This window comes from Tessaracoccus lapidicaptus, assembly GCF_001693815.1.
In the GTDB taxonomy this organism is placed as follows: Bacteria; Actinomycetota; Actinomycetes; order Propionibacteriales; family Propionibacteriaceae; genus Arachnia; species Arachnia lapidicapta.
Genome location: NZ_MBQD01000027.1, coordinates 56991 through 114007, shown reverse-complemented (window position 1 = coordinate 114007; position 57017 = coordinate 56991). Strand labels below are relative to the sequence as shown.

Sequence of the window (57017 nt, the reverse complement as noted above, 5' to 3'; positions counted from 1 at the left end):
TTGTGGTGGTAGCGGTTGCGTCCATGGGCCTGTTGCCACGTGGCGTCGGTGTAGGGGCCGCTGCTGGCCCAGTTGCCGTAAGACGTTTCGCGGACCCGTTGGGTGTAGATGCCGTCCATGCTTTGGAACGCTGGCGCGGGCGCCCCGGGATTGAGTCCCAGCATGACTAGGGCTGGTGTGGCCGAGCCGGCCAGCGGTCCGATGTACGGCTCGGGCATCACGGTCAGATCGACTGTGCCGGCTCCCCGACCGGAGTAGGTCGCACGCCAACGTTCGAGATCGGGGTGTAGGCGATGGTCACCCTCCACCCACCGACCGATCTCCCTGTCCCAGAACTCCACGGCGGCAAGACGGCTCGACACTCCGCGAATATTGCCACATGACCGAACCTGACTGACGAAGATCAATGCTCGGGTCGAATCCCATGGCCGTGAACCCACGCCGCGACCGCTTAGATCTGGCGCCGGAGGGGGAGCAATAGGCGCGCGCTCATGCCGCTCTCGGGACGACGATCGACAGAGGGTTCCAGAGATCGATGGGGTTCAGGCATCCGGCTAGCAAGCTAGCATCCGTGCGTGCGCTTGAACGGAAATGGGTCCGGCCTGCACACCGGACACGTGGGGGATGTAAGCAAAGAAGCCGATTGGTCACCGACTGCAGCGAGGATGGTCCCATGCTTCCAGACCTGCTCCGTCCAGACCTCGACGTTGTCTTCTGCGGTACGGCGGTTTCATCCGCCTCGGCGGACCTCGGCCATTACTACGCCGGGCGCGGCAACAAGTTCTGGCAACTGCTGTTTGACGCTGGTTTCACTCCGTCCCTTCTGACGCCCGCGGAGGATGCCACCGTGTTGGACTATGGGATCGGTATCACCGACTTGGTCAAGGATCGCGCTCAGAGTCATGACCGTGGCCTCGACTTCGGGTACTCGACGGCCGTGGCGCGAGAACTCATCAGTCAAGCTCCGAGGTGGGTGGCATTCAATGGACTCACAGCAGGGCGTTCGGCGGGCCGAGAGCTCCGCCTCAGCTCTGGCAAGACCGTTAGATTGGGGGAGCAGCCGTGGAGGATCGGGACGAGTCGGGTTTTCGTGTTGCCGAGCAGCAGCGGCGCTTTCGCCGCAATGCGCTACGCAGAGAAACTTGAGTGGTGGACGCAACTTCGTCGTGACGTCTATTAGATGTGCGAGGGCTGACTACCCTGCCTCGCGGCTCATCCTCTGCACACTGCCGGCGCCGCTTCGGGATCACCCGAGGAGTTCCTTACCTGTGACGGACGGGCTTGAGTCAGCCCCCCTCGCGCCGAAGTGGGCTCGACGGTGGCATAGAGTCGGATACGTGAAGGGGGCACGCGCGTCGCAGCTGGCAGGGCTGACGATGCTGGTGGCATTAGCGGTGGCCGGCTGCGACCCCGTCGCCACCGATCGGGCGGGTCCGAAAGTCGCAGAGTCCACCGCTTTCGTGGACGGCGACACGATTGGGACCACCGCGGGCATCGTCCGGATCATCGGGATCGACACCCCCGAACGCGGAGAATGCGGCCACGACGAAGCATCGTCCACCATCGCCGGCCTGCTGACGGTCGGCGACCCGCTAACCCTCACGTTGCCCGAGGGGCAGAACGACCGCGACCGGTACGACCGGCTCCTCCGCCACGTCATCACCTCCGACGGCGTCGATCGACCTTGGCCTGGCGCAACTGCAGGCGGGCAACGCGATCGCACGCTTCGACTCCACCGACGGCTGCCCCCACCACCCCCAAGAAGCGGCCTACCACGCCGCTCAGATCGCCGAGGCCGGCACGGACGGCGCAGTGATCACCACGTCCTGCCAGGCTAGGCCGCAAGCCAGCATCGCCCCACTGACCGGGGGCCAGGGCGTCGCGGTGGGTGCTGAGGTGCCGTGGTGGAGGCAGCACTCGTCCTGCACCAAGCTGAAGAATAACGCCCTCGGTCACCCGACCGGACCCTTCCGCGCCGGCAATCCCGCCGAGGCAGAGATCTACAACTGGTTCGCCCACGGCACCGGCCACCGCGGCGACGGCGACGGCCTCGCCTGCGAGTAGCGCCCCTCCCCCCCTCGCTATCGTCCCGTTCGCCTCCGGAGCGCCGCCTCATGCTGTCCGGCCCATTGCACCGCGCCACGGCCACAAACTCGACCTCGCAGAGCTGGGCAGGAGTTATCGCAAGAGGATCAGTCGGGCCTTCGTATGTTGAGGTACGCGCTGGTTGCGTCAGAGGTTTGCGCGTCAAGGTCGAGGCGGTCAATTGCATGCTGGATGAGCAGAAGGGCTTCGTTCCGAGAATCCCGAATCTGGTCGGCGCGCCGCTGCACCTTGGCCTCCAGCACCGGGGCCTCCACCGCACTCTGGACCGCCCTTTCAGCTGCCAGTGCTCTGTCGACGGAGGTCGACAGAGCACTGAGGGCGGCGGCGATTCCATTTGAGATCTCGTAGCGCCCGTCATATGTGGCGGCCAGGGAGCGCAGCGCGGCTCGGGCATCGTCACGGCTCGGACCCCGGAGTTGCTCGACTCGATTACCCACGCTTTCGAAGGCGCCCGCCAGCGTATGGATCGTGGTGGCCTGGTGGTCGTTGAGTGGATGGAGAAGATGGTGGCGGATCGCCAGGGCAGTGAAGTAGCTGGTGTTCCTGAACTCGCGTTCGGTCTTGAGCAGGCGGTTCGTTAAGGCATCGATCTCCCGGGGTCCGACTGCTCCTGGTGCCGACAAAGCGGACGTGAGCTTCATCACACCTGCAGCGACGATAGGGAGGGCGATGATCCAGGCAAGGTTCTGGGTGAAGATGGCCGCGCCGAAAATTGCCACGGTCGCGGCCATACCCGTGGACAGCCTCTCGTCTTCGGTTCCCGTCAACCGCCTCCTCAGCTTGGCAAGTCGAGCGGCCTTGTGCGCGGCCTCAGCGGTGAAGCCCTCCTCATAGGTCCAAGCGAATAGCCGCTCGGCCTTGGAGCCTTCGCCGACCCATAGAAGTGCGCCCCAATTATGCTCCGCGACGACCTGGATAGCCCAGAGTGTAGACGCCGGTGAGGTGCCACTGAAGCCCGCCGGGGACGCTTGTGGAGGACTGGTCGTTGAGCACCATAGTGAACCGCACTGGGTTTGATGGAGACTCGCCTACTTGATCCCGACCAACTGTTGATGGTCGGTTGGTTCAGCATAGAACGCGTTCTCGAACTCGGCGGGTGGTAGGTCGCCGAGGTATCCGTGAAGGCGTGTTGGTGCTGTGCCAGTTCACCCATCCGAGGGTCGCGAGCTCGAGGTCCCCGACGCTTTTCCATGGACCGGACCGGGCGGGCCCGCAGGCCAGTTCGGTCTTGTCGTAGCCGTTGACTGTCACGGCCAGAGCGTTGTCGAACGAGTCGCCGACGGTCCGATCGACGGGGTTGCGCCGATCTCCGCGAGTCGCTCGCCGTAGCGGATGGAGGTGACCTGGCTGCCCGCGTCGCTGTGACAACGCAGATCGCCGTGGTGATGGCCCCTGGGCCAGCGGGCCATCTCGATCGCGTCGAGGACCATCTCGGTGCGCATGTGTGGAGTAACCCGCCAGCCGACGATCATCCTCGAGAACGGCGTCGATGATGAAGCACACGTAGGCGACACCGGCCCAGGTCGGCACGAACGTGAGGTCGGTGACCCACAACCGGTTCGGTGCCGTGGCGGTGAACTCCCGCTTCACCAGGTCCGGGTGGCGTGAGGCCACAGGATCCCGCCGAGTCGTGGTCACCCGCTTCGAACGTCGGGCACCCTCGATCCCCGCAGCCCGCATCAGCCGGGAGGTCTGATCCCGCCGATCCCGATGCCTGCCCGCACCGCGGTCTTCCACATCTTCGGAGCTCCGTAAACGCGGTAGTTCGCCTCCGAGAGCTCCACCAGCCGAGGACTCAGCTCGTCATCGCGGTGATCGACGGCGGCCGCCCGCTGATGTTCGGGCCGGCTACTCGGAGGCCGAGGAAGGTCCCCCGGGTCGAGCCGGCAGTAGGGCTCGCGGCGAGCCGAACGCGGCGCGCCATCTGTAGTCGACCCGGTCCACAGCCCGGCTTCGCGCGAGTGGGTACATCGTGTTCGGCCGCCGGTTGGCCTGCGACACCACGCCGCTGCGAGGCGCGGGATCTCGAATCTCCTGGGTCAACAGCCGGATCCGCTTCTCATCTCGCGGAGATCCACGTTCTCCGCCGTCGTGGTAAGGCTTCCGTGCACCGCGGCGACACTGGTGGCGCCTATCAACCAGGCAGGGTGACCGCGGCCCCGCGCCCTTTCCGGCTCCCCATCGTGTCCTGCCGCGAGATGGCCCGGTGACGGGGGGTGAGTTTCTCGATCCTAGTCAGAGCCGTGTCCCCGAGGTTCTTGAGGGTCTGCGGGGTGGGTGGGGGGTAGGGAAAGGGGGATGTGGGGACGCGAGGTTCTGCGGTGTGAACCTACGCGAGAGGACCCCGAGATGAGCGTGCGCGCCGCCTTGAACATCGACCACCTCCTGGATGCCGCGGACGAGCATTGGGAGGTGTGGACGATCGGTGAGCCGGTGTTGTCGCGGTTCGGGTCGTGCCGTGATGTGGCGACGTGGCGGGGCGAGGCTGAGTGGCGTGAGGATCGGGAGGTTCTGCTGGCTCTGGGCCGGTTGACTCGGCTCGATGACTCTCGGGTGGACGCCACCGCGGTGCTGGTGCATCTGCTTCTGCCGGCGTGTGAGGCAGTGGTGGCGACCCGTTCCCGCAACACGCAGGACGCGCGGCATGTAGAGGACGTGGCGGCCGGTTATCTGTGGGCTGAGGTGGCTGAGTATCCGTGGGATGACCCGTTGAAGGGATGGATCCCGCAAGGTGTGGCTCGACGGGTCGGACGTGCGTTGGATCGGGAGTTCGGCTGGGGGCAGTCGGCCGAGCGGGTGTGGCGTGAACGGGCTGCGGTCGTTCCGGAGGTGTTGGAGCGGATCGCACGGGACCAGGACCGGGACTCGTTGAAGAGCAGCGACGTGTACTGGTGGGCGTTGAGCGAGGCCGGGCTGAGCCGTGAGGACATGGACCTGCTGGTGGCGCTGGCGGTGACCGCGACCGATGACGGGATCGCGGCGCGGGGGAGCGCTGGCCTGACGGCCCGGGCAGCGTGTCTGCAGGTGGTGGGACCGGGGCACACCGCGGACCAGGTGCAGTACCGCGCCAGGAAGGCTCTGGGGGTGCTCCGGGCCGCGGCCCGCAACGGTGCTGCCGCCTGATGATCCGCCCCTCGACTGCGGACACATTCATCAAGCGCCGAGTTCCAGAGTGCCTGAGTATGTCGACGCGCTGGCCGGTGCGGGTGCGGGTTCTTGGGTGTCAAGACGGTCGGAAGGGACGTGGCGGTCATGTCGGATGACGAGACGCAGCAGCTCATTGTTGTGGCGAAGGGCGAGGCGGAGGCCTGTGATCAGCTGGTGCTCTGGTCCCAGCGGCTACGGCAGGCGCTGGACGCGCGTCGGCGCCTGCTGGAGATTCCCCCGGCTCGCCTGAAGTCGGCCTTGGAGCGCAAGTGACAGTCACCGGCTTCTCCCTGGCCGAACTGCGCGCCGCGTACGCGGCCCTCCAGGAGGGCACCTTCACCACCACCACCCGCAGCGAGCCAGCAGCGAACACCCCCAGAGACGGGGCTGTGACGGCGACGCTGAGCACCACTGCGGCGGTGGCGGTGGTCGGTGTGGCTGGGGGCGTCGGCGCGACGGTGGTGGCGTTGGCTGTGGCTGAAGCGCTCGGTGCTTCACGCCTGGTGGAGTTCAGCGCTCCTGGCCTGTCAGGGTTGGCGGCCGCGTCGTCGGCCGAACTCGGCACTCGGCAGGGCTGGATCATCGGCTCTCGCGGCGGCGTACAGCTGCAACGGCGCGCCGACCCGGGTGCGGTGATGCTCCCCGCGTCCGAGGCGGACGGGCTCACGGTCATGGACCTGGGACTGTGGCCAGACGACCTGGCCGCCACCCGGCCGGGGGTGCTGGTGGCGGTGGCCGCTTGCTCGGTGCCGAGCGTGAGGCGCCTCGAGGCGCGCCTGGACCAGCTCGAATCCTCCTTTGACGTGGTGCCGGTGATCACAGCGGTGACGGGGCGCTCGCTGCCGAAGCCCGTCTGTGGCGTCCTCGGGCCCTCTATCAGGCGTGCGACTGCGGCTGGGCGGCTGGTGCTGGTGCCGGAGTGTTCGAGTCTTCGGGTCGGTGGGGTCACCGCCGATCCGCTTCCGCGTCGGCTGCAGTCCGCGGTCGGCGTCATCGCGTCGCGTGTGAAGGAACTGTCATGATCGTTCAATTCGCTGCCATGGCCAGATCGGTGGGTGGGTTTTTGCCTGCGGAGGGGCGCGGGATGGTGTGCCCGGTCGCCCCGTCGGGAGCGCAGGTGCTGGTGGATGAGTTCCTGGGCTGGTTCTCCTGGGCATTGGTGTGGGTGGCATTCCCCGCGGGCGTCCTGGCCGCGGTGGCGGCGGTGATCCTGGGCAAGGTGTTCTCGATGCCGCACGTGTCGAAGGGCGGCCTGATCGGGGTGTTCGTCGTCCTCGGCGCCGCCCTGCTCTATCTCGTGATCCCGGGCATCCTGTCGGGATTCCTCGGCGACGGCTGCGTCACCCGCTAGTCATGATCAGGCCCGATCGCGCGTACCTGACCCTGCTGGCCGGCGTCACGTTGGTGGGGCTGGTACTGCTCTCCGGCCTGGGGTTCGCCGTCTACTTCGCCGTTGCCGATGACCCAACCACCCGCACGAGGGATCAGGTCGTCGACTTGCTGCCGGCTGGCGAGGTCTCCGTGCGCGATGAGATCGCAGCCGCCCCGATGCTGGCGGTGTCGCGGTCGGATGCGACGGGCGGCACCCCTGCCCTCGGTCAGCTGCCGACGATCGACATCCCCCTGGTGGACCAGATCGGTGCGGAGGGGATCCCGACGGGCTACCCGAAGACGCCGGAGGGTGCGGTGGGGCAGTTGGGGGAGATCCTGGTCTCCGTCCTCGGGTCGATGGACCTGGCCCATGTGCAGCGGGTGCAGCAGTCCTGGTTCGAGGACCCGACGGGCTCGGCGGGGTCGTGGCCGGTGTTGGGATTGATCCAATCGTTCCTGACCGCCGGGAGAATGCCGGCAGGTCTGGAGACGGGGGCTTCGCTGACCGTGATCCCGTCGGCCGGTCAGGTGAAGGGCTCCGACGGCGACAACTGGCATGTGGTGTGTGTGTTGGTGGAGATCACCTACACGTTCCGCGACCAGGCCCGCTTGGCCTACGGGCACTGCGAACGGATGACCTGGATCGATGGCCGGTGGGTCATCGCCGAGGGAGCGCATCCGGTGCCGGGGCCGTCTACGTGGCCGGGCACCGAACTCGCCCTCAAAGCTGGCTGGCTCACGTGGCGGGACGCCTGAGATGTGGGAGCAGATCGGGGAGATGTTCGGCGACCTGGCCGCAGCCGGTGGTCAGATAGTGGTGGATGCGTGGGTGGCGATCTGCCTGGCGGTGTGGGGCGCTGGGTTGTGGGTGATGCGCGCGATCCTGCAGCTCGGGGACTGGTTCCTCACCCCCAACCTCAACCCTGACGAGTCGTCGGCGCTGTGGTCGGTCTACGGCGTCACCCTCTGGCTCGGCCTCTCGCTGGCCCTGATGCTGCTGATCGTGCAGCTGGTCGGCACCGTCCTCCGCCGAGACGCCCTCTCCCTCGGCGGTGCGATCTTCGGTGCGGTGAAGTTTCTGCTGGTGTGCACGCTCTGGTACACCTACGGCGCCGCGCTGGTGACTGCCGTCGAGGGCCTCAACACGGCACTGCGCATCCAGCTGCTGGGCACAGCGGATCTGGCCGAGTGGGAGCCGACGGGTCTGGACTTCACCGAAGGGGTGATGACCGCCACGACGGCCACGGTGTTGCTGTTGCTGGGGTTGGTGCTGTGGCTGGCCGCGTTGGCGCATCTGGTGGTGATGCTGGGCCGGGCGGTGTCGCTGATCGTGATCGCCGCCACCGCCCCGATCGCCGCAGCCGGACTGATGTTCAAGCCGTTCGAATCATGGTTCTGGAAGGCGTTTCGCTGGTTCCACGCCGCCGCCATCGCACCACTGCTGATGACCCTGATGCTGGGGTTGGGGGTGCAGCTCGCCACCGGCGTCTCTCTCGGTTTGGAGGACTCTGCACAGGAAGCCGTGGCGCTGGCGCTGCCATCCGTGGTGATGATCGCCGTCGCGGCCCTCTCCCCGGTGGCCCTGTTCCGGCTGCTGGCCTTCGTGGACCCGGGCACCACCAGCGGCGCCTCGTTCCGCGCCGGCCTGGCCGGCACCACCGGCGCCTCCTCGGCCGCCGGCCACGCCCACACCACCGTGACTCGCAGCAGCGGAGGTGGTGGGGGAAGTGGGGGAGTGGTTGGTGCGGGGGAGTCCGCCACGGCGAGCCGTGCGGCCGCGGCACAGAGCTCCAGCCTCACCCCTGGCGCAGCCGGGGGAGCTGCGGCGAGCGGCGGCGCTGGTGGGTCCGCCGCTGGTGCGGCTGGTGCTGGTGGCGCGGCCGCGGGTGGTGCTTCTGCCGGTGGCGCTGCTGCCACGGGGGCTGTTGCTGGGGTGGGTGCCGTGGCTGGTCCGGTGGGGGTGGTGGCGGCGGGGGTGATCCTCGGCGCGAAGAAGCTCGTCGACGGGTTCCAGCAGGTCGGCGCCCGCGCCACGGGCCTGGTCAACGACACCACCTCCGGCATGGGGGCCGGGGACCCGTCCTACCCGTACGACCCGGCCGGCGACATCCGCCGCGCACCTCATCCAGCGCAGCCTCATCCGTCGCAGGTGGGTGCCGCGACGACATCAACCCAGCCGCAGCGTGCGGCGCAGCCACCTGTGGCTGTGAGAGAAGCGGAGGACCACAATGGCGGCACGAACCTTTGACGCGTTCACCACCCCGAAGGCCGGCGTGATCTGGGGCCTGACTGTCCCCCAGCTGCTGTTCCTGTCGGTGGCGACGTTCCCGGCGTGGATGGCGATCAGCTCACAGCGTTGGCTGGCCGGGGTGGCGTGGGTGCCGGTGTGGCTGCTGCTGCTGTTCCTCACCGTCGTCCCCCTCGGCGGCCGCCCCGCCGTCGGCTGGCTCGTCGCCGCCGCCGCGTTCGCCATCGCCGGCCTGAACGGTTGGCTCACCTTCCGATCGAAGGCCGCCACAGGCACCCTCCGCGACCTGGACGAGCTCGACATGCCCGGAGCCCTGACCGGCGTCGAAGTCCTCGACGGCCCACCGGTGGGCCTGGCCCAGCGTCGGATCGCGGTGATCAAGCACCGCGCGGCGCGGACGTGGGCGATTACCGCCCGGATCGAGCATGACGGGATCGCGATGGCCACCGACGCCCTGTGTAACCGGTACGCCGACGGGCTGACTGAGCTGCTGGACGCCGCGGCGCGGGGGGAGTTGATCTCAGAGGTCCACCTGATGGTGCGCACCACACCGGATGACTGCACGGAGCGGGAACTGTGGCTGCGCGCCAACCTCACCGTGGATGCGCCCGTCACCTCGGTGGCCACGCAGATCGAGCACCTGCGCTGGTCCCAGGCAGGGGTCCGCACCGAAGCATTCATCACCCTCGTCATCCCCGACAACCGGCTTAGCCGCGAGGCCAGACACATGGGCGGCGCCACCGACGGCCGGATGAACACCCTCCTCTCCCTGGCCGCCGAGATCGGAGCAGTGGTCACCGGCCCCATGGGCGCACGCGACATCGAATGGCTCACCTCGCCGGAGCTCGCCCAGGTGGTCCGTCTCGGGTTCGCCCCCGGCGACCGCGCCGGCCTCGTTGCCGCCGCCCACGACGCCAACGCAGACGCTTCGGTCAACGCTTCCGTGCCGTGGGCGTTGGCCGGCCCGTCCCAGGCGTACACCGCTGTTCGGCATTATGCGCATGATGCGTGGGCGACGGTCACTTCGACGGTGAAGCTTCCCGAGCGTGGCGCGACGATGGGCGGCTGGGGACACGTCCTGGCCCCCAGCGAGGCTGTGGAGCGGCGGAGTGTGTCGGTCGTTTTCCCGATCGAGAAGCAGTCGGCCGCGGATCGGAAGGCGGCGCAGCAGGAGTTCGGTCAGAGCCTCGGTCAGGGGTTGAAGGACCGGCTCGGGGTCCGCAGCGGCGCCAAGGACCACCGCCGGCAGGCGAAACTGGACCGGGTCGAGGTGCAGCTCGCGATGGGCGCCACCATGAGCCACCCCTACGCGCTCTGCTCGGTCACCGTCCCCGCGACGGCTCCGGTGGCAGAGTTCGGCCGCCGGCTGGAGGCGGCGATCCGCCGCGGCGGCATGGCCCCGCAGCGCCTCGACATGTCCCAGGACCTGGCCTTCGTCACCGCCACCCTCCCGCTGGGGGTCAGCCTCACCACCAGGCACCAGTGATGGCCCGCAGCATCAACCGCCTGCTCGCGGACTTCGGCCACGACCTCCCCACGAGACCCTCACCAGAGCAGCCAAAGCCTGCCCGCGAGTTCACCTCCGCCCCGTCCTGGCGCGGGAAGCCGGCCGTGGGGGCGGGGTGGGTGGCGTCTCGGCCTGCGGTGAAGCGGTACCAGATGACCTCCGACCAGGCCGGGGTGTTCTGGCCCTTCCTCACCGCCAGCCCTTTACCGCCGACGGGGGCGGCGATGGGTACCGACATGAGCAACGGTGCCACCTTCTACGTCGACCCCCACGGCTGGGTCCTCAACGACTCGATACCGGTCACCAATCCGAACATCTTCGTGTTCGGGAAACCCGGCCGAGGGAAATCCGCGTGGGTGAAGGCCTTCTTGAATCGCATGTTCGCGTTCGGGTACCAGGCGTTGATCCTGGGGGATCCGAAGGACGAGTACGAGCTGATGTGCCGCCACTTCGGCGTCGAACCCTTCGCCATCGGCCCCGGCATGCCCACCCGCCTCAACCCCCTCGACCCCGGACCGCTGGCCACCAACTGGGGACACCTCGACCGCGATGAGCAGGAGCGGCGTTCTGCGGTCATCTTCGGCCGCTGGCTGGTCCTGCTGCGTTCGCTGATCGGGTCTCAGAGTGTGGGGGAGGGGAAGGTCGCGGTGGGGCCGACGGAGGAGCAGGTCCTGAAAGCCGTCCTCCACGAGCTGACCCACGCCAACACCGATTCGCGCGAGCTGCGGCCGATCGTGATCCCGCAGGTGTGGCATCAACTCCACTCACCCAGCGACCACCTGATCGCCGAGCTGCGCTACCCGGACCGGCACACGTTCCTCGACGACACGAGACTGCTGCGGGACGCGGTGGCGCAGCTGATCTCGGGTGTGTTCGCAGGCATCTTCGATGCTCCCACCACCGTGGCCATCGACTGGACTGCGCCGATCCAATCCCTGTCGCTGTCGAGGCTGATGCCATTGGGTGACGACGCCGTCGGCATGGCGCTGATGTGTCTCAACTCCTGGGGCACCGCCATGCGCCAAGTCTCCGGCCGGCGCAGAATCAACGTCCGCGACGAGGTCTGGCGACAACTCCGCCTCGGCACCGGCGCCGTGTCCTCCTTCGACGCCGACCTGCGCCTGTCACGCTCGCATGGCGATATTGAGATCGCCAACGCCCACAAACCCTCCGACTACCTGGGTGCGGGGCATGCCGGGTCGCAGGCGCAGCAGATCGCCAAAGACCTCCTCCACCTCGGCGACATCAAGGTCCTCTTCGGCCAGGACGCCGAGGTCGCCGACGACCTGGAGCAACTCCTCGACCTCGGCCCGATCGCCCGCGACATCGTCACCGCCTGGGCCATGGGCGGCAAAGGCCGAGCCCTCATCGCAGTAGGCCCCCGCCTCCACAAGGTCGCTCTGACCCTCCACCCCGACCTCGAGCAGCCCCTGACCGACACCAACCAGAAACTCCACACCTGATGCTCAAGGCACTGATCGCGATCGGGGCGGCGCTCACGCTGCCGTTGGCACCGGTGATCGTCTTCGCCGGAGCACTGGCCGGACCCCAGAACCAAACCCAGTCAGTCAGCGCCACCTGCGCAGGATGGGCCGGTGAAACCCCCACCAGCGTGGAGCTCGACCCGGGGCAGATGAACTCGGCCGCCATCATCTACGCGGCCGCCCTCGACACTGGTGTTGGTGCGGCGGGGGCGGTGGTGGGGATCGCGACCGCGATGCAGGAATCCGCCCTCGGCGCCCACCCCGCCGCGCAGACCCCCAACTCGGATGGGGATGTCGGGTTGTTCCAGCAACGCTCCCTGGTCGGCTGGTACGCCGACGGCACCACCCAACACGAGAACCTCCAGATTTTGGCCGACGACGCCTACCAGGCCCGCACCTTCTACCTCGGTCACACCACCCTGACCGGCTGGCACATCCCGGGCCTCGCGGACATCGACGGCTGGCAGCACCTGTCGGTCGCCCAGGCGGCGCAGAAGGTGCAGGTGTCGGCCTATCCCGACGCCTACGCCAAACATGAAGGCCTGGCCCGCACACTCGTCGCACTGTTCGCCGGCCAACCAGCCGGCCTCGTCAACTGCGGAACCCTCGACGGAGACCTGGATTGTGCACCGACCGGGATGCCGTCTGAGCAGGGTCAGACCCCCGACGCGCTGCGGGTGATGCGCTGCATCCATCAGAGGTGGCCGCAGATCAGGTCGCTGCTCGGTGTCAGGCCCGGCGACCCGAAAGATCACGGTTCGGGTCGCGCGGTCGACGTGATGATCCCCAACTACTTCTCCCCAGCAGGAATCGCCCTCGGCGCGGAGGTCGCGGAATGGGCCCGGACCAACGCCACCGCACTCGGCGTCACCTATGTGATCTGGCGCGAACACCTCTGGTCCGTCGCACGCGCCGACGAGGGCTGGCGACGCTGCGGCCGGACGGCCTCCTGCTACACCGGCCCCGACCCGTCCGCCGCGCATCTGGACCACGTCCACATCTCCGTCCACGGCAACCAAGGAACCGGCACCACCAACATCGGATCAGGTGCTGTGGTGTTGCCCGTCGACCAGTACCGCCTCACCTCCCGCTTCGGCGACACCGGACCCCGATGGAAGAAGGCCCACACCGGACTCGACTTCGCCGCCCCCACAGGCACCCCCATCAAAGCTGTCACCGATGGCACCATCACCCGCACCGGCCCCGCCGGCGCCTACGGCAACCTCACCACCCTCACCACCGCCGATGGCACCGTCATCTATTACGCCCACCAATCCACCATCACCGTCACCGTTGGCCGACGCGTCTCCGCCGGCACCGTCATCGGAAAGGTCGGCGCCACCGGGAACGTGACCGGACCCCACCTCCACCTGGAGGTCCGTGTCGGGGGCATTCCCGCCGATCCTGACCGCTGGTTCCGCACCCGAGGAATCACCCCATGACCCCACCCCCCACCCGCCTCCTCACCGCAGTGCTCGCCGCGCTGCTGCTCGCCGGCTGCAGCGACACGCCGACACAGGCACCCACCCCACACACGACCACGCCCGCTTCCCACCCAGTCACTTCGCCGGCATCGGTGGGGGAGAGCGACCCAGCCGAGGGCTGGGTGGGCGTCGGCGAACTCGACACCACCCCGTCGCCGGTGGAGGCGCATCCCCACGAGCCGCCCGAGGATGTCCAGGTCGTGGCGGCGGTCTCCGCGGCCACCGCGTTCGTCGTCGGCTGGTTGACCGCCGACCAGCAGCTCCGGCGTGAGCGTCTCGAGGGTGTGGCAGCAGGGGCGCTGATCGCCGCCTTCGACGACCCCCGCTTCACCCCCGCCGCCGGCATCCAGCACGGCCCAGTCCATGTGGTCGAAGTCGATCCGATGCAGATCATCACCCGCCACCGCCTCGACACCGGTGACGTCGTCGACGTCACCCTGATCCTCGACCCCGACAGCACGCATGGCTGGATCGCCATCGCCATCACCACCTGACAAGCCCACCCAACCGACAGCGGCGGGCGGGTGGGCGCTCCGCTCGAAGGGCAGCCGATGGTAGGTATCCCGGCCCCGCACCGGCCGGGTAACGTGCTGCACACACCCAAAGCGGTGTCGACGTCCATCGACACCATCCAGCCGGAAGCCTCCAGCGACCCCCCATCGCCGGAGGCTTCCGTGCACCCCAGCCCAGGAACCAGCCCGGCCACGTAGCTGATGTGCTGAAAGAGCTCACGCTGTAGGCGCGCTTGGTCCGGGTTGGTAGAGGGTATGACTGATTCGCAGCATGAAGACGGCCACGCCTGGACCTGGGAACCCGCCGTCGGTGCCCTCACCGCCGTCGCCCTTTTGGCCGTGGTGGCGGTCCAGGCCGGCCGCAGCCTCACCCTCGCCGCCGCCGGCGCCGGGTGGCACTGGCCACCGTCGGCCGCGCTGGTCACCAGCAGCTGGGGCATTCTTGCCGGTGATCTCCACGCCGGCCTCACCACCCACGGCGCCGCCAACGTCTGGGTCGCGTGGCTGATCGCCGCGGCGCTGTTCATCGCCGGCCTGACCGCCGCCATCGTCCTTGCACTGCGCGTCACGGCAGGCCGCCGCTTCAAGGGCATGGCCACCACCGGGCAGGCCGAACAGCTCCTCGGACTGGGTCGCCTTCGAGCGAACCGGGCCGTGATCCGCCCCGACCTCTACAGGAAGGGGTACCGGCGATGAGCAGGTTTGAGCCCACTGAGGTGGGGTGGCGGATCGGGACCAGCAAGGTGCCGGTCGGGGTGGCGTTGTGGCAGCCGTGGGACCGTACAGCCGGCGTCATCGGCCCCCAAGGATCGGGCAAGACCCTCGACATCCTCACCCCCGCCCTCCTCCAGGCACCCGGCGCCGCGCTGGTGACCCTCACCAAACCAGACGACCTGCTCCTCACCCTCGCCGCCCGGCAAGCCAGAGGCCCTGTGGCGGTACTCGACCCGTTCGGTGCCGCGCCAGGGTTGCCGGAGTTGATCTGGGACCCGATCGACGGCTGCGTCGACGCGACGGTGGCCGAGAAGCGCGCCAAAGCGTTTTGCGCCGGCACGCTGGGCAGTGGGGGAGACGGGGCCGACTCCGCCGCTCGCTTCTACGCCGCCGAAGCCGCGAAAGTCATCCAGTGCTACCTCCACGCCGCAGCCCTGGCCGGCTACACCCTCAACGACGTCCTCGAATGGTCCGCGAACCCCCGCACCGCCACCCTCCCCTCGGAGATTCTCCGCTCGCATCCGATGGCGGAACCGAACTGGTCCGGTCTCCTCGCCGGCGCGGTCACCAACACCGACGAACGCACCGCCGGCAACACCAAATCCACCGTCGACCAAGCCCTCGCCCTCTTCGTCACCCGAGACCGCCGCGAACGCTGCGTCCCCACCGCAGGCCGCCCAGCCGTCGACATCGCCGACCTCATCCGCAGAAACGGCACCATCTACCTCCTGGGCCGCGAAGACCCCTACGTCTCCGCGTCCCCGCTGATGACCGCCGTCGCGGAGCACGTCCTCGACACCGCCCTACAGCTCGCCAACGAGGGGCGGTTCGGCCGACTGTGTCCGCCGATGCTGGCCTGCCTCGACGAACTCCCCTCCACCGCGCCACTGCCGACTCTTGCGACCAGGATGGCCAATGAGCGGGCGTTGGGGATCTCGTTCATCTGGGCCTCCCAAACCTGGGCCCAGCTCACCCGCATCTTCGGCGAGCAGCAGGCCCGCGCGATCAAGGACCTCACCAACAGCCTGATCATCTTCGGCGGCTCCAAAGACGCCGGGTTCAACCGCGAGATCAGCGACCTCCTCGGCACCCGCCGGATCACCCGACGGAATCAACAGCACGGTCAGCATGGCTCGATCTCCACCCACGGCGAAGACACCCCCGTCATCCGACCCGAACAACTCCGCGAACTGCCCACCCGCACCGCGCTGGTGGTGGCCGAGAACGGGAAGCCGATCCTCGCCACCCTCCACCGCGCCATCGACGGCAAACCCGGCAAACGCCTCCTCGACCAGCAGCACGCTGCACGCCGGCTCATCACCAACACCCCCGACGCCCGCCTGATGAGCCCGGGGGAGAGAACCGCCATGGCGCACTCCTACGCCCGCCAACTCGGCCTCACCGACTGAAGGACCTGAATCGCTATGGCTCAGCTACTGCCGTTTCCCGATCTCACACAGCGCATGCTCGCCGCCTACATCGACCTTGCAGCTTTCGCCCGCGGGGGAGAGGCCGCTGAGGAGATCATGGCCACAGGTGAGATCCTGCCCAGGATCTGGGACCTCACCACCATCGCCGACCCGGAACTGCGCTGGGACTGCTGGACGTGGCTCGACGCGTTCGTGCTCTGGCTCAACGCGCAGCACGCCTGGTACTCCGCCGACCACACCCCCGCCTGCTGGCCCGAGCACCCACCCCTGGTCCGGGAACTCGGCACCCTGGCGTTCCTAAGATTCCAGGCCGGCGAAGCCACCGGGCCGCTGCCGTTGGAGGAGTGGCACCGCTACGCGCTGCCCGGTTACCTCGACCGGACCCGGGATCAGCGCCGCGCCTGTGAGGAGAAGCACCAGCCCTGGCCCGGCCGCGCCGCCCACACCCGCCACGCCAACGATGACGCCGCGGCCCGGCGCCTTCGGCTGTTTCGGGACGATTGCGACCTGACCTCCGACGACGGTGAGGAGTCGGTCACCCTCAGGGCCCTCTAGAGGCGTTCGGTCGCGCTGAGGGGAGAGGGCTATAGCTCGATGGTGGAGATCCTGTCGCCGCTGACCCAGCCCACCAGTAACTCACCGTCCTCGACCCGCACCACCTGCCCTTCCCAGCGGCCGGCGGTCTTGCGGCGGTCAACCACCAAGGCAGGGCAGGTGCTGTCGAGCCAAACATGACGCACCCGCTGATCGTCGAGAACCCTTGGCATTCGTCCGAGACGATCGCCGAGAGACCCAAACTCAGATCGCTTCATGGTCATGGTGGGACGGTACGCAGCAGTGCCGACATCTTCAGCGCTAGACGAGTCCTCGACACACAGGGGTCGCGATTCGCCTGCCTACCTCCGAGACGGCAAGCGCTAGCAGCACATGACCGAGGGGTGCCACGACAAGATCGCACAGCGACAATCCGCGATGGCCGAGGCCTACCGTACGGTCGTGGACCGCCGCCCATTCCTGTCGCGCCGGCTGACCTACACGCGGACGGCTGCCCCCCTTCACCCCGTAGGGAAGGCGTTGAGGTACCGCTGGGTCCACTTGCTGCCCCAGCCCCTCGAACGCCGCCGGGGCGCTGCCCGCGGACGACGAGTCGTCACCAGCAGCTCCCCGAACAGGGATGTCATCGCAAACCCCTAACAATGACGGGCTCCGGGACAGTAGGGGTTCTACCTGCGCCGACGTATGTCGAGGCCGCTTCGGTGGCCCTGGCCACCGCTCGCAGCAGTGCCGCGGATCGGTCCATGCCTTCGGCAACGTATGCCGCGTGGAACTCGAGTCCCACGGTGGCACCGAAGACGTCGCCGGCCCCGACTGGGGCCAGTTCGTCGGCGACTGGTTGCGTCAGGATATGTGTTGCGGTGCCGTGGTGGCAGAAGGGTGGCGCCGCGTGGTCCTTGGGTGACCACGAAGCCGGTGTCCCGCGCGGCGTCGTTTGCTGACCAGCGTGTGGCCTTGGCGAGGGCGTCGGTCAGGTCGTCGTCGGAGAAGACGACGAGGTCGAAGCAGGACCACGTCGCGGCCTCATCGTCATCGATGTCGCGACGCAGCACCTGCCGGTAGACGTCGTGGGTCGTGGGGCCGCTGGTTCGCATCAGGCCTTGGGCCAGGAGCACGCGGACGGGGAGTCTGTCCTGGCGTGCCGCGGCGATGGTCTCGATGTCGTCGGTTCGATCGTGGTCGGGGACCAGTGGGCAGAAGTAGAGCAGGTCGAAGGCCCCCCGGGAGGCTGGCACGCGATGGGCTGGAGTGGGCGGTCGGCGGGGCGCCAGTACTGGACTCGTTGCTGGTCGGTGACGTGGTCGGTCTCGGTTCGCCTGGTCGGCTCGACCACGTTCCTGTAGGACAAGGAGCGCTGGCCGGAGGGTCCCTGGTCGCAGGCGAACTCGTCGAGGAAAGGAAGCAGATCCGAGGCATAGGGGCCGCTGACCACGGGGCGCAGCCCATGCTCCAGTCGAAGGTGCCGGGCGATGAACAGGGTCGGTGACCCCCACGTCGAGGCGAGGGCCTGCCTGCCCACCGTGTTGTGGTCGATGCACCGATCGCCGATCACGATCGCCGAGGGAGGCTCTCCGTGCGGGGTCGCCTGGGACGGGTGGGCTGACTGGACAGATGCCGTGTGCAGGTCCCGTCGTCGTGCCGCCGTGGTACCAGACGGATGGATGCCGTGGGGAGCGGCGCTTCTGGTCACTGGTACCCCCCTTGCCTTGGGCGTTCGCTTGGTTTGTGTGGTGGGGTCGGAGCCTCCGCCGCGGCCAAGTTCAGTGGCGGTGCCCGGCGCCTGGGCGGCCGTGCATGAAGAGCATCATGCCTGCGCAGAGGAGGCCTCCGATGAGGGCGCCTGCGCCGCCTCCGCTGAACAGGGACCACAGGCCGAACCCGATCAACGGTAGGCACATCAGGAGCATGTGCCACATGTGGCCACCGTGGCCTTGGTGCTGCTGGGCGGGTCCGGTGGCCGCGGGTGGGGCGTCGGGGCCTGTGTCGGTGGGGTGGTGTTGGCTGTGGAGGCTCATGGGCCGGGTTCCTCTCGTGCGGGTGCTACTTCTACTGTGCCGGGGGCGGATTCAGATCCGGTCCGCGGCTGGTCAACCTCTGATCAAGAACGGTTCAGCTGCGGACGAGGCGGGCGATGGCTGTGGAGGCTTCGGCGACCTTGGCGTCGCGGTAGGCGGGGTCGGGGGAGTCGATGGCCTGGGTGAGGCAGTGCTGGAGGTGGTTGTCGACCAGGTCCAGGGCGACTGAGCGCAGCGAGCCGGTGACTGCTGAGGTCTGCGTGAGGATCTCGATGCAGTTGGCGTCCTGATAGACCATGCGGGCGATGCCGCGGATGTGGCCTTCGATCACGGCGAGTTGGCCGATGAGTTCCGGACGCTGTGGGTTGCTGGTCATGTCGTCCTGGACCTGGTCTGGTTCGGCGCCTAGTGGTGGTGCGGGGCGGGGGTGGGCTCGTGGTGGTGCTCGCCGTCGATCTGGGGGTGTCCGTAGCGGGCGGGGTCCGCGTCGAAGGCTTCGGCGCAGTGGGTGGAGCAGAAGTAGATCGTGGTCCCCGCGATGGTGCGGGTGGCGGCCGCGCTGGCGGGCTTGACCTTCATGCCGCAGACGGGATCGATGTGGGTGGCGGCGGGGGTCTTCTTGCCGAACATGGGGGTGTCCTTTCCTGTGGTGTGGTGCTGGGTGGTGGGGGTCTCGCCGCCGATCTCGACGACGGGAGTGACGGGGGTGCCGAGGGTGGGGGTCTGGTCGATGGGGTGTGGTGCCCAGCGGCGGAGCCGGTTGGCGTTGGTGACCACCGACAGTGAGGACAGCGCCATGGCTGCGGCGGCGACCATGGGGCTGAGCAGGATCCCGAAGACGGGGTAGAGCAGACCGGCGGCGATGGGGATGCCGAGGGTGTTGTACAGGAACGCGAACACCAGGTTCTGTTTGATGTTGCGCATGGTGGCCCGGGACAGGTCAACGGCGGTGACCACCCCTGACAGGGCGCCGGAGATCAGGGTGATGTCGGAGGATTCGATGGCCACGTCGGTGCCGGTGCCGATCGCGGAGCCGACGTCTGCCTGCGCGAGGGCGGGGGCGTCGTTGATGCCGTCGCCGACCATTCCGACGATTTTGCCTTCGTCCTGGAGCCGTCGGACCTCGGCGGCCTTGTGGGCGGGCATCACTTCGGCGACCACGCGACGGATCCCGACCTGGGAGGCGATCGCGGCGGCGGTTGCCCGGTTGTCGCCAGTCATCATGATGACCTCGATGCCGCGTGCCTGGAGGGCCGCGACCGCGGCGGGGGAGCCGTCCTTGATGGTGTCGGCGACCGCCACGATTCCCGCGGGGAGCCCGTCGACGGCCACCAGCATCGGCGTCTTGCCCCCTGCTGCGAGCGCGTCATGCAGCGGCCGCAGCGTGTCGGTACTGATGCCATTTTCGTCGAGAAGTCGCCGGTTGCCGATCAGGACGTCGTGGCCGTCGACGTGGCCGCGGACGCCTTGCCCGGTGACCGAGTCGAAGTCAGTGACCTCGCCCAGGGTGAGACCGCGGTCGGTGGCGCCGGTGACGATCGCCGCCGCCAGGGGGTGCTCGGAGCTGTTCTCGATAGCGGCGACCCAGCCGAGGAGCTGGTTCTCATCGAACGCTGCCACGGTGGCGACGTCGGTGAGGGTCGGTACACCCTTGGTGATGGTGCCGGTCTTGTCGAGGATGATCGCATCAAGCTTGTGCGCGGTTTCCAGCGCTTCAGCGGAGCGGATCAGGATGCCGTGTTCGGCTCCCTTGCCGGTGCCCACGGTGATCGACATCGGGGTCGCGAGCCCCAAGGCGCAGGGGCAGGCGATGATCAGGACCGAGACGGCGGCGACGAGCGCAAACACGAACACAGGCGGGGGACCCACCAGCAGCCAGATCGCCAGCGTCCACACCGCGATGATGATCACGACCGGGACGAAGTAGCTCGAGACCTTGTCCACCAGCCGTTGGATGGGGGCCTTCGAGCCCTGGGCCTCACGGACCAGTTTGATGATCTGGGCGAGCAAGGTATCGGAGCCGACCTTGGTGGCGACATAGCGCAGTGCCCCGGTGGCGTTGATGGTTGCGCCGATGATCGTGTCGCCGACCGTCTTGGCCGCAGGGATCGACTCCCCGGTCACCATCGACTCGTCGACCGCGGAGGATCCGTGAATCACCTCACCGTCAACGGGCATCTTCTCCCCGGGGCGGATCACGATCACATCCCCGACCACGACGTCCTCGACCGGGATCTCCAGCTCCACATCTTCGCGTAGGACGCGGGCGGTGCGGGGCTGCAGACCGATCAGCTTACGGATCGCTTCACCGGTGCCGGCCTTGGCTTTGGTTTCCAGGAGCCGGCCGAGCAGGATCAACGTGATGATCACCCCGACGGCTTCGAAGTACACCTGCCGCAGCTCCTCAGGCAGTAGTCCGGGGGCGAAGGTCACCACCAGGCTGTAACCGAACGCCGCGACGGTGCCGAGCGTGATCAGCGAGTTCATGTCTGCGGTGCGGTGCGACAGGGCACGCCACCCCACGCGGTGGATCGGCCAGCCCGACCACAGCATCACCGGCGCAATCAGCGCCAGCTGCAACCAGGGACTCATCAAGATCTCAGGCACCCAGGTGGCGCCGAACAGCTCGACGGCCATCACCGCGATCAGCACCGGGGCGGTGAGGATAGCGCCGATGATCACCCGCCGGGTCAGGTCCCGGATCTCCGCAGCCCGCTCCGCCTCATCATCGGCGCCGTCGGTCGCAAGACCGGCCACTGCCGGGGAGGCGGCCACCTGCGCGTGCTGATGATCCGATGCTGTGGTGGGGGTGGGTGCGGTGTGGGGGTCGCCGGTGACGCGGATCAGACCGGAGACCATGTTCATGCCGCATGCGAAGCGGAACTCGCCGGCCTCAGTCGGGGTGAACTCGACGGCCGTGGTCCGGTACGCGGGAAGGCTCGCGTTGACCTTGAAGTCCGGCATCACCACCCGCGAGGTGCACTCGCCACCCTCTCGGCGGTCGAACATGATCCGCACCGGCATCCCCGGACGCACCCCGTCGATCACCCCCGGGTTGTAGCCCCCGTCGACAGTCACCTCCACCACCTGAACACCATCTTCGATGCGGACCTTCCCTGCCCGTTTCGGGCCGAAGAAGAACCACAACAGCAACCCGGTCAGGACCACCGCCCCACCTATGACCAGCCAGAGCATCACAATCTCCACTTCCACTCGACTCCCACCCAGTACCCTGGGGGGGTATGTATCCAGCGTAGACCCGCGCAGGTCCGGAAACGACCCAGAGGAGGTCAGGCTTCGGTCAAGATTTCCCGGCCGTCGTCCACAGGGGCTGTGGTGAGGGCATGTCGGAGCCGGCTGGGTCGGGGCCGGCGCCGGCGTCGGGTCAGTTCGAACCCGGAGCGGTCGAGGGTGGCTTGGACCTGGGCGCTGGTCACGGCGCCGGCCGGGGCCAGCGTCAACAGCGACTCCCCGTGCGGCTCCAAATCCATCCCGACGGTATGCACCCCGGGCAAGGCCCGGACCGCCTCCACGGCGCTGATCATGCAGCGCCAACAGCTGAGCCCACGCACCCCGTAGGTGGCCTGTGTCATCGTCGTCACGTCGAATCACCCTCTCTTCCTGGTCGGTTTCGCGTGTTCATGTTCGATGGTGCCCCCCGCGGTGTCGGGAACCGGTCTGGGTGGGGTCAAGATCCCGACAAGACCGGGCCAGGTGGGCGGATCTTCACCGCACCCTGTCCGGGTCCTACTCGTTGTTCATGTGACCGGCGGTGTGGCTCACCAGCCGGCGGGGCCGACAGCCGTCGGGTGCGTGGGGGCCCGGCGCGGTGGTCGAAGGGTGATCCACATGGCCGCCAACACGCCGAGGAGCCCGACGGCGGTCCATCCGCCCGGCCGCTCGCCCAATGCGACGGAGGCCAACCCGATACCAAGGACCGGAGTCAGGAACGTCCACGCCGTCAACGTGTCGAGCCTGGCTGCGGCGCGCCTCGGCGAACCACGCCACGGTCGTCGCTGCGGTACCAACGAGGGCCAGGAACGCCAGCGAGAGGACGAAACGGGGAGTCCACGCGATCACCGGCGAGCCCTCCACGGCCGCGGCGAACACCATCAGTCCAGCCGCGCCCATCAGCAGGTGCCACGCGGTGGCCGTGACCAGATCCAGCCCGGTCAGCCGCCGGGAGAGCAGGGTGCCGGCGGTCACGGCGGCGGCTGACAGGAGCGACAATGCCGCGCCGCCGCCCCCGCCACCGGGCAGCGCAACGACGACAAGCCCGGCGAAGCCGACGACCAGCGCGGCCGAAGTCCGGGGGGAGAGCCTCTCGCCGTAGAGCCACCAGGCGGGTAAGAGGATCAGCAGGGGCTGGGCGTTGGCCAGCACCGCGGCGGTCCCGGTCGCGCCGCCGGCGACCCCGCCGAACATCGCGGCGAAAGCCACCGTGACGTTGACCAAGCCTAGGACCGTGATGAGTCCCCAGGCACGCCAACCACGGGGGACAGGGCGGTGCAAGTCGGCGCCGAGGGCCAACAGGGCCGCCCCGGCGATCAGGGCCCGCAATGCGGCGAACCACAGCAGGGGGGCGTCGCGGAGCCCCCACTCGATCGCGACGAAGCACGCCCCCCAGGCCGCTGTGATCCACAGCATCCGCAACGGCCTCGGCCTCATCGGTTCGGTGGCCGCACCGGTGAGGGTAACGGGGACGTCCACGCCCACCCCCCTGGTCAGCGGATGCCGGACGGCACCGGAGCGGTGGGCTCCGGCTCCCGGGCCTGGCCTTGCGGCGCGGCCGGGGCCTGCTGCGCGGGCAGCCTGAGCTGTTTGAGCAGCAGGGCATTGACGGTGACGATGACCGTGGAGCCCGACATCGACAGGGCGGCGATCTCTGGGCGCAGCATCAGACCGAAAGCGGGGTAAAACACCCCGGCGGCGATCGGCAGCGCGATGACGTTGTAACCGATGGCCCAGGCCAGGTTCTGACGCTCCTTCCCTACGGTTCCCTTGCCGATGCGCAGTGCGACGGAGACGTCCAAAGGATCGGAGCGCATCAGGACGATATCCGCAGTCTCGATCGCCACGTCCGTCCCGGCACCGATCGCGATACCGATGTCGGCCTGGGCCAACGCAGGCGCATCGTTGACGCCATCACCCACCATCGCGACCCTCTTTCCGGCCTGCTGCAACTCGGCGATCTTGTTCGCCTTGTCCCCAGGCAGAACCTCGGCGATGACGGTGTCGATGCCGAGCTGGTCAGCGATACGCAGGGCGGTGGCCTCGTTGTCGCCGGACAGCATGACGACCTCGATCCCGGACTCGTGCAGGGCGGCGACAGCGGCAGCAGCAGTGTCCCGCGCGGCGTCGGCCAATGCGATGACACCAACCGCGCGCCCATCCACCGCGACGAGCACCGCGGTGCGCCCCGATGCGGCCAACTCGTCACGGCTCACGGCCAGGTCGCCGAGCTCGACGTTCTCCCGGGCCATCAGGCGGAGGTTCCCCACCAGGACACGTCGGCCGTCGACCGTGGCAGTTGCACCGTGGCCTGGGACGTTGAGGAACTCGCTCACGGAGAGCACGGGCACGCCGCGCTCGGCGGCTCGGCGGTCGATGGCGCGGGCCAACGGGTGTTCAGACTCACGTTCGACGGCAGCGACCAAGGCCAGCATCTCATCCTCGCCCATCCCCGCCGCGACAACGTCGGTGACCTCAGGCTCCCCCTTGGTCAGGGTGCCCGTCTTGTCCATCACCACCGTGTCGATCCTCGCCATCCCCTCGAGGGCGGTGGCGTTCTTGAACAACACTCCCCGCTTGGCGCCCATCCCGGTACCGACCATGATCGCAGTTGGGGTCGCCAGACCGAGGGCGTCGGGGCATGTGATGACCACGACGGTGATGGCGAAGAGCATCGCCTGTGCCACGCCGACGCCGGCGAGCATCCACACCGCGAAGGTAACAGTGCCGCCGATGAGGGCGACGAACACCAGCCAGAACGCGGCCCGGTCGGCCAGGCGCTGGCCCGGGGCCTTGGAGTTCTGAGCCTCCTGGACCATCTTGACGATCTGCGCCAACGCGGTGTCCGCGCCGACTCTTGCGGCGCGGACCCGCAAGGTGCCGGTGGTGTTGATCGAGGCACCGATCACGTCCGCGCCGGGCGCCTTCTCCACCGGCATGGACTCTCCCGTCACCATCGACTCGTCGACTTCGGACTCCCCCTCCTCCACCACCGCATCGACTGGGATCTTCGCCCCCGGCCGTACCAGTAGCAGGTCACCGGTGACGACTTCGGAGGTCGGGACCTCCACGGGCTGACCGTCCCGGAGCACGACTGCCTGGGAGGGCGCGAGTTCGAGCAGCGTGCGCACAGCGTCGGTCGCGCCGCCACGGGCCCGCATCTCCAGCCAGTGCCCGAGCAGGACGAAGGTGGTCAGGACCGTGGCGGCTTCGTAGAAGACCTCACCCCCGCCGGTGAACGTGACCACCACGCTGTACAACCAGCCTGCCCCGACCGCGACCGCCACCAGGACCATCATGTCCAGCGTCCTCGCGCGGAGCGCCCGGAAGGCCCCGTCGAAGAAGATCCACGCCGAGTAGAACACCACCGGCAGGGACAAGATCAGAGAGAAGACGTCGTCGCGTAGCCCGAAGGGTGCCGGCACGGTGAACCCCAGACCTCCCGCCCGATCGGCGACCAGAACAAGATGACCACCGACAGGACCGCGGCGACCAGGAGACGGTTGCGCATGTCTCGCACCATGTCCACCATCGACCCACCATGCCCGCCGTGGCCCATCACCGCCTGCGCGGATCCGCCAGCCTCATCCCCACCCCCGTGGCCGGTGTGCCGTTCGTGGCCGATGTGGGGGTCGGTCGAGACCGGTTCCGCCATGGTGTGGCTAGGTACCGACTGCCCGGTGCAGTGGTAGCCGCAGTCATTGACCCAGCCGACCAGTTGGGCGACCGAGGTCTGGTTCGGGTCGTAGGTGACCGTCGCGGTCTGGGAGACGGCGCTGGCCTCGACGGCCAGCACGCCGGGTACCCCTAGTAACGTCTTCTCGATCACTGATTCCGAGGTGGCCCAGTGCAGGCCACCGGCCTCTAGGACCCTGGTTTGACTCTTCATGATCGGGTCTTCCTTTCCGGCCGCTCGGCCGACAGGTCGTGCGCCGATGGGCTCGGCGGATGCCTGCCCGTCCGTCGGGTCTCAGGCCGTCGCCCTGACCGGGGCGGGAAGGAATCTCGCTGGTCACGGTACCGGCCGGGGGCGACAGCGACTCCACCGCGCGGCTCCGGCTACAGGTCGACGCAGTGGACGGCAGGTTTCTGGTGATCGCGGTGTCCCGCGAGCACCACATCCGCTCGGGCGCCATCTGAAGAACTGCCGCTTGAACCCATGTCGATCACCGCCTTTGAATCTCGACTTTGGCACGCACCCGCCACGGGACTTCGACCTACGCCGAAGAGCCCTTTCCTCGACGACCCGAGCCGCGGTGGACCCGTGGCGCCGCCACGACACCCCAAAGGGGTATGTCATCAGGGTAGGCACGGTGCAATCCGAAAGTCACGGTCAGGTGGTCAGGCTTCGGTCAAGATCCGGCCTTACGGTGTGGGTCCGGGCACGTGGACTGGGATCTTGACCAAACCTTGTCCGGGTCCTGCTCGTTGCTTGAGGTGACCGGTTGAGACTGGGCAGTGAGGCCCCGCGGTCACGTCGCGCGCCTGGAACAGTTTCGATGATGGGAGTGGGCTGTGTGGCCTGAGGTGTTCTCGATATTTGGTGTGGGGATCCAGTCCTATGGGCTGAGTAAGGCGCTGGCGCTGCTGGTCGGCGCGTTCCTGTTGGGGCGCGCGTTCACGCGGATCGGTTACGACAAGGAGCTGGCGCACTCGATCGCTTTGTGGGCGACGGTGTGGGGGTTCGTCGGCGCGAAGGTGTACTACCTGATCGCGAACTGGGACAACTTCAGTTGGCACCTGTTCGGCGGGTCCGGGTTCGTCTGGTACGGGGGCCTGATCGCCGGGTCGATCGCGGTGATCGTGATGACCCGACGCCACGACCTCCCCCTTGGACGGGTGGCGGGCGCGATGGCGGCGCCGCTGTCGGTGGCCTACGGCATCGGCCGGATCGGCTGCTTCCTGGCCGGGGACGGCACCTACGGCACGCCCACCGATCTGCCCTGGGGGATGGCGTTCCCCAACGGAGTGGTGCCGGTCGACGTTCCGGTGCACCCGGTCCAGCTATATGAAGCGGCCGGTGCATTCCTGATCGCCGGCATCTTGTGGGCGCTGGGCCGCAGACTGCGGCCGGTGGCCGTGTTCGGGTCCTATCTGATGCTCAGCGGAGCGGCCCGCCTCCTCGCCGAGATGGTCCGCATCAACCCACACGTCGTGCTCGATCTCACAGAGGCGCAGCTGATCGGCATCGCCAGCATCATCCTCGGCGCCGCCCTGATCCTCCGAGACACGTTCCATCCTGCTGCTCCAGTCTCAAACGTCTCCGCCGCCGACCCCTCGTCGGCTGTCCCCAGCCCCCATCCGGTCGGACGGTGAGCGGCGCGATGGACACGATCACCGATACCACCCCAGGCGTGACAGGGGGGCGTCGCGGCTTCTGGGGTGCGCTCTGGGCCGGCACACGGGCCACCCTCGGTGCGTTGATGGGCCTGGCGCCGCACGTGATGCACCACATCGGGTTCCTGGCCGGGGCCGCGCTCCTGACGGGATTCCTCGGCAACACGCTGCTCTACGTGGTCGGGTTGGCGTTGAGCATCCCCCTGCTGCGACGGCTGCATCGCCGGTTCAGCACCTGGAAGGCCCCTGCGATTGGCATAGCGGTGTTCACCGGCCTGTTCGCCCTGTCCGCCTTCGTGATCGGGCCACTGTTCAACCCCGCCACCTCCAGCGAACAAGACACCCCCACACCGGCCGCTTCCGCCAGCACGACCGGCGCCGAAGACCACGAGGGGCACCACAGCGCCTCGCCCACCCGATGATCAACACCACAATGAAATGAAAGGAAACCAAGCACATGTGCAATCACGAGCATGGACACCAGCACGGGAACCAGCAGGAGGGAGGCTGCTGCGGCGGTCACGCCGGCGGCGGTCAGGGTGGGGGCCATCACTGTCAACATGACGTTGTGGCGGGCCCAGGCGACGAGCTGGTCACCTGCACGGTCCGCGGGACCAGCACGCTGAAGTCCACCGCGGAGGCGGCGGGACTGTTCCGCGACGTCGAAGGCCAGCGGTTCTACTTCTGCTGCCGACGTTGCCAGGACCTCTTCGACGCCGAGCATCTCGCCAGCAACCCAGCCGCCTAACCCCGCCAGGTACGGCGTTCGCCAACCAGGACAACCGACGAAGCGCCCGCCCAGCCACAACGGCTGGACGGGCGCCTCATCGCTTGCACGCCTGGGTTGGTCAGAGGCTGGTGAGCATCTCCTGCATCTCGGTGATCTCAGTCTGCTGGTCGGCGATGATCTTCTCCGCCAGCGCCACCGCGTCGGGGTTCTGGCCCTCGGCCAGCTGCTGCTCGGCCATCCCGATCGCACCCTCGTGGTGGGCGATCATGGCCTCGAGGAACGCCTGATCAAAGTCGGCGCCGGACATGCCGTCGAGTTGGGTCATCATCTCCTCCTGGCTCATGCCGTTCATGTCCATCCCGCCCATGTCCATACCGCCATGCCCACCGGGGGAGACGTCTTCACCCCAGGCGCTGAGCCAGGCGGTCATCTCCTCGATCTCAGGGCCTTGTGCCTCGGCGATGCGCTCCGCGAGGGCCACGACCTCGGGTGTTTCGGCGCGTTCGATCGCCAGCTGGGACATTTCGATGGCGCCCTCGTGATGGATGATCATCATCTGCGCGAACGTGGTGTCCTGGTCGTTGTGCTCGGCGGCCACCTCAGATGAGGCGCTCGCCGACGCCGACTCGGACTCAGTGGCCGTGGCGGAGGTGCTGCCTGTCGGGGAGGTGGTCGCCGTCGGGGGAGTGGCGCCCTGGTCCGCGCAGGCCGCCAGGGTGGCCGTCAGGACCAGCCCCGCCAAAGTGGCAGTGATCCGCTTAGTGCGTGTCATGAAAGATGCTCCATTCCTGGCCGACGGGGGCCGCCGGTCCTAACGTCGAGGCTATGAACGATCAGCTCAAGAGCCAACCCGTGTAAGGTCAAGAATCGATCAAGACCCGCTCAGGTGCTGGCGCGGTGGGCAGGTGCAGGGTGAAGATCGAGCCGTGTCCGGGGCCGGGGCTGGCGGCTGTCAGTGAGCCGCCGTGAGCCAGGGCGAGGCTGCGGGCGATGGTCAGCCCGATCCCGGAACCGCCCGCATCGCGGGCCCGTGCCGTGTCAGCGCGGTAGAACCGGTCGAACACCTTCGAGAGCTGCTCCGGGGTGAGGCCATCGCCGGTGTCGGTGACCATGATCACCACCTCATCCCTGGACTCGCGCGCGCTGAGGCGCACGATCCCCCCGATGGGGGTGTGCCGCAGCGCGTTGTCGAGGAGGTTGCCCAGGATCTGTCCCACCCGCTGCGGATCCGCTGCGACGAAGCCCGGGTCGGAGTCCGCAGACAACGTGACTCCCTTGGCCTGGTATCGGGTGGCGACGGAGGCGACGGCGGGCTCGATGAGGTCCCACACCGCCTGGGTTTGGGTGTCGAGGGTGAATCGGCGTTCCTCGGCGCGGGACACGTCGTCCAGGTCGGAAGCGATCTTCTTGAGCCGGGCGGCCTGGAGGGTGAGCAGCTGTTGGCTGTCGTGGTCCCAGGGGACCACGTCGTCGATGACGGCCTCCAGCTCAGCGGTCAGGGTTGCGAGAGGGGTGCGAAGCTCGTGCGCCACGTCGGAGAGCAGCCGCCGTCGGCTGGTCTCGGTGGAATCCAGGCGGCTGGCCATGTCGTTGAACGCGTCGGCGACGGCCGTGAACTCGGGACTTGTTCCACTCTGGGGGACGCGGGCGGTGTAGTCGCCTGCCTCGAGCTGGGCGGCGGCTGCGGTCAGTTGTTCCAGTGGGCGGCGCAGCCGCCTGGTCTCGATCCAGGCCAGGCCGATAGCCAGCGTGAGCGCCACCACCAGTCCGATGCCCAACGATCTGACGCCAGCGTCGAGGAACGCCTGCTCCACATGCCCCATCTCGGCAGTTCCGTTCGCGTGACCGAGTTGTTGCAGGTGTTCGTGGAACAGTGGGGGCCCGACCACCACAGCGACCAGGGCGGCGGTGATCACGCCGACTGCCACCACCAGGGCCTGGGTGAGGAAGGTGCGGGTGCCCCACCGCATCCGGCCCACGAGACCGCGCAGCCTGGTCATCGCCCTGGTCCCATCCGGTATCCGACTCCGCGGACGGTGAGGATGTAGCGCGGTTCCGCGGGCGGGTCGTCGAGCTTCTTGCGGAGATTTGCCACATGGACGTCGACGACGTGGTCGTCGCCGGCCCAGCCCGGGCCCCACACCGCGTCGATGATCTGCCGCCTGCTCAGCGCCACGTTGGGTCGGGCTGAGAGTGCGTCGAGGATGTCGAACTCGGTGCGGGTGAGCCCCACCTGCTGGTCGTCGACCCACACGTCGCGGCCCTCCGCGTCCACCTGCAGCCGCCCGAACTCGCGCGGCGCGGTCAGTTGTGCGACGTGGGTCTGGCGGCGCGGGCGTCTCAGCACGGTGTTGACGCGGGCGATGAGCTCGCGGGGGCTGAACGGTTTGGTCAGGTAGTCGTCGGCGCCCACCGACAAGCCGATCAGTTTGTCGACCTCGTCGGCCCGGGCGGTCAGCATCAGGATGTAGCAGTCGGAGAACAGCCGGATCTGGCGGCACACCTCGATGCCGTCGATGCCGGGTAGGCCCAGGTCAAGGATGATGACGTCGGGGTCCAGGTCTTGCGCCGAGGAGACGCCGTCCGGGCCGGTGTAGGCCAGGGCGGTGTCGAAGCCTGCCTTGTTGAGGTAGGAGGCGACGATCCCTGCCAGCGGGCGCTCGTCGTCGATCACCAACACACTCGACCTGCGGGGCTCAGCCATACAGCCATTATTGACACTCCCCGCCCGCCACCCCACCCCCCTCACGGTGCTGGGGGAGTGTTCTTGGCCGAACCTTGACCCCGCCTGAACCGTTCCCTGATCTACAGGGTTGAGGATGGAAGGGTGAACAAGATCCCGGCACCTGCCTTGGCGGCCGCCCCCACCGATGTGGTGGACGTCACCCTGGTCACCACCCCGGCCTGCCACTTCTGCGACGACGCCCACCAGCGCCTCCACTCCCTGGACCGCGCAGGACTGCTGCGGCTCACGACGGTGGAGGCGGAGTCCCCGCGAGGTCAGGCACTGATCGCCGAGCACCGGCCTGGGAGCTTCCCGCTGACGCTGGTGGAGGGCAGCTATTTCCACGCCGGCCGCATTCCGCGCGGCAAACTCGCTCGGCTCGTCGACCGCCTCGGTGCCCGCTGATGGGCGCCGACCTGCTCAGCGCCGGCGGGATCCTGGCGGCATTCCTCGCCGGCGGGGTGGCGCTGTTCGCCCCGTGCTGCATCGTGTTCCTCGCCCCCAGCTACCTGGCCGCGGCCGCGAAGAACCGCCGCTGGAGACTGATCCCGCTGACCTTCGTGTTCGCCGCCGGCCTCGCGCTCGTTCTGGTCCCCATCACGATGGGCGTCAGCCTGATCGCCGGCGCCATTGCCAAGTACCACGTGGTTCTCTACTGGGCCGGCGGCCTGTTGATGATCGGACTCGGCCTGTTGGCGTTGTCGGGGGCGATGTGGTCGATGCCGTCGTTCCTCCGGGCGCCTGACACCGCACGCGGTGACACTGCCACCTTCTTCAGCCTCGGCGTGTTTTCCGGCATCGCCTCCAGTTGCTGCGCGCCGGTCCTGGCGGGCGTGATGACCCTGTCGGCGCTGTCCGGCTCGCCCGTGGGCGGCCTGGTGCTCGGTCTGGCCTACGTGTTCGGGATGGTGATCCCGCTGTTCGTGATGGCACTGCTGTGGGACAAACGGCCCGAAAGGATGCGCAGCCTCCGCGCCAAGCCCATCCGGATCAACCTGGGCCGCTTCACGCTGGCCACCAACACCGTCAACCTGCTGGTCGCCGTCGGGTTCGTGATCATGGGCATCCTCGTGATCGGCCAAGCCGGCGCCACCGAGATGACCGGCGCCGACGCCCCTCTCGTGGGCATGGGCGCCTGGCTCTCCGAGGTCTTCGCCTGGCTGATCGCGATCACCGCCCCTATCCCCGAGGCCGTCCTCGGACTGGCACTGCTCGCACTGGTGGCCGTGTTCGTCATCGCCACCCTTCGCGACCGCCGACACGCCAAGCCCACCGCCGCCGTCCATGACTGCTGCGACACCCAACTCGCACCGACCCCCGCGCCCGAAGGAGCCAGCACTCCGACGACACTCTCCCAGGAGCCACGATGACCCCCACGAACCCCGCAACCTCACGGCGCGAGCAACTCAAAGCCCGCCAGGAGGCCGAGACTCAGCGCGACAAGACGCGCCGCACATGGACCCGGATCATCGGCGCACTGGTCACTGTGATCGTCGTGGCCGTCGTCGGTTACGGGCTGTGGTCCGCCATCCCCGAGCAGGGCGACACCCAGCGCCTCGCACCCGACTTCACCCTCACCACCACAGCCGGCACCAGCGTCACTCTCAGCGACCTGCGACCCAACCCGGTGCTGATCTATTTCAACGAAGGCGCCGGCTGCGCCTCCTGCACCATGCAGATGGCCGAGATCGAGAAGAACCCCGGATTCGCCGAGGCGGGCATCGAGGTGCTGCCCATCGTCATGAACAGCGCCGAGCAGATCCTGCCCGACATGCAGCAGTTCGGCGTCACCACCCCCTATCTCCTCGACGACGGGACCGTGTCGAAGGCGTACGACGTCCTCGACAAGGGCATGCACCCCGGGATGCCCGGCCACGGCTTCGTCCTCATCGACGGCGACGGCGTCCAACGCTGGAATGGCAACTACCCCTCCATGTGGCTCGACCCGAAGGAACTCCTCGACGAGGTCACCACGCGCCTCCAGTGATGCCTTGGGGGTCCACCGGATCAGCCCTGCGGGCGTGGTGCGCTCCAGTTTTCGCGAGCACCTCTACGTGAGTTCGCCCGCTGGCTGATCGAGAGGCAGCCGTTGGTGTCCCGATCAGGGCTCTATGCCTGGCCGGCATCAGCCTGGCAGTCCCAGCCCTGTGTGGCGGCGCAAGTGCCTGTAGGTGTCTAGCTGGGTTGACGGGCAAGTCGGTCCCCTTCCTGCCGTCAGGGCTGCGAGTTCCTAGTAGCAGGGCCCAGCGGTCGTCGGACGCGTCAGCGCACTGGTAGCACTTGAGGAACTCTTTCATTTGGGCGATTCCTTTTCCAGCGCTTCGATGAGGTCCGTGCAGACGCGATGTTCACCTCCTCCTGGCGGAGCTACGCGGGGTAAAATCGATCCCTGGGCCGAGGCAGCAAGCTGGAACATCGCTGGATTCGCGGTCTTCGGTGTGGTGGCCTGGTGGCTGGGGCGCCGTCTTCGCATCGCCACGGTCACCCCCTGACCACGGTGAGCACCGTCCTGGCCATGTGGGTTGGGGTATCACCAGCCCGTGGCTCCGGAGGTGAGCCGGCGCCCGAAGCATGGGATCGGAGGTGCTGGCCAACGTGATGAGGGTTTCCTTCGGGTGCCCCATGTTCACAGGATGGTCCCGAATGTTGAGGCCCACTGTCGCAGGTAGGCAACGAGGATGGCCCACAGGCCGGTGACCATGGATATCCCAACCACAATGAGCAGCCCACCACCGGCACGCTGCAGGGCGCGTTGGTGGCGCTTGAGCCACTCGAAATGGGGAGCGAATGTGGTGAACGAAGCCGCGAAGGCGAGGAAGGGCAGGCCAAGGCCGATTGCGTAGCAGAAGGCCAGCAGCCCGCCACGGGCGGCCGAGCCCTCGTTGAGGGCGAGGGTGAGAACCACAGACAGGGTGGGGCCGATGCAAGGGGTCCAGCCGAGGCCGAAGGCTATCCCGAGTAGGGGGGAGGCGAGGGCTCCGGCGCGGGCGGTTTGCGGGCGTCGCTGCGCGGGCAGGGGGATCCAGCCGAGGAAGCCCAGCCCCATCAGGATGATCAGGATTCCGGCAGCGATCGTGATGATGCGCTCGTAGGTGAGTAGGACGGCTCCGAGGCCACCCAGGAGGGCCCCTGTGAGGACGAAAACGACGGCGAACCCGAGCACGAATCCCAGGGTTCCCAGGAGCAGGAGTCGTCGGTTGCCGGTTCCTTGAGTGATCTCGTGGGCCCCAAGACCAGAGGCAAACGACAGGTAGCCTGGGAGCAGGGGCAAGACGCAGGGCGAGGCGAAAGAGATGACACCGGCGAGCATGGCGACAGGGATCCCCAGGAGCAGTGACGATGACATCGCTTGGCTTACCCAGGACTCGAGAGGGATCATTCCGCCGCCGTGACGTCTTCGATGATGCCGACCAACGTCGAGGCGGTGGTCTCACCGAGTATCCGTGCAGCGACCCGCCCTTCAGAATCGATGACCAAAGTACTGGGGATAGCCTTAGGTGGAAGCTGCCCGAACTCGAGCAGGAGCGCACCGTCGGGGTCGTAGATGTTGGGGTAGGGGATGTCGAAGGCCCGAACGAACGCCTGCGCCGGGGCCGGGTTGAGGTCGCGGGTGTTTATGCCGATGAACTGCACCCCCGGCAGTTGGGCGGCCGCTTCGACGAGGGCGGGTGCTTCAGACCGGCAGGGGGCGCACCATGATCCCCAAACGTTGAGCACCAGGAGTTGGCCCGGGAAGTCTGCAGTGGTCAGCGGTGCACCGTCCAAGGTTTCCCCGGCCAGCTCTGGGGCCGATCGCCGCTGCTCAGCAGGGATAATGGTCACTGAACCGTCACCTCCTTGAAAACCTGCTGAGTCAAACACTCCCGCCTGGCCCGATCCACTTGAGCAACCGGTCAGGATCATCACGGTGAGGACCAAGGCGAGGTGACTCACCCACCGGGCTGAGGGGTGGCGCCCTGACTGTCTCATGTCTGACCTTCCTTGAGATTTCTCGGCGGTGGATGGGCGCCCTCGGGGAGGTGTGCGATGCCCGATCCTACGTCCTTCCGCCGTGTTCACGGCGTCGACTGCCAGCCTTCGTCGGGGCCAACCGGATTCCCATGAGCGTTGTTTCAGTGGTGTGAGTGGCGTTCCAGTGCGCTATGGGAGGGGGCTTCGATCTGGAAGGTGGAGTGTTCGACGCTGACGTCGAAGTGTTCGGCGACGCAGGTCTGGAGGTCCCGCAGTTCCTGGGAGACGTGCCCCTGCGTGAAGCAGGATTCGTCGACGACGACATGGGCGGTGAGGACCGGTAGCCCGGTGGCGATGGTGGAGGCGTGCAGGTCGTGCACCCCGATCACGTGCGGGACCTGAAGGATGTGCCGGCGGACGTCGTCGAGCTTCAGGCCTCTGGGGGTGGATTCGAGCAGGATCCCCCCGGCTTCCTTGAGGATCGTGATCGCGCGGGGGACGATCAGGGCGGCGATCAGCATCCCGGCGATGGCGTCGATCCGGGTCCATCCGGTGAGCGAGATGACGATCGCGCTGATAATGACCGCCACGGATCCGAGGGCGTCGTTGACCACTTCGAGGAACGCGGCACGCATGTTGAGGTTCGCGGCGCGGCCCGCGCCCAGGACGAGCATGGCGACGATGTTGCCGACGAGTCCGACGATCCCGAACACGAGCAGCCCGCCAGCGGTGACCTCTGCCGGGTCGAAGAGCCGACGGACGCCCTCGATGAATGCGTAGATCCCGACGGCGAGGAGGATCGCGGACTGGGCGCCGGCAGCAAGCACCTCTGCTCGTCGGTATCCCCAGGTCCGCTCTGGTGTGGGTGGCCGCAGGGTCAGGGTGGCGGCGATCAGTGCCATCAGGAGGCCGGAGGCGTCGGTGAGCATGTGCCCGGCGTCGACGAGGAGGGCGAGGCTGTTGGTCCACCATGCGCCGATGACCTCGGCGATCAGGATGGTGGCGGTGATCCCGAACGCGATCGCCAGCCTGGTCCGGTTGGTCCCCGGCTTCGCGTGGGTGTGGTCGTGGGTGTCGCTCATGCTGGCACCATTTCCTGTTCTGTCTGAAGGGCAGGTGTCGTGATCGGGGGCAGGGCGGTGGTGCGCCCTGCCCGGATGCCGTTGCCGATCACGAACACCTCCGCGACCTCGTGGACCAGGACAACGGCCGCCAACCCGAGCACTCCGAAGAGCCCAAGTGGGATGAGGATCGTGATGAGTGCGATCGAGAGGATCACGTTCTGGAGCATGATGCGACGGGTGCGTCGGGCGTGGTCTAGGGCGTGGGGGAGTAGCCGTAGGTCGTCGCCCATCAGTGCCACAGCGGCGGTTTCGATGGCCACGTCACTGCCCATCGCCCCCATCGCGATGCCGAGGTCGGCGGTGGCGAGCGCGGGGGCGTCGTTGACGCCGTCGCCAACCATGGCCGTGAGCCCGGTTCTGCGGAGCCGTTGGATGATTGCGGACTTGTCTTCGGGGCGCAGGTCGGCGTACACCTCGCTGATCCCGGCTTCCCGGGCGATGGCTCGGGCGGTTGCTTCGTTGTCGCCGGTGAGCATGACGATGGTGTAGCCGTCCGCGCGGAGTTGCGCGATGACTTCGGGGGCTTCGGGGCGCAGCTCGTCGCGGACGGCGATCGCCCCGACGGGGGCGCCGTCCAGCTCCACCACGACTGCGGTGGCGCCGGCGTCCTGCATGCGGGTCACGTGCGCCGTCAGCGGGCCGGGGTCGATCCAGCCCGGGCGCCCCAGCCTGAGGCCGCGCCCGCCCAGGCGGCCGGTGAGCCCGGAACCGACCTCGGCGGTCACCTCGTCGGCTGCGCGCACGTCGTCGACGGCTGCCAGGATTGCGCGGGCGAGCGGGTGTTCGCTTCGCGCCTCCAGGGCGGCGGCCAGGCCGAGTACTTCGGCGGCGGAGTAGCCGTCGGCGGGTGCGACGTCGGCGACGGCCGGCTGGTTGCGGGTCAGGGTGCCGGTCTTGTCCAGGGCGATGGTGCGGACCTTGCCGAGCGTCTCCAATGCGGCGCCACCCTTGATCAGGATCCCTCGTCGGCTGGCCGCGCCGATGGACGCCACCGCGGTCACGGGAACCGAGATGGCTAGCGCACACGGGGAGGCGGCTACCACCATCACCAGGGCGCGCTGCAGCCACATCGCCGGTTCCCCGAGGAGGAATCCCGCGATGACGGTGAGGGCGGCGGCGATCAGGATGCCCGGGACCAGTGGTGTGGCGATCCGGTCGGCCAGCCGCTGCGTGGCGCCCTTGCGTGACTGTTCGGCCTCGACGATGTGCACGATCCGGGCAAGAGAGTTGTCCCTGGCCGCGGCCGTGACCTCGACCTCGAGGACGCCGGAGCCGTTGACGGAACCGGCGAACACGGGGTCCCCTGGGCCCACCTCGACGGGCATCGATTCGCCGGTGATGGCGGAGGTGTCCACCGCCGTCCTGCCGGACCGGATGTCACCGTCGGTGGCCACCCGCTCGCCCGGCTTGACGATCATCAGATCCCCGACCACCAGATCGTCGGGGCTCAGCACCACATCCCGACCGTTGCGCCTGATCGTCGCCTCACGCGGAACCAGACCCAGCAGCGCCCGCAACCCGCGTCTGGTCTTGGCCAGCGAGTAGTCCTCCAAACCTTCGGCCAGGGAGAACAGGAAGGCCAGCATCGCCGCCTCCTCGATCTGCCCCAGAGCAGTTGCGCCGACTGCGCCGATGGTCATCAGGAGCCCGACCCCGACCTTGCCGCGGGCCAGCCTCTTCAACGCTCCGGGCACGAACGTCGACGCCCCCACCAGAAGCGCCGCGACGCTCAGCACGAGCTCGGCAACCTCCCAGCCCAGCAGTCCGGAGACGAAGCCGGCCAGCAGCAAAACGCCGGAGACCAGCCCGAACTGGATGTCGCGGACCTGCCACAGATGCTCCACCGCGTCGTCATCATCACTGCTGGCGCCTGCGGGTGCCTCGCACCCGCAGGCGCTCTCGCTGTTTGCGGTGTTCCCGTGTTCGCGTCCGCTGATCGCTGGCCTGTTCATCGCTGGGCCTCCGCCCCGTGGGCCTTCAACAGATCGGGGGAGGGGTTCGTGGTGGTGCCGACCCCATAGTTCGGACACAGCGCCACAGCCTGCCCGCTCGACTCAAGCAGGCGCTCCGCGGCCGACAACATGGCCAGCAGTTCCTGGGCCGCCACCAGCGAGAACACCGACGCGCGTCCCTCCGGCCGCGACGACACGAGGCCGCACTCTCGCAGACACGCCAGGTGGGCGCTCACCGTCGACTGCGCCAACCCGAGATGTGCAGTCAGATCCCGCACCCGATGCTCGCCCAACGTCAGGTGTTGAAGAATCGCCAGCCGCGAAGGATCGGACAAGCCGTGGAAGAAGGCAGCCGCCACCGACAGATCCCCGACTTCAGACACATCCTTGATCGTCTTTGTTATCGTCATGTGACGATGCTAACAGACGAGGATCGTGTCACTTTCGCCCCGCCACCTCGGGATCTTCTTGATCTAATCTTGACTAAGCGTGTGACTAGCGCACTCAGCGATTGCGGCATTCTGGTTGGACGACATGTCCGAAACGGTGCCGCGGTACATCGCGGACACCACGACTTCCTTGAAGACACATAGCTCCTGGAGACCCATGCGCCGCCATCATCTGACCATTCGTATCGCTGTGCCGCTCGCCGCCGTCTTGGCGCTGTCGGCTTGCTCAACCCCGGAGGTTGCCGAGACCCCGCGAGATTCCGTGTCGACGGCGGCGCCGAGCGTCGCGGCGGGGGACGCGGGGGCGTTGCTTGCGGCGCACGGGTTGGTGGGGAAGAGCGGCGCCGAGGTCGTGGAGGCGCTGGATCAGCTCGACGCTCAGCGCCCGCTGCCGCTGGCCGCGTCGGTGCGCTACGACGAGGTACTGCTCAGCGACGGCACCATCGAGGCCTCGATGCCCCTCGACGGTGATGAGTTCTACCTGTCGATCGCGCCGTACGAGACCACCACTCATGAGTGCTACTTCCACAACCTCGGCACCTGCCGAGGGGAATTGGCTGAGGCGGACGTGAAGGTGACGATCACCACCGATTCAGGTGAGGTGCTCGTCGACGAGGACGCGACCACCTACGCCAACGGGTTCGTCGGTTTCTGGATCCCCAAGGACGTGGCGGGCACGGTCGTCGTCATCAAGGACGGGAAGCGCGCCGAGAGCCGCTTCTCCTCCGACGCTGAGGGCCCCACCTGCCTGACTACGTTGCAGCTTCTATAGTCCTGGGGGTGAGCCCGCCGTGGACGCGCCTGGGGCCATCCCTGACCGTTGGTGAGGTGGTGACAGTGAGGGTTGGTTTCATCGCTCGTCGCGTCCTGATGCGGCGTTGCGGGCCTCGAGTCAGCGGGATCCCCGCCCGGGCTGGGTGCCTGGCGGGGATCGCGTGACGAGCCGACCGATCTGGTCAGGAGGAGTGGTGAGCCTCCATGCCGGAGAATCCCTGATGCATGCCGGGGTTGCGCGTGCCGTCGAAGCCCATGTCTGACTGGGCCATCATGCGGACGTGGCTGGCGAACTCGCGTCCGGTGGTGGGCTCGGCCGCTCCGGCGGTGGCGGCGGTCATCGCGACCACCGCCGCGGCGGCGGTAACGAGGGCAGCGATCTTGCGCGTGGTGATCATGTGGTCTCCTTCATGTCGGTGCCGGTCGATCCGGCCGATAAGACCACTGTCCCGCGACAATGTATAGATCCGTTCAACTATCCCCTCCGCTTTTGATCAAGAAGTCTGAGGGCCTGGGTCCCACGATTCAGAGTGGGGCTTGGGCAGGCGATCGGCGGCGACATCCTGGTGCTTGGCTCAGCGCTCGTCGGTGTCTTGTTGCATCTGGGTGAGGAAGTGCTCGCCGCGTGCGGGGTAGGTGCGTGGACTCGGGTGAGCCTACTCTTCGCTAGGGCCAACTCCCGGACGGGCCTGGCCTGAGCTTTCTGGTCGTAGCCACCTGTATCCCAAGCCAGAAGCAGGCGCCCCCTGTCCCTCCACCATGCTGAGCCACTCCACGGGTGGATCAAGGCTCAGGGAGTTGGTGTTGCTAGTTCCGCCTGCCTTCAGTGGCGGGTTCGCCGGGAACCGCTGGCAGGGAGGGTGATCGTGAATCGGGCGCCGGTGCCGGGGCCGGCACTGTCCGCGGTGAGGGTCCCGTGGTGGGCCTCGACGATGGCGCGGGCGATGGTCAGCCCAAGGCCGGAGCCAGGGCTGTCCGCAGCCTTCGCGAAGCGGCGAAAGATCTGCCCCGCTTCGGCCGGGGTGAGGCCGATGCCGGTGTCGGTCACTGTGATGACCGCCGCGTCCCCGGACGGGCTGGGCCGACCGGCCATGGTGACGGTGCCGCCGGCCGGGGTGCAGCGGAGCGCGTTGTCGAGCAGGCTGCCGAGGACTTCCTGGATTCGTTCGGGGTCGACCAGCACGCGAGGAGTGCTGTCAGCGACGGAGGCGTCAAGCCGGACGCCGGCGGACCGGTAGCACTCCGAATGCGCCCCAACGGCCGCGTCGATCAAGCTGGGGACAGGAACGGGTTCGGCGCTGAGGAGCAGTTGACGTTCCTCGGCGCGGGAGACGACCTCGAGGTCGGCGACGAGGCGGCGGAGCCGGGTGCTCTGGGCGGCGAGGGTGTCCCAGGTTTGGTGGTCGGCGGGCAGCACGTCGTCGCGGACGGCCTCGATGGTGGCTTCGATGGAGGCGATGGGCGTGCGGAGCTGGTGGGCCAGGTCGGCGGTGAGTGCGCGGCGGGTGTCCTCGGTGGCCTGGAGTCGCTCGGCCAGCTCGTTAACCGACGCGGCCAGGGTGGCGAACTCGGGGCCCATGCCGGGATCGAGCACGCGGGCGTCCAGGTCTCCGTCCGCCAGTCGACGGCTGGTGTCAGCCGCGTCCCACACAGGAGCGGCGAGCCGGCGGGCCACCACCCAGCTGATTGTTGCGGCCGTGAACGCCGCGGCAGCGATGCCGATCCCCACGGCCACGAGGACGGCGTCCTGAACCGCCATGAGAATGTGTTGGAGGGCGTCTGAGTCGGTCGCGACGCCCGCCCTGTCCAGGTGGAGCTGGAACACCGACGGGGTGACCAGGAGCACCACTACGAGCACTGTGCCGGCGCCGGCCAGGATGACGAGCACGTTGTTGAGGAGGAGTCGGGGGGCCAGGGCGAGTCGTGCCAGTCGCGGCTCCTTTCGGTGGGCGGTCATCCCGGGCCCATCCGATAGCCGACCCCACGGACGGTGAGCACGTAGCGGGCGTCGCGGGGGTCGTCACCGAGCTTGCGACGCAGGTGGCCGACGTGGATGTCGACAAGGTGCTCGTCGCTCGCGGCCGAGCCCGTCGTGTCCTTCCAGACGCGGTCGAGCAACTGTTGGCGGGTGAACACGATGCGGGGACTCCCGCTCAACGCCTCCAGCAGGTCGTACTCGGTGCGCGTCAACGCCACCAGTGAGCCGGCAACCCGCACTTCGCGCGCCGGAACGTCCACCGTCAGGTCCCCGAAGACGCGTGCCTCCGGGGCTTCCTGTGCCGTGGCGCCGGCTGGGGTCCGCGGTCGCCGTAGCAGCGTCCTGACCCGCGCGACCAGTGCTCGGGCGGAGAAGGGTTTGGTGACGTAGTCGTCGGCTCCCACCGCGAGCCCGATGAGCATGTCCACCTCGTCGGCGCGCGCGGTCAACATCAGGACGTAGCAGCTGCTGAACGTCCGCAGCTGCCGGCACACCTCGACGCCGTCCATGCCGGGCAGCCCCAGGTCGAGCACAACCACGTCAGGCTCTGATTCCCGCGCGAGTGCGAGCGCCGTCTCGCCGTCGCTGGCGGTGCGCACGGTGAACCCATCCGTGGTCAGGTAGCCCTCCACCACCCTGACCAGGCTGGGTTCGTCGTCGACCACCAGGACGCTCGGCTGCTTGTCAGAACCCACGCTCAAGCGTCCTCCTCAGCGACGAACTCGCCGTGCCACGTGTGGTACCAGACCGCCCCGGTGGTGGCGTTGACCGACAGCATGCCCACTGTTGTACCGCCCGAGGCGGTGTCGAGGGTGTAGTACCCCGGATACTCCATGGCCGTCCCTGCCGCCGTCTCACCGGCGGCATTTGCCTGCAGCCATCGGTTGGCGATCGTGTCGGCCTCATCAGCGGACATGGCCGCGGTCCGGCTGCCGGTGTTCCACATCATGGCCGGCCCGTACTCGGTGGACACCGCGCCGGTTGCCGGGTCCACGAGCACCTCGGTGGTGGCCTCACCGGAGGCGTCCCTCAACTCGACGTAGAAGTTGTTGGTGAACTGCATCACCTCGCCCGGTATGAGCCCACTGACCGCCGCAGCCTGCGTCGCGCGAGCCCTTGCCTGGGTGATGGTGTCGACCCGGACGCCGTCGCCGGCCAGCCACACCCCGCCGCCCATCATGGAGCCGCTCATCATGGAGCCGCCCCCGGCGCCCATCATTCCGCCCGACGGTCCGACCCACCCGCGACCGTTGGCTCCCATCATCGGACCATGCCCGTCCCAGTTCGGCGCGACACCGGCAGCGCCAGGGTAAGGGCGAGCACCTCCCCAAGCGGCCAAGACCACCGAGCCTACGAACAGCACGCTCGCGACCACCAACACCAGCCACGCCAGCCAGCGTGGGCCGGCCTGAGTCAGGCCCCGCCCAGTCATCGGCGTTCACCCCGGGCCGAGGCCAGCGCAGCCCGCTGCACCTGATACGTCTCGACGTCAATCTCGCCGCGGGCGAACCGACGATCCAGGATCTCCTCCGGCGTCTCCGGCCCGGGCTGCATGCCGCCACCGTAGGGGCGCGTTGGCAAGAGCCTGGTCACCGCCCACACCACCAGACCGATCAGCACCGCCCACAGCAGCACCATACCGACCATGCCGCCCCACCCCATACCGCCAAAACCGCCGTAACCCATCATGTCTATCCTCCTGGACCGAGTGGGTGGTCCCGTGACCACCCGATGCAACAAGCTTGACCGTCACGTGTAAGGATCCTCGCGCCTGCGGAGTAAAGATTCCCTCTACATCCATCCATGCATCGGTTCCGTCACCCCCAATGTCGGATGTGGAACTGCGGGCCGAGAAGCGGCTGCCATTTCGAGGACCGCCCCGTCGATCAGGATGGAGGGTCGCCCAGCCGGGTCAGTGCTCCGCGTGGCCGCCCTCGGCTCCGGTGGCGTAGTCGGGGACGGTGACGCTGGTAGTGGCGGGCCCGGGCGTAGGCGATTGAGGGCTGTAGCTGATGCCGTTTGGCTTGTCGCCCACAGACACAGTCGAGACGGTCTGGTTGGTCGACAGGTCGATCACGGAGACCGTGTCGTCATAGAGGTTGGTCACCCAGGCCCGCTGCCCGGTCGGTTCGACAACCACCCCGTGCGGGCCAGCCCCCGCGGCGATGGTGTCCTCGATGGTCATGGAGGCCGAGTCGATCACGGACACGGTACTGCCAGGGGCGCCCTCGGTTCCCTGGTCGGCCGACAGCAAGCGGGTCCCGTCCGCGGTCAGGTACAGCTGGACCGGCGGCGACGGAACCGACACCGATCCCGTGACCTTCTGCTCCACCAGGTCGACCTTCACCACAGAACTGGACCCGACCAGGCTCACGTAGGCGTACCGCCCGTCCGGTGCGACAGCGACCTGCGGAGGGGAGTCCCCGACCGGGATCGTCGCGGTGACTTCATAGGTGTCAGTGTCGACCACGTCGACAGTGCCCGCTGTGGTGTTGGCCACGACCACCGCCGCACCGTCCGGGGTGGGACGCAGGCCGTGCGGCCCGGCACTGAGGTCAACGGTGGCCCGGAGCTCCAGCGACTCGGCGTCGTAGACGCTCAGCGTGTCATCCCCCGAGTTGGTGACAAGGACCTGCTCACCATCAGGACTAACGACCACATGCGCAGGGCTCACACCGGTCGGAGCGGTCCCCAACAGCTCATACGTCGCGGCATCCAGCGCCACCACAGCGTTGGCGTGACCACTGACAGCCCAGACCGTGCCACCATCAGGGCTCACCTGAACATTGTGAGGACTCTCGATCCCGCTCACCGTGGTCACCACGACACCGGTGTCCGCGTCGATGGCCGACAAGGAATCACCGTCCTCGCTGGCAACCCACACCGTGCCCCGGATCGCCATCGGCTCCTGAGGTCCGGTGCCTCCCTCACCGGCAGCGCCCTCGTCGCTCTGCGTAGCGGCGGCACTGCTCAACGGCGCAGCCGAACCGGCAGCCGGTGCATCCTGCCCACAGGCAGTCAGCGTCAAGGCGGCCATCACAAAGACGGTGAGGAACAAGGGGCGGCGCAGACCGCCGTGGGAAACGAGCACGTGATTTCTCCTAATAACATGTAGAAATGTAGGACCACTATGACGCCTCGTTCGTCTGTTTTCGATGCTCATCCGGTCAAGGTTCCGTCAAGGACACATCGCCTACCCGGGGAAGTCCCGCGAGGCATTGGTTCTCGCTGGGCGGCGGCAAGCCGCTCTACCTCTGACGCACATAGATCCACCCGCGTATTACATCGGATTATCCAGAGAATCAGATGTAATAACCGGGTTCCGTCAGGGTTCCTGGGTCACCGACGATCAGGTGCCCCCCTATGTGCCACGCTCCCTCGACCAGCAGTTGCGTGACCGGATTACGCAGGCCACGGCAAGGGCGGGCTGATCGTCGTCGCCCGGCCCCCGAAGGCCTGGCTGTCGCGGACGATGAACCCGTCGCTGCTCGCCGCGTTCGAGAGTCTCAATGTGATGCGGCCAACGACAACTCGGTTCGAGTTGATGGCGGGCAGTTCGGAGCCAAGGTCACGGACTGCAACCGTGACCTTGGCTCGATGGATGGGTGGGCAAGGCCCGGACCTTGTCACTCACCGCCAGCGTTGATGGTAGTGACCGGGGCGCCTGAGTGTGCGGCAACGTCACGCTTGGCAAGGCCTAGCTAAGCAGGCAGACGGTTCATCTGAGAGTCCCGGCGTGCGCCAACAGCCTCGTCATCGGGGTCGACGGTCCTGAGCTGAGGGCAGCCCGGGGAACGGCTGGTGCGGTGTGGTCTGGTACCAGTAGGCCGTCGTGGAGATGTCGTCGCTGCGCTCGAACAGGCCGTGGTCCCAGGCCCCGATCTGCTGGACTGTGACGCGCAGCCGCTCGGTGAAGAAGATGGGGTCGGGCAGGTGCCAACGGTACATGCCGTGCATCTGGGGCATGGCGGTGGCGAAGGGCGAGGCCTTGGTTCGGTCCTGGGCGGAGTAGAAGGGGTATCCGAAGTAGGGGGCGCTGAAGGTGAGCACCTCGGGCTCCGGGTCTGCCCGCAGCTCGTCCTGGAACGCCCACGCGCCGCCGGCGTAGTCCTCCAAGCCGGTGGTGCAGAGTGTGGGGAACTGGTCGTCGTCGTCGATGAAGAACTTCACCTCGCCCTCGCCCCACCAGTAGCGCTGGAGGGACGCCACCGCTACGTAGGTGCCGATGTAGGTGCCCGACCCTTCCACGCCGTCGAGGATGACGTGGTCCTCGCCGAGCGCCGTGGTGCCGTTGGAGCGCCTCCATTGCGCGTGAAAGTAGGCGGCGTCGGCTGGGATGTCGTCGCCGGTGGTGTAGTCCACCTGGTAGAAGACGTGGGGAAGGTCGCCGCCGTGCTGGCTCTCCAGGGTGAGGCGCGCGGACTGGCGGAACGGCATGGGGAAGTAGCTGTTCATGCCGCGGGTGGGGGCTACAACGATCGGTACGGAGGTGACGAGCGCGCGGGTGGCGAAGCCGTTGCAGAAGAAGTCACCCAGGGGAACTTCGACCGAGGGGTGTTCGGAGCCGTCCCAGTAGGCGCGCAGGACTAGATCGCGAAGCACGAAGGGCCCGGCGTCGGTTGTCTCGGCGACGGTGATCCAGATGTGGCGGATCACGCCGGGACCCTCGATGTCGGCGAGCGTGAGGGTCTCGCCCGCGGGGAGGGGGTAGTAGGCCGAGCCCTTGCGCCCCGGGCCGAGGTTCGACGCGGCCTGGGCGGCGGCGCCGATGGCACCGGTGGGGTTCTCCGCGTTGATGCTGCGGCTGCGCACGCCGGGCGTGGGCTGCGGGATGGAGATGGAGTGGAACACTGGTGATCCTTCTGGGTGAGTAGGGGTTACTTGACGGCCCCGGCGGTGACGCCGTGGCTGAGGGTGCGCTGGAAGATGAGGAAGAACACCAGCGTCGGCAGCAGGGACAGCAGCGAGCCCGCGTTGAGCACGGTGATGTCGATGGAGTGTTGGCCGCGCAGGGTGGCCAGTGCGATGGGCACGGTCTGTGACGACTGGTCGGCGAGGAGGACCACGGGGATGTAGAACTCGTTCCAGGTCCAGATGAAGAAGAACACCAACAGCACGGACAGTGTGGGGCGCAGCACCGGCACGATGATGAGCCAGAGGATCTGCCAGCGCGTCGCGCCGTCCATGGAGGCCGCGTCGAGCAGTTCCTTGGGGATCGTGCCCATGACGCTGGCGAGCAGGTAGGTCCCGAACGCGGCCTGCAGGACGGTGAACACGATGATCACAGACCAGATGGTGTTGAACGTGCCCGTGGCTTGCGCCCCGTAGAACAGGGGGTAGATCAGGGCTTCGTGCGGGAGCATGGTGGCGAGCAGGAGGACCGCCAGGATGGGGCCGCTGCCCTTGACCCGACCGATGCCGATCCCGTACGAGCTGACCAGCGCCAGCGCGACGCCGGCGAAGGCCACCACGGTGGAGATGATGATCGAGTTCCATAGTGCACGGGGGAAGTTGACCAGTCCCAGGTAGTGGAGGAACGCGTCGACTGTGAACGACTGTGGCCAGGCGATGGGGCCGTTGGACGAGTAATCAGCACTGGTCTTGAATGCGTTGAGGACAATGAGCAGGAACGGCGCGAGCATAATCACGGAGACCAGGACTGCGACGCCCAGGACCACCCAGCGCATCGGGGTGTGGCGCCGGCGGCGCCGGGGCGCGGAATCGACAGCGGGGCGGCCGCCAACCGGAGTGGTGGTGGTGGAGGTGGTCATCATCGGTCCTTTCAGGAGTGCTCGCTGCGGCGCTGCCAGGTGAGCATCACGGCTGCAATGACGAAGATGAGAAGCGACATCACGGTCGCGATGGTGGCTCCGTAGCCCACCTGGGAGAGCTCGAAGAAGTTGCGGTAGGCGTAGTAGGAGGGCACGACGGTTGAGCCCTCGGGACCCCCGCCGGTGAGGATGAGCACCGGCGCGAACACCTTGAGCGCGGCCACCGTCGCGGTAAGGACCACGATGAACATCTCGGGGCGAATCGTCGGCAGCGTGATGGCGGCAAACTGGCGCCACCAGCCGGCACCGTCGAGGGAGGCCGCCTCGTACAGTTCGGGGCTGACGCGGGAGAGGGCGGCCATGAAGATGACGACGGGGTAGCCCAGCTGCAGCCACACGAGCATGGCCATGAGGCCGTAGATCGCCAGGTTGGGATCGCCCAGCCAGTCCGGGGGCTTCGCCACCCCGATCAACTTGAGGAACGTGTTGATCGAGCCGTTGGCCGGGTCAAGGATCCAGCTCCAGATGAAGCCGGCCACCGCGATGGGGAGGATTTGGGGAAGGTAGTAGGTGGCGCGGAGGAAGGACGCGACACGCGAGCCGAACGTCCGGCCCAGGTAGTCGAAGAGCATCGCCGCCAGCAGGATGCCGATAGCGGTGGGGATGGCCGTGATGGCGATGACCATGAACAGTGAGTTCTGGAAGGACTGCCAGAACTGCTCGTCCTGCAGCAGGTCGACGTAGTTGCCGAGTCCGTACCAACGCATCGGGGCCAGACCGCCCTTCCACTGGAAGAGGCTGAAGCCGATGTTCATGGCGAACGGGAGCAGGACGATGGCGGTGAACGAGATGCCGATCGGCACCAGGTACCACCAGTAGGAGCGCTCGCGCCGGCGCAATGTCCGGGCGACGGATCGGGTCAGAGGCATGGGACGGACCTGTCTGTGGGGAGTCGGGTGGGGTCGGGGCGCCGCGTGGGCGCCCCGACCGGTGTCACTCAGGACTGGGTGCCCTCGTCGTAGAACTCCTGCAGGGCGGCGATGTACTCGTCGGCCGTCTCGTTGCCGTTCGACATGGCCTGCATGTGGTTCTGGATGAAGTCCAGGAATCCGGGCACGGGGTAGTCGGGGTAGAACGAGAGAGTGTCGGCCTCGACCAGCTCGTTGAACCGCTCGGCCAGGCCTCGGTAGGCCTCGTCCTCGATCTTGCTGGTGTCGCCTGCCAGCGCGAGGCCGCCGGCAGCGCTGATGGTGTCCTGGACCTCCTGGCTGAGTGTGATGTCGATCCAGTCGTAGGCCAGATCCTTGTTCTCGGCCTTGGCCGGGACGCCCCACAGATGCCCTGACGAGCCCATCGTCAGGTTGGCACCGGGGAGCGTGAAGTAGCCCCAGTCGAACTGCGCATCGTTGCTGATCCGCGCGAACTGCGGGTCATTCCACATCACCATGGCGGCGTCGCCGCTGAGGAAATTGACGATGGCCTGCTCGAAGGACAGCCCGCCCAGCTGGTCGCCGACGTAGCCCTTGTCGATCCACTCCTGGAAGCGGGCCGTACCAGTGCCCCACGGCGCGGCGCTGAAGTCGACGGGGTTGCGCACGAACATGAAGTCGTCGATCTGGTCCCGCGACGCCTCCGCGGAGACCAGCGAGTACCACACCCACATCTGGTTGAAGCCCTGACTGGTATTGGCGGAACTGGAGATCGGCAGGATGCCGGCGGCCATCAGCTGATCCATCGCGGCCTCGAAATCCTCCAGGGTGGTGGGGACCTCGGTGATGCCAGCCTCGGCGAACAGTTCCTTGTTGTAGTAGAGCATGACGAACTCGCCGATGTTGGGGATGCCGTACCAGTCGCCCGAGCCTGCCATGCCGTTCTCGTCGTACTGGGCGAAGGCGGCCATGGAGCCGGTCACCTTCTCGTCCCAGCCGCGCTCCTCGACCTGCTCGGTGAGCGGCTCGAGGAGGCCCTGACCGGCGAGCTGGCCGCCATCGGCGTTGCCCTTGTTGAACTCGATGACGTCCGGGACATCGTTGCCGGACAGGGTGATCTTCGCGTTCTGCCGCATGGCGTCGAAGCTCGTCTGTTGGAAGTCGACGGTGACGTTGGGGTGCTCGGCCTCGAACAATTCCACCGCCTTCTTCCACCCCTGGGCCTGGGGGCTATTAGGGTCCTCGTACTGGAGGATGGTGAATGTGCGGGGCGCGTCGGGGTCGGCGGGCTGGTCCTGGCCGCAGGCGCTGAGGGCGACGGTGCTGAGGGCCGCGGCCGCTGCGAGGGCGCCGAGCCGGCGGAGGGGGGAGCGTGTGCTCATGGGATTTCTCCTTGGGTAAGGGGGTCGCCCTGAGGGCAGGGTCGACCAAGGCCACGGGGGCGCTTCTGGGATGGGCGGAGGGGCGCCGCGATGGGCGCGCCGTCATAGGGGCTGAGTGGTGTGGCGCTCAGCCGGTGTCGCCGTCGTCAGCGACGGCGAAGCTGTTCAGTGGGAAGGCATCAGGTGCGTGGGGCGCCTCCTTCGGGGCTGGGGGGAGCGACGGATGCGCGCTCCACTAGCGGACATGGCATCTGGGTGCTCACCGGGCCCGACGGCGCGTCCCCGCGAAGGCGGGCGATCGCCTGGCGTGCCGCCCAGGTGCCCATGTCGCGGTGGGGTAGCCGGACGGTGGTGAGTCCGGGGAGGAGGCTGTCGGCTATGAACGGCTGGTCGTCGAAGCCGATGATCGAGAGGTCGTCGGGAATCCGCAGGCCCAGTTCCTGGGCTACCTGGTAGAAGCCGAAGGCGATCTGGTCTGAGAAGCAGAACACTGCCGTGGGCCGGTCGTGCGTAGAGAGGAGGCGGCGGGCCTGGACGCGACCGGCCGCCGTGCTGGGATCGGAGGCATCGACTATCAGAGCGGGGTCGGGCGTGAGCCCGGCGGCGGACAGAGCGGCCTCGTAGCCGGCACGGCGGAGCGTGCGGGCCACGAACCGCTCGTCCTCGACGTTGCAGAACGCTATCCGTCGATGCCCGGCCAGGATGAGATGGATGGTGGCGGCGTACGCCCCGCCCGTCTCATCCGGGATCACCCAGTCCGCGACGGCCGAGCGATCCCTGGGCAGCCCATCGAGGACTACCACAGGCATGGCTCGGGGCGTCATCGGAAGATCCACCTCCCGATGGAAGTCGGTGGCGACGATGAGCGCCTCGATATTGCGCTGCAAGAGGGTCTTGACCGCGGTCCCGTCAAGATCCCGGTTGCCGGCGGTATCGACGACGATGAGAAGGAAATCCTCCTCCGCCGCGCTGACTTGCGCGCCCCCCAGCATCTGGCCCGCGAACGGGACGGAGGCCACCTGGTCCGACAGCAGCCCGATGATGTGTGACTGGTTGGTCTTGAGTCCGCGGGCCAAGAGATTAGGGGCGTACCCGAGCTCATCCGCCACAGTCCGGATCCGGACGGCCACGTCGGGACGAACTCGCCCCTCGCCCCGGTCGTTGAGGACGAGTGACACCGCCGAGATCGAGACCCCGACATGGGCCGCGATGTCCTTGAGTGTCACCATCGACATACCTCTCGTCAAACGATTGAAGTCAAACGTTTGCATCACCGTAAGAACGTCAAACGCTTTGACGCAAACGCCGTTATCGAATCGTTACATAACGGCCGGGTGGGGGTGGAGAGCTGCGAAGCGGACTGCTGCTGATGGGCGATCTCTCCGTGACGGACTCGATCTTCCGATCCCCCCGGGGCCATGGGCCTCGTCTTTCGCCAAGTGCCAAGCGCGATCAACCAACACTGGCATTACATACAGTCGCGGGCTCATCGCTGGGGAGGCGTGCGCCCCGGCGTTTCGTCGGGCCCGCCGATTCGGAGCTGGGCTCGAGTGACCGGTGAAGCTTGTTGATCGGCGCCAATATTGAGACCGACCTTGCTGGCGTGGTTGCGTAGCGCGTTACGCAAGCTCACCGCCACTGTCTCCGGATCGCGATCAGCCATCGCTGCAGCGAGGGCGGCGAGGTCGGTGCCGGCGGCTTGTAGCCGGGTCAGGTCTGTCTGCATGCTCTGCCACCTCTGATCCGTCATCAACCCGGGATTGACGAGCTCGGCCCAGGGACGCCAGTCGACCTCCACCGCCGACCCCGGGCGGTGGTGCGCCAGAGTCGCAGCGGCGACTGCGGCCGGCACCTTCGCCAGCCGTCTCGCCAGCATTGTGGTGTCAGCCCCGGCGTGGTGGAGTTCGTCGAGCCGGTCGGCGAGTTGCGGCCATTCGGGCACCGCGGCCATCTCGGTGAGATCTGCCCAGCGCTGCCAGCGCTGGGCAGGGGTCTGGTCGAGGCGGCGGCGCATCGCACGCGTCTGCTCTCGTGCATGGTCGGCGGCCATGATCGGGGTGGTGGTCCAGGCGTTGATCCACGTCATCAGCTGCTGGGTCTGCTCCTCCGGCACGGCAGCTAGGTGTTGCTGCCATGTGGCTGGTGGGCGGGCGGCGAGGATCTCGGCGATCTGCCGGGTGGCGTCGGCGGGGGTGAGGAACGTGACTCGGTCGCGGATCATCTGTTCGCCCTGGATCGTGGTGGCTGTGGCCAGGGCGTGGTGGAGGGCGTCGGGTCCGTGCTGTTCGAGCAGTTGCGCTGGGTCCCCGCCCGTCGGGAGGATGAGGCGGCGTGGGTCGAGGCGGTGCTGGGCGAGGAGCCAGAATGCGTTCTCGGCTGCGACGTGGCCGGCTTTGTCGGCGTCGGTGGCGATCAGCGGTGTGGGTCCGCCGCGCAGCAGCAGGGTTTGCTCCAGGGTCAGCGCGGTTCCCAGGGGTGCGACGCCGATGTAGGTGCCTTGGCCTGCGAGGGTGACGGCGATCGCGTCGATAGGGCCTTCGACGATCACCGGAACAGCCTCGGAGGTGAGGAGGTGGTGGCCGTAAAGGATGTCGCGTTTGGCGAACAGCGCGCTGGCGGGGCTGTTGAGGTATTTGGGGCCGTGGTCGTCGTCGGCGTCGGGGTGCCGACGGCCGACGAACCCGACGATGACGCCTTCGTGGGTGATGGGGAGGATGGCGCGGTCGCGGAATCGGTCGATCACGTTGCCCTGGCGGGTGGTGGTTGCCACTCCCGCGGCGAGCAGCTCGTCGGTGCTGAATCCCTGCTTCCGCAGAGTGCTGACCATGGAGGTCCAGCCTGCTGGGGCGTGGCCGATCCGGAACCGGGGGTTGCCGGCGAGATCCTGCCTGAAGCGTTGAGTGAAGTAGTGATGGCTCCACGAGTCGGGTAGCTGTGATTCGAAGAATCCTGCCGCTGCTGCCGTGACTTGGGCGAGGCGTTGCGGGGTGTGGGGGGTCTCGGCCCAGCGGTCGGCGGCCGCGAATCCCTGCCGCATTTCGATGTCGGTGAAGTCGGGGTCGGTGCGCTCCCGCAGCCGGGCAGCTTCGGCGAGGTCTGCGGTCCGAGTAGTCCAGTCGATGTCTTCGATCCCGTCGGGGGGCAACTGATCGGGGTGCGGCGGCTCCACCTGGTCGTCCGGGGGCGGGGTCATGAGGCGGTGGGTGCGCCACAGCATCGCCTGGCATGCGTCGTCGAATCCGGAGACGTCTGGCACGGGGATGATGAGGTCCTCGGGGCGGTGGCCGCGCTGGATGGCGTCGGTGAGCGCGGCGGCCAGGTGGGGCCACCAGGGGCTGGCTTCCAGGTCGGCCGCGGCCTGGAAGCCGAGCTGGTCAACCAACGATTCTTCCCAGGTGGGGAGGGTGGGGCTGTCGGTCGGGGTGAGGTGGCGGGCGAGTCGCCACCACAGCGCGGCGGCTGGCTGTTCTGTCGGCAGGGGCCCTTCGGCGACGGCTGCGACGAGGTGTTCGGTGATGGGGACGTCGGTGTTGTGGAGGGCGGCGAGGCGGTGAGCGAGGACGGTGGCGTAGGGGTCACGGGGGAGATCGGCACGGATGTCGCGGAGGAGATCGGTCCAGATCCCGACCGGGTGGGCGGGTCGGAGCCGGTTCGTGAGGTTCTGTTGCCAGTGGTGCGCGGCGGCGCCGAGTTGGGCGGGTCCGGTGGGGCGGCGGTCGCTAGGTTCGACCTGCCAGGCTGCCCGCCACACCTCGACATCGGTCACGGTCGACGTTGTGAGGGTCTGGCCCGGTAGAGCCCAGACCGGCTGGTTGATGGCGGTGGCGGCGGCTCGGACTTCGGCGGCGAAGGCGCGGACCTGGGCGTGGCGGGCGGTGAGGTAGGGGCCCCACTGATCGTGGTCGGCGAGGCTTCGGGGGATGCCGGTGAGCCAGGGGAGTGGGCCCGAGGTGTCAGGGTGGGGGAGCCGCCAGGTGAGCACCGCCGCCGGGTCGTGGGCGGTCGACAGTTCCCGGGCGTCGAACGCGGCACGCAGCAGCTGCAGCGCTGAGTGGGGCCTCTCGCCGGTGGCCGAGAGCAGAAGAAGGTGTGCGCGGAGGGTTGGCCAGGCGGGGCTGGAGGTGAGCTGATCCACGACCTCGTCGGCGTGCTGGTCCAACTCGTGTGCCGCGTCGGCGTGCAGGTGTTCGACGGCGACGCTCACCGCGTCGCTGTAGCGGGCCACGGCGTTTCCCAGGCGGGTGTAGGGGTCGACGGCTTGGCGGGTCTCGGTGGTGACTGAACGGGCGGATCCGTCACGGGCCAGGACCTGCTCGATGACGTCTGCGGCGGTAACGGGCCGCAGGGTGGTGGGGTGGATGGGGGAGTTCTCGCCGCCGCCGTCGACGACCTGGACGTAGGCGTGGTTCGAGCGGCGACCGCGGCTCATCGCGACGTAGAGCTGCTGCCTGCTCTCCGTACCGGTCAGGACAGTGTGGGTGGTGTCGACGGTGATGCCTTGGGCGCCATGGACGGTCACCGCATAGCCCAACTCCACGTTCTCGGCCACGTAGGCCGCCGGCAGCGTGATCCGCAGCCCGCTGTTCAGGTGGTGGGCCTGGATCGCACCCGTCGGGTCCACTTCGGTGACGATCCACCGGTCGCCGTTCTTCACCCAGTCGGTGGCGCTGATCGCGAGGCGGCGGTCATTGAGTCGGGTGACGATCACGTCCCCTACCGAGGCCAGGTTCCCGTCCGACAGCACCGCAACGGCACCCTCAACATCGCCGTGGGTGGCGGCCAGGCGGTGGTCGCGGGCCCACTGGTTGAGTTGGGCGACCCGGTCGCGTGTGCCGGCCAGCATCACCGAGTCCAGGCCGGCTGTCTTGTCATTGAGCCAGGCGTTGAGGGCGTCGCGGAGGATGGTTTCGTCCGAGCCGGCGTGGATCCGCTGCTGGTCGAGGTAGAAGCCCAGCGACTCGGGCCGGCCATCGCGCAGCGCCAACGAGGCGGCCGCCTCCGCTGGGTCTTCGAACCGCAACACCTCGGTCAAGTGGACGGCTAGGTGGGCGTGGGCGAGGTCGCGAAGCACCCCGCCGGCACCGACCGCGGCGAGCTGCTGATCATCCCCGATCAACCGCACCGACGCACCACGCTGCATCGCGAAACCGATCACCGCGGCCAGCGTTGGTGTGTCGGCCATGCCCGCCTCGTCAACGATCAGGAGGGTGTCAGGGCCGATCAGACTCTCGGCTGCGCGGGGATGGTGGTGGAGGTCCCAGGCGAGCTTCGCCAGGGTGGTGGCGTGGCCGACGTGATCAGCCAGGAGTCGAGCGGCGACGGCGGAGGGGGCCAGGCCGACCACCGTCCCACCACTGTTCCGCCACGCCTGCCCGAGAGTTGCCAGGGCGGTGGTTTTCCCGGAGCCAGCGGCGGCCAGGGCGAGCTGGACCCGTCGTCCGCTGGTGGCCATTCGACGCACGAGTTCAGCCTGGCCGGCCGTCAGGTTGATGCCGTTGGCGGTCGCCTCGAGGAGGGCGAGGGACACGTCGGCTTCGCTGGCTTGTCGGCCGTTGAGGAGGGTCGCTGCGTCGGTGATCTGCCGTTCGGCTTCGATCACGGCGGTGGAGGTGAACCGTCGGCTCCCGACCGTGGTGTAGACAGATTCGCCGTCGGAGCGGCGCAGGACCTGGGGGTCGCTGATCGGGTCGACCCACGCCTCCAGCACGATGCATCGGTCGGTTGCCGCGGCCAGGAGTTGGGCGGTGAGGTGGGTCGCCTGCCCGGGGCCGGTGGCCCGTTCTCTGGCCCTGCGGGAGGCTTCGGCCTGCAGGTGCCACACCGTCCACGTGGCCCGGGACAGGCCCATCCGGGTCACCATCTCGTCGGCCACCTCATCGATCCAGGCGGCCGTCGGCGCCGGCCCCGCCCCGTGAGCAGCGGCGGCCACGTCGGCCAGCATCCGGGCTATCCCGTCGGCGCCGAGGACCGCGGTCGCTTGCGCTGCCCAGGCGCTGCGTTGCTCTGTCAGGGTGCGGGGCTCGTGCTTCGCCTGGCGGGTCTCCAAGGTGGCTTGCTGCGCCAGCGCGATCCCCTCGGCCGGTGTCGGCGGGCGGTGATGCGCGTGCTGGAAGGTGACGGCGAGCTCGGCCTGACGGGCCACGATCGCGGCCCGACGGCTGGACCACGCCTCCCTCAACTGGGCTGGGACCCCGACGATCTCCCGCACTGGACGCTTCGACGGATCGGCTACTGGTTCGTCCGCGAATCGCACACCCAGACGGGCCACCAGGTGGGCCTCCAACTGGGTGTTGTACACCTCCGAGATGCTCACCAGCCCCGCGAACAAGGGCCGGCCGTCGATCGCCAACCACGCCCCGTCCAGCGTCTGGACCTTGTTGGCGATCGCCACATGGGTGTGCAGATTCGGATCCCCAGCCCGCGAATCCCGGTGCGTGAACGCCGCTCCGATCAGGCCGGTCACCTCCACCTGCCGCACCCCACCCGCACCCCTGCGCGAGAACAGGACCCGCTCCTCCAGATACGCCAGAGCGTCAGCGACGGCCGCGTTATGAGCCTCCTCAATCTGCGCGGCCACCTGCTGCGGCGCGACCGCCCACAGCGCAGAGACCGACTTCACCGGCGTGAACGTCACATCGAACCCGGCACACGCCGTCGTCGCGTTCCGCGACAGGCGGGCCACCTCCGACGACAGCTCAAACCCGCTCGGCGGCCGACCCATCCGCGCCGCGAAACCCTCGGTCGCGACCTCGTTGCGGACCCGCGCGCGGACATCCAACGGCACTTCCTCGTCCGAAGCGACACCGTGCTCGGCCGCCCACACCGCGCACCGCGTCGCGACCTCCTGCTGGAACGCGCTGGCCGCGGCATGCACCCGAAACGGCGCCCCCAGCCGGGCCGCGGCACGGATCAGCTCCCGCGTCGCGCCGACCGGCAAAGCAGCAAGACGAGCGGCCATGTCCGGATGAAACCCTGCCCCGAACAGCGACTGCATCTGCTCCGCCGACACCGCAGACCCCGGCTCCACCTCGAGCGCCTGAAGGCCGGCCCCGACCCACCGTCCCGGCACCTCACCCTTCTCCGTGTAGTACGACGTCAGCGATGCGTGACCCTTCTCAGTGGAATCCATGGCGGCGACCTGCCGGGTCAGGTAGTCATAGCCCGACCCGGCCGTCAGCTTGTGCAACGACGCCGTCATACCCCCCAAGAACCCCAACCCGAGGCGCCCACAGCTGGTCCGACAGTGCAAGAGGTGTGTCGCACATGGGATCCGGCGATCCCTGCACCGGGGGATGAGAATGGGCTGTTCGTTCGGCGACGTCGGCACTCACTGGTGAGGGTGAGCCCGCAGAGCATGGCGCAGGGTTCTCGGGTGCCTCCGGACTGTTGCTGCGAACACGTGGGTCTGTGTTGTGGACGACACACGAGAACTGGAGGGTTGCACCACGTCCCGTTGGCCTCGTTTCGAACGTCGTCGACAGCCACATCCTTGAACACCCGATCGCTCGATTTGCCGAGGTGGGTGCGCGAGGGGGAAGTGAGCGTTGTCAGCGGGAGTTCCAGGAGGCCGATCTCCGGCCCCCGGTCACGTGCTGACCGCTCCCGATGCAATGATGAACCCTGTGGACGGGCTCAGCGCCCGCAGCCTGCGGCCATGGGGGGAGCATTCAGTGGTACAACCGCACCGTATTCGCAAAGTCGCGGCGGCGTACAACAGGGGAGCCAGCGGCGGCTGGTGGAAGTCAGAGAGAGGTGCGTGAATCGTGAGTACCCTGCTCATCGAGCGCAGCGAGTTCTATCCAGCCAGGCAGCAAGAGGCCCATCGAGAGTACTTCGAACTCGGCGACGTGCAGGGGTCAGATTTCTTGGACTTCGCGAGGAAGGAGCTCGCGGCAGGCCACGTCTTCACGCGCCCTCACAAGGGCCTGGTGCGCATCCGCGAGGTCACGCAACTGGAGCGGGGGATTTTGGCCGTCGTGGGTTTCGGGAACAGCGGACAGGCCGGCGGGGTCATCGGCGCGAACGGTACCGAATTCGAGATCACGCCGGAGCATGCCGCCGTCATGGACGCCAGGCTGCTCCTCGTCGCACCCGCCGACAGCAGATACCTG

Annotated in this window: 53 protein-coding genes and 1 pseudogene (2 of these 54 cut by a window edge); 23 read left to right on the top strand and 31 right to left on the bottom strand. The window is 67.9% G+C overall.

What is annotated here, in order from left to right; genetic code table 11:
- Window positions 1–362, bottom strand: the start of a protein-coding gene (gene brig1 / locus BCR15_RS15030; RefSeq protein WP_439653994.1) for an anti-phage DNA glycosylase Brig1. 397 nt of this gene lie to the left of the window's left edge; 362 of the gene's 759 nt are visible here — the first part of the coding sequence; the start codon lies at window positions 360–362; its stop codon lies off the left edge, out of view.
- A 311-nt stretch (window positions 363–673) separates the two neighbouring features.
- On the opposite strand from brig1, the gene BCR15_RS14030 reads away from it, so the two are divergent.
- Complete coding sequence (locus BCR15_RS14030) at window positions 674–1180, top strand: mismatch-specific DNA-glycosylase (protein ID WP_068752834.1); 507 nt, start codon at window positions 674–676, stop codon at window positions 1178–1180.
- 632 nt (window positions 1181–1812) lie between these two features.
- Complete coding sequence (locus BCR15_RS14800) at window positions 1813–2064, top strand: hypothetical protein (protein ID WP_141680159.1); 252 nt, start codon at window positions 1813–1815, stop codon at window positions 2062–2064.
- A 128-nt stretch (window positions 2065–2192) separates the two neighbouring features.
- On the opposite strand, the gene BCR15_RS14025 is transcribed toward BCR15_RS14800, so the two are convergent.
- Both BCR15_RS14025 and BCR15_RS14020 read right to left on the bottom strand, forming a co-directional pair.
- Entirely contained in the window at window positions 2193–2837 is a 645-nt protein-coding gene (locus tag BCR15_RS14025) for a hypothetical protein (protein ID WP_141680158.1), read from the bottom strand.
- 297 nt (window positions 2838–3134) lie between these two features.
- Window positions 3135–3917: pseudogene (locus tag BCR15_RS14020) on the bottom strand (IS3 family transposase); the annotation flags it as partial.
- A 538-nt stretch (window positions 3918–4455) separates the two neighbouring features.
- On the opposite strand from BCR15_RS14020, the gene BCR15_RS14015 reads away from it, so the two are divergent.
- The 13 genes from BCR15_RS14015 to BCR15_RS13960 all read left to right on the top strand — a co-directional run bounded on the left by BCR15_RS14015 (window position 4456) and on the right by BCR15_RS13960 (window position 16558).
- Entirely contained in the window at window positions 4456–5229 is a 774-nt protein-coding gene (locus BCR15_RS14015; protein ID WP_068752832.1) for a hypothetical protein, read from the top strand.
- A 129-nt stretch (window positions 5230–5358) separates the two neighbouring features.
- Window positions 5359–5526, top strand: coding sequence for a hypothetical protein (locus BCR15_RS15025; protein WP_176715257.1), 168 nt, complete (start codon window positions 5359–5361; stop codon window positions 5524–5526).
- Complete coding sequence (locus BCR15_RS14010; RefSeq protein ID WP_068752831.1) at window positions 5523–6275, top strand: hypothetical protein; 753 nt, start codon at window positions 5523–5525, stop codon at window positions 6273–6275. Before BCR15_RS15025 ends, BCR15_RS14010 begins: the two co-directional genes overlap by 4 nt.
- Window positions 6272–6604 (top strand): hypothetical protein, encoded by a 333-nt coding sequence (locus BCR15_RS14795; RefSeq protein WP_141680157.1) that lies wholly within the window; start codon window positions 6272–6274, stop codon window positions 6602–6604. Before BCR15_RS14010 ends, BCR15_RS14795 begins: the two co-directional genes overlap by 4 nt.
- Before the next feature lie 2 nt (window positions 6605–6606).
- Window positions 6607–7380, top strand: coding sequence for a hypothetical protein (locus BCR15_RS14000; RefSeq protein ID WP_068752830.1), 774 nt, complete (start codon window positions 6607–6609; stop codon window positions 7378–7380).
- A gap of 1 nt (window position 7381) precedes the next feature.
- Window positions 7382–8872 (top strand): hypothetical protein, encoded by a 1491-nt coding sequence (locus BCR15_RS13995; protein ID WP_068752829.1) that lies wholly within the window; start codon window positions 7382–7384, stop codon window positions 8870–8872.
- On the top strand, window positions 8853–10358 hold the full coding sequence (locus BCR15_RS13990) for an SCO6880 family protein (protein ID WP_068752828.1): 1506 nt from the start codon (window positions 8853–8855) through the stop codon (window positions 10356–10358). Before BCR15_RS13995 ends, BCR15_RS13990 begins: the two co-directional genes overlap by 20 nt.
- Window positions 10358–11842, top strand: a complete 1485-nt coding sequence (locus tag BCR15_RS13985) for a putative type IV secretion/conjugal transfer ATPase (protein ID WP_068752827.1) — start codon at window positions 10358–10360, stop codon at window positions 11840–11842. Before BCR15_RS13990 ends, BCR15_RS13985 begins: the two co-directional genes overlap by 1 nt.
- The gene (locus tag BCR15_RS15170) at window positions 11842–13305 is read left to right on the top strand and encodes a M23 family metallopeptidase (RefSeq protein WP_068752826.1); all 1464 of its coding nucleotides are present in this window, start codon (window positions 11842–11844) and stop codon (window positions 13303–13305) included. Before BCR15_RS13985 ends, BCR15_RS15170 begins: the two co-directional genes overlap by 1 nt.
- A complete protein-coding gene (locus BCR15_RS13975) occupies window positions 13302–13841 on the top strand; it encodes a hypothetical protein (RefSeq protein WP_068752825.1) in 540 nt (179 codons plus the stop codon). The genes BCR15_RS15170 and BCR15_RS13975 overlap by 4 nt, the downstream gene beginning before the upstream one ends.
- A 273-nt stretch (window positions 13842–14114) precedes the next feature.
- Complete coding sequence (locus BCR15_RS13970) at window positions 14115–14555, top strand: hypothetical protein (protein WP_068752824.1); 441 nt, start codon at window positions 14115–14117, stop codon at window positions 14553–14555.
- A complete protein-coding gene (locus tag BCR15_RS13965) occupies window positions 14552–15982 on the top strand; it encodes a type IV secretory system conjugative DNA transfer family protein (protein ID WP_068752823.1) in 1431 nt (476 codons plus the stop codon). The genes BCR15_RS13970 and BCR15_RS13965 overlap by 4 nt, the downstream gene beginning before the upstream one ends.
- Window positions 15983–15997: 15 nt before the next feature.
- Entirely contained in the window at window positions 15998–16558 is a 561-nt protein-coding gene (locus BCR15_RS13960) for a hypothetical protein (RefSeq protein ID WP_068752822.1), read from the top strand.
- Window positions 16559–16587: 29 nt separating this feature from the next.
- Here BCR15_RS13960 and BCR15_RS14790 read toward each other — a convergent pair whose 3' ends face one another.
- From BCR15_RS14790 to BCR15_RS15415, 8 genes are all read right to left on the bottom strand, one after another.
- The gene (locus tag BCR15_RS14790; protein WP_073186953.1) at window positions 16588–16821 is read right to left on the bottom strand and encodes a hypothetical protein; all 234 of its coding nucleotides are present in this window, start codon (window positions 16819–16821) and stop codon (window positions 16588–16590) included.
- A gap of 1497 nt (window positions 16822–18318) precedes the next feature.
- Window positions 18319–18573, bottom strand: a complete 255-nt coding sequence (locus BCR15_RS13950; RefSeq protein WP_068752820.1) for a hypothetical protein — start codon at window positions 18571–18573, stop codon at window positions 18319–18321.
- A 94-nt stretch (window positions 18574–18667) separates the two neighbouring features.
- Window positions 18668–18949, bottom strand: a complete 282-nt coding sequence (locus tag BCR15_RS13945; RefSeq protein ID WP_068752819.1) for a metal-sensitive transcriptional regulator — start codon at window positions 18947–18949, stop codon at window positions 18668–18670.
- A gap of 29 nt (window positions 18950–18978) precedes the next feature.
- Entirely contained in the window at window positions 18979–21768 is a 2790-nt protein-coding gene (locus BCR15_RS13940) for a heavy metal translocating P-type ATPase (RefSeq protein WP_068752818.1), read from the bottom strand.
- Window positions 21769–21863: 95 nt separating this feature from the next.
- Window positions 21864–22175, bottom strand: a complete 312-nt coding sequence (locus tag BCR15_RS13935) for a heavy-metal-associated domain-containing protein (RefSeq protein WP_068752817.1) — start codon at window positions 22173–22175, stop codon at window positions 21864–21866.
- A gap of 145 nt (window positions 22176–22320) precedes the next feature.
- Window positions 22321–23220, bottom strand: a complete 900-nt coding sequence (locus BCR15_RS13930) for a DMT family transporter (protein ID WP_218058973.1) — start codon at window positions 23218–23220, stop codon at window positions 22321–22323.
- 77 nt (window positions 23221–23297) lie between these two features.
- Window positions 23298–25229: a copper-translocating P-type ATPase gene (locus BCR15_RS13925; RefSeq protein ID WP_256094676.1), complete on the bottom strand. Its 1932-nt coding sequence runs from the start codon at window positions 25227–25229 to the stop codon at window positions 23298–23300.
- Complete coding sequence (locus tag BCR15_RS15415) at window positions 25187–25693, bottom strand: cation transporter (RefSeq protein WP_256094675.1); 507 nt, start codon at window positions 25691–25693, stop codon at window positions 25187–25189. The genes BCR15_RS13925 and BCR15_RS15415 overlap by 43 nt, the downstream gene beginning before the upstream one ends.
- Window positions 25694–26319: 626 nt before the next feature.
- On the opposite strand from BCR15_RS15415, the gene BCR15_RS13920 reads away from it, so the two are divergent.
- The 3 genes from BCR15_RS13920 (at window position 26320) to BCR15_RS13910 (ending at window position 27889) form a co-directional block, all read left to right on the top strand.
- Entirely contained in the window at window positions 26320–27120 is an 801-nt protein-coding gene (locus BCR15_RS13920; protein ID WP_068752816.1) for a prolipoprotein diacylglyceryl transferase, read from the top strand.
- Between the two features lie 8 nt (window positions 27121–27128).
- Entirely contained in the window at window positions 27129–27563 is a 435-nt protein-coding gene (locus tag BCR15_RS13915) for a hypothetical protein (protein WP_068752815.1), read from the top strand.
- Window positions 27564–27709: 146 nt separating this feature from the next.
- Window positions 27710–27889, top strand: coding sequence for a hypothetical protein (locus BCR15_RS13910; protein WP_068752814.1), 180 nt, complete (start codon window positions 27710–27712; stop codon window positions 27887–27889).
- Between the two features lie 100 nt (window positions 27890–27989).
- Here BCR15_RS13910 and BCR15_RS13905 read toward each other — a convergent pair whose 3' ends face one another.
- The 3 genes from BCR15_RS13905 to BCR15_RS13895 form a co-directional block, all read right to left on the bottom strand.
- Window positions 27990–28643 (bottom strand): DUF305 domain-containing protein, encoded by a 654-nt coding sequence (locus BCR15_RS13905; protein ID WP_068752813.1) that lies wholly within the window; start codon window positions 28641–28643, stop codon window positions 27990–27992.
- Between the two features lie 88 nt (window positions 28644–28731).
- The gene (locus BCR15_RS13900; protein WP_083196635.1) at window positions 28732–29871 is read right to left on the bottom strand and encodes a sensor histidine kinase; all 1140 of its coding nucleotides are present in this window, start codon (window positions 29869–29871) and stop codon (window positions 28732–28734) included.
- Window positions 29868–30575: a response regulator transcription factor gene (locus tag BCR15_RS13895; protein ID WP_068752812.1), complete on the bottom strand. Its 708-nt coding sequence runs from the start codon at window positions 30573–30575 to the stop codon at window positions 29868–29870. The genes BCR15_RS13900 and BCR15_RS13895 overlap by 4 nt, the downstream gene beginning before the upstream one ends.
- 123 nt (window positions 30576–30698) lie before the next feature.
- Between BCR15_RS13895 and BCR15_RS13890 the strand changes: the two genes are divergently transcribed.
- Genes BCR15_RS13890 through BCR15_RS13880 form a run of 3 tightly spaced genes read left to right on the top strand, consistent with a single transcriptional unit; the run spans window position 30699 to window position 32583 of the window.
- Complete coding sequence (locus tag BCR15_RS13890) at window positions 30699–31001, top strand: glutaredoxin (protein ID WP_218058971.1); 303 nt, start codon at window positions 30699–30701, stop codon at window positions 30999–31001.
- Window positions 31001–31966 (top strand): cytochrome c biogenesis CcdA family protein, encoded by a 966-nt coding sequence (locus BCR15_RS13885; RefSeq protein ID WP_083196634.1) that lies wholly within the window; start codon window positions 31001–31003, stop codon window positions 31964–31966. Before BCR15_RS13890 ends, BCR15_RS13885 begins: the two co-directional genes overlap by 1 nt.
- Complete coding sequence (locus BCR15_RS13880; protein ID WP_068752811.1) at window positions 31963–32583, top strand: peroxiredoxin family protein; 621 nt, start codon at window positions 31963–31965, stop codon at window positions 32581–32583. The genes BCR15_RS13885 and BCR15_RS13880 overlap by 4 nt, the downstream gene beginning before the upstream one ends.
- A gap of 639 nt (window positions 32584–33222) precedes the next feature.
- Here the strand turns inward: BCR15_RS13880 and BCR15_RS13875 are convergent.
- From BCR15_RS13875 to BCR15_RS13855, 5 genes are all read right to left on the bottom strand, one after another.
- Complete coding sequence (locus BCR15_RS13875; RefSeq protein ID WP_439653993.1) at window positions 33223–33942, bottom strand: cytochrome c biogenesis CcdA family protein; 720 nt, start codon at window positions 33940–33942, stop codon at window positions 33223–33225.
- Between the two features lie 29 nt (window positions 33943–33971).
- Complete coding sequence (locus BCR15_RS13870; RefSeq protein WP_068752809.1) at window positions 33972–34565, bottom strand: TlpA family protein disulfide reductase; 594 nt, start codon at window positions 34563–34565, stop codon at window positions 33972–33974.
- A gap of 143 nt (window positions 34566–34708) precedes the next feature.
- Window positions 34709–35629, bottom strand: coding sequence for a cation diffusion facilitator family transporter (locus BCR15_RS13865; protein WP_068752808.1), 921 nt, complete (start codon window positions 35627–35629; stop codon window positions 34709–34711).
- Window positions 35626–37623, bottom strand: a complete 1998-nt coding sequence (locus BCR15_RS13860; protein ID WP_068752807.1) for a heavy metal translocating P-type ATPase — start codon at window positions 37621–37623, stop codon at window positions 35626–35628. The genes BCR15_RS13865 and BCR15_RS13860 overlap by 4 nt, the downstream gene beginning before the upstream one ends.
- Window positions 37620–38033, bottom strand: a complete 414-nt coding sequence (locus tag BCR15_RS13855; RefSeq protein ID WP_068752806.1) for an ArsR/SmtB family transcription factor — start codon at window positions 38031–38033, stop codon at window positions 37620–37622. The genes BCR15_RS13860 and BCR15_RS13855 overlap by 4 nt, the downstream gene beginning before the upstream one ends.
- 196 nt (window positions 38034–38229) lie before the next feature.
- Here BCR15_RS13855 and BCR15_RS13850 point away from each other — a divergent pair, with 196 nt between their 5' ends.
- Entirely contained in the window at window positions 38230–38844 is a 615-nt protein-coding gene (locus BCR15_RS13850) for a CueP family metal-binding protein (protein WP_068752805.1), read from the top strand.
- A 184-nt stretch (window positions 38845–39028) separates the two neighbouring features.
- Here BCR15_RS13850 and BCR15_RS13845 read toward each other — a convergent pair whose 3' ends face one another.
- The 12 genes from BCR15_RS13845 to mobF all read right to left on the bottom strand — a co-directional run bounded on the left by BCR15_RS13845 (window position 39029) and on the right by mobF (window position 56092).
- Window positions 39029–39244, bottom strand: a complete 216-nt coding sequence (locus tag BCR15_RS13845; RefSeq protein ID WP_068752804.1) for a hypothetical protein — start codon at window positions 39242–39244, stop codon at window positions 39029–39031.
- A 425-nt stretch (window positions 39245–39669) separates the two neighbouring features.
- The gene (locus tag BCR15_RS13840; protein WP_068752803.1) at window positions 39670–40803 is read right to left on the bottom strand and encodes a HAMP domain-containing sensor histidine kinase; all 1134 of its coding nucleotides are present in this window, start codon (window positions 40801–40803) and stop codon (window positions 39670–39672) included.
- Entirely contained in the window at window positions 40800–41519 is a 720-nt protein-coding gene (locus tag BCR15_RS13835) for a response regulator (RefSeq protein ID WP_439653992.1), read from the bottom strand. The genes BCR15_RS13840 and BCR15_RS13835 overlap by 4 nt, the downstream gene beginning before the upstream one ends.
- 2 nt (window positions 41520–41521) lie before the next feature.
- A complete protein-coding gene (locus tag BCR15_RS13830) occupies window positions 41522–42088 on the bottom strand; it encodes a hypothetical protein (RefSeq protein WP_218058969.1) in 567 nt (188 codons plus the stop codon).
- Between the two features lie 164 nt (window positions 42089–42252).
- Window positions 42253–42513 carry an SHOCT domain-containing protein gene (locus tag BCR15_RS13825; protein ID WP_068752802.1) on the bottom strand — a complete coding sequence of 87 codons (261 nt, stop codon included), beginning with the start codon at window positions 42511–42513 and terminating at the stop codon, window positions 42253–42255.
- A 223-nt stretch (window positions 42514–42736) separates the two neighbouring features.
- Window positions 42737–43915 (bottom strand): YVTN family beta-propeller repeat protein, encoded by a 1179-nt coding sequence (locus tag BCR15_RS13820; RefSeq protein ID WP_218058968.1) that lies wholly within the window; start codon window positions 43913–43915, stop codon window positions 42737–42739.
- A gap of 662 nt (window positions 43916–44577) precedes the next feature.
- Complete coding sequence (locus BCR15_RS13815) at window positions 44578–45675, bottom strand: glycoside hydrolase family 172 protein (protein WP_068752801.1); 1098 nt, start codon at window positions 45673–45675, stop codon at window positions 44578–44580.
- A gap of 26 nt (window positions 45676–45701) precedes the next feature.
- A complete protein-coding gene (locus BCR15_RS13810) occupies window positions 45702–46595 on the bottom strand; it encodes a carbohydrate ABC transporter permease (protein WP_068752865.1) in 894 nt (297 codons plus the stop codon).
- Between the two features lie 11 nt (window positions 46596–46606).
- Window positions 46607–47524: a carbohydrate ABC transporter permease gene (locus tag BCR15_RS13805; RefSeq protein ID WP_083196632.1), complete on the bottom strand. Its 918-nt coding sequence runs from the start codon at window positions 47522–47524 to the stop codon at window positions 46607–46609.
- A 68-nt stretch (window positions 47525–47592) separates the two neighbouring features.
- Window positions 47593–48906 (bottom strand): ABC transporter substrate-binding protein, encoded by a 1314-nt coding sequence (locus BCR15_RS13800; RefSeq protein WP_068752800.1) that lies wholly within the window; start codon window positions 48904–48906, stop codon window positions 47593–47595.
- A 179-nt stretch (window positions 48907–49085) separates the two neighbouring features.
- A complete protein-coding gene (locus tag BCR15_RS13795; protein WP_083196646.1) occupies window positions 49086–50135 on the bottom strand; it encodes a LacI family DNA-binding transcriptional regulator in 1050 nt (349 codons plus the stop codon).
- 257 nt (window positions 50136–50392) lie between these two features.
- Complete coding sequence (gene mobF / locus BCR15_RS13790; protein ID WP_176715256.1) at window positions 50393–56092, bottom strand: MobF family relaxase; 5700 nt, start codon at window positions 56090–56092, stop codon at window positions 50393–50395.
- A 577-nt stretch (window positions 56093–56669) separates the two neighbouring features.
- Here mobF and BCR15_RS13785 point away from each other — a divergent pair.
- A protein-coding gene (locus BCR15_RS13785) for a hypothetical protein (protein WP_068752797.1) crosses the window boundary here: on the top strand, window positions 56670–57017 show its 5' end (the start). The gene runs 534 nt beyond the window's last position; the window shows 348 of its 882 coding nt (coding positions 1–348); it begins with the start codon at window positions 56670–56672; its stop codon lies beyond the right edge, outside the window.

Excerpts from the sequence above, each read along its gene's own strand:
- BCR15_RS14030 (WP_068752834.1), top strand. The coding sequence starts at position 674 with ATGCTTCCAGACCTGCTCCGTCCAGACCTCGACGTTGTCTTCTGCGGT.
- BCR15_RS14025 (WP_141680158.1), bottom strand. The coding sequence starts at position 2,837 with ATGGCCGCGACCGTGGCAATTTTCGGCGCGGCCATCTTCACCCAGAAC.
- BCR15_RS14015 (WP_068752832.1), top strand. The coding sequence starts at position 4,456 with ATGAGCGTGCGCGCCGCCTTGAACATCGACCACCTCCTGGATGCCGCG.
- BCR15_RS15025 (WP_176715257.1), top strand. The coding sequence starts at position 5,359 with ATGTCGGATGACGAGACGCAGCAGCTCATTGTTGTGGCGAAGGGCGAG.
- BCR15_RS14795 (WP_141680157.1), top strand. The coding sequence starts at position 6,272 with ATGATCGTTCAATTCGCTGCCATGGCCAGATCGGTGGGTGGGTTTTTG.
- BCR15_RS14000 (WP_068752830.1), top strand. The coding sequence starts at position 6,607 with ATGATCAGGCCCGATCGCGCGTACCTGACCCTGCTGGCCGGCGTCACG.
- BCR15_RS13995 (WP_068752829.1), top strand. The coding sequence starts at position 7,382 with ATGTGGGAGCAGATCGGGGAGATGTTCGGCGACCTGGCCGCAGCCGGT.
- BCR15_RS13990 (WP_068752828.1), top strand. The coding sequence starts at position 8,853 with ATGGCGGCACGAACCTTTGACGCGTTCACCACCCCGAAGGCCGGCGTG.
- BCR15_RS13985 (WP_068752827.1), top strand. The coding sequence starts at position 10,358 with ATGGCCCGCAGCATCAACCGCCTGCTCGCGGACTTCGGCCACGACCTC.
- BCR15_RS15170 (WP_068752826.1), top strand. The coding sequence starts at position 11,842 with ATGCTCAAGGCACTGATCGCGATCGGGGCGGCGCTCACGCTGCCGTTG.
- BCR15_RS13975 (WP_068752825.1), top strand. The coding sequence starts at position 13,302 with ATGACCCCACCCCCCACCCGCCTCCTCACCGCAGTGCTCGCCGCGCTG.
- BCR15_RS13970 (WP_068752824.1), top strand. The coding sequence starts at position 14,115 with ATGACTGATTCGCAGCATGAAGACGGCCACGCCTGGACCTGGGAACCC.
- BCR15_RS13965 (WP_068752823.1), top strand. The coding sequence starts at position 14,552 with ATGAGCAGGTTTGAGCCCACTGAGGTGGGGTGGCGGATCGGGACCAGC.
- BCR15_RS13960 (WP_068752822.1), top strand. The coding sequence starts at position 15,998 with ATGGCTCAGCTACTGCCGTTTCCCGATCTCACACAGCGCATGCTCGCC.
- BCR15_RS14790 (WP_073186953.1), bottom strand. The coding sequence starts at position 16,821 with ATGACCATGAAGCGATCTGAGTTTGGGTCTCTCGGCGATCGTCTCGGA.
- BCR15_RS13950 (WP_068752820.1), bottom strand. The coding sequence starts at position 18,573 with ATGAGCCTCCACAGCCAACACCACCCCACCGACACAGGCCCCGACGCC.
- BCR15_RS13945 (WP_068752819.1), bottom strand. The coding sequence starts at position 18,949 with ATGACCAGCAACCCACAGCGTCCGGAACTCATCGGCCAACTCGCCGTG.
- BCR15_RS13940 (WP_068752818.1), bottom strand. The coding sequence starts at position 21,768 with ATGCTCTGGCTGGTCATAGGTGGGGCGGTGGTCCTGACCGGGTTGCTG.
- BCR15_RS13930 (WP_218058973.1), bottom strand. The coding sequence starts at position 23,220 with ATGCTGTGGATCACAGCGGCCTGGGGGGCGTGCTTCGTCGCGATCGAG.
- BCR15_RS15415 (WP_256094675.1), bottom strand. The coding sequence starts at position 25,693 with ATGAAGAGTCAAACCAGGGTCCTAGAGGCCGGTGGCCTGCACTGGGCC.
- BCR15_RS13915 (WP_068752815.1), top strand. The coding sequence starts at position 27,129 with ATGGACACGATCACCGATACCACCCCAGGCGTGACAGGGGGGCGTCGC.
- BCR15_RS13905 (WP_068752813.1), bottom strand. The coding sequence starts at position 28,643 with ATGACACGCACTAAGCGGATCACTGCCACTTTGGCGGGGCTGGTCCTG.
- BCR15_RS13900 (WP_083196635.1), bottom strand. The coding sequence starts at position 29,871 with ATGACCAGGCTGCGCGGTCTCGTGGGCCGGATGCGGTGGGGCACCCGC.
- BCR15_RS13895 (WP_068752812.1), bottom strand. The coding sequence starts at position 30,575 with ATGGCTGAGCCCCGCAGGTCGAGTGTGTTGGTGATCGACGACGAGCGC.
- BCR15_RS13885 (WP_083196634.1), top strand. The coding sequence starts at position 31,001 with ATGGGCGCCGACCTGCTCAGCGCCGGCGGGATCCTGGCGGCATTCCTC.
- BCR15_RS13880 (WP_068752811.1), top strand. The coding sequence starts at position 31,963 with ATGACCCCCACGAACCCCGCAACCTCACGGCGCGAGCAACTCAAAGCC.
- BCR15_RS13875 (WP_439653993.1), bottom strand. The coding sequence starts at position 33,942 with ATGTCATCGTCACTGCTCCTGGGGATCCCTGTCGCCATGCTCGCCGGT.
- BCR15_RS13870 (WP_068752809.1), bottom strand. The coding sequence starts at position 34,565 with ATGAGACAGTCAGGGCGCCACCCCTCAGCCCGGTGGGTGAGTCACCTC.
- BCR15_RS13865 (WP_068752808.1), bottom strand. The coding sequence starts at position 35,629 with ATGAGCGACACCCACGACCACACCCACGCGAAGCCGGGGACCAACCGG.
- BCR15_RS13860 (WP_068752807.1), bottom strand. The coding sequence starts at position 37,623 with ATGAACAGGCCAGCGATCAGCGGACGCGAACACGGGAACACCGCAAAC.
- BCR15_RS13855 (WP_068752806.1), bottom strand. The coding sequence starts at position 38,033 with ATGACGATAACAAAGACGATCAAGGATGTGTCTGAAGTCGGGGATCTG.
- BCR15_RS13850 (WP_068752805.1), top strand. The coding sequence starts at position 38,230 with ATGCGCCGCCATCATCTGACCATTCGTATCGCTGTGCCGCTCGCCGCC.
- BCR15_RS13845 (WP_068752804.1), bottom strand. The coding sequence starts at position 39,244 with ATGATCACCACGCGCAAGATCGCTGCCCTCGTTACCGCCGCCGCGGCG.
- BCR15_RS13840 (WP_068752803.1), bottom strand. The coding sequence starts at position 40,803 with ATGACCGCCCACCGAAAGGAGCCGCGACTGGCACGACTCGCCCTGGCC.
- BCR15_RS13830 (WP_218058969.1), bottom strand. The coding sequence starts at position 42,088 with ATGATGGGAGCCAACGGTCGCGGGTGGGTCGGACCGTCGGGCGGAATG.
- BCR15_RS13825 (WP_068752802.1), bottom strand. The coding sequence starts at position 42,513 with ATGATGGGTTACGGCGGTTTTGGCGGTATGGGGTGGGGCGGCATGGTC.
- BCR15_RS13810 (WP_068752865.1), bottom strand. The coding sequence starts at position 46,595 with ATGACCACCTCCACCACCACCACTCCGGTTGGCGGCCGCCCCGCTGTC.
- BCR15_RS13805 (WP_083196632.1), bottom strand. The coding sequence starts at position 47,524 with ATGCCTCTGACCCGATCCGTCGCCCGGACATTGCGCCGGCGCGAGCGC.
- BCR15_RS13800 (WP_068752800.1), bottom strand. The coding sequence starts at position 48,906 with ATGAGCACACGCTCCCCCCTCCGCCGGCTCGGCGCCCTCGCAGCGGCC.
- BCR15_RS13795 (WP_083196646.1), bottom strand. The coding sequence starts at position 50,135 with ATGGTGACACTCAAGGACATCGCGGCCCATGTCGGGGTCTCGATCTCG.